This window comes from Solimonas sp. SE-A11, assembly GCF_030345715.1.
GTDB lineage: Bacteria > Pseudomonadota > Gammaproteobacteria > Nevskiales > Nevskiaceae > Solimonas_A.
Genome location: NZ_JAUASX010000001.1, coordinates 223,248 through 279,111 on the forward strand (window position 1 = coordinate 223,248; position 55,864 = coordinate 279,111).

Genomic DNA, 55,864 nt, shown 5'->3' on the forward strand with positions numbered 1-55,864 from the left:
TGTCCTCGGCGGCGCTCGACAAGGGCACCAGCGGCAGGCGCAGGCCTGGCGGGATGCGCCCCATCTGGACCAGCGCCCACTTGACCGGGATCGGGTTGGGTTCGACAAACAGATCGCGGTGAAGTGCCGCCAGCGGTGCGTCGATGCGTGCGGCGGTTTCGGCGTCGCCGGCCAGGGCAGCTGCACACATGCGGTGCATGGCGCCCGGGGCGACGTTGGCGGTCACGGAGATGTCGCCGGCGCAGCCCAGCAGAATCGACTCGCGGGCGGTGGCGTCATCGCCGGAATAGATGGCGAAGTCCTTGGGCACCAGGGCCAGCAGTTCGCGGATGCGCGACAGCTCGCCCTTGGCCTCCTTGAGGCCGATGATGTTGGGGATCTGCGTCAGGCGCGCCACGGTGGCAGGCAGCAGGTCCACGCCGGTGCGGCCGGGGACGTTGTACAGGATGATCGGCAGGTCCACCGCCTCGGCGATCGCCTTGTAATGGCGATACATGCCCTCCTGCGGGGGCTTGTTGTAGTACGGGGTGACCAGCAGGGCGGCGTCGGCACCGGCGGCCTTGGCGGCGGCGGTCAGCTCGATGGCTTCCTTGGTGGAGTTGGCGCCGGTGCCGGCGATCACCGGGACGCGCTTGGCCGACAGCTTCACCACACGCCGGATCACTTCCACGTGCTCGTCCACCTCCAGGGTGGCCGACTCGCCGGTGGTGCCCACGGCGACGATGGCGTCGGTGCCTTCCGCGATATGCCATTCGACCAGCGCGTCCAGGCCGGTCCAGTCCACGGCCCCGTCGGGCAGCATGGGCGTGATGATGGCAACAATGCTGCCCTTGATCATGCGGGGGATTTCGTTCGGAAGTAGAGCTGCGATTATATCGCCGGAGGGCCGGTTTCCGACAGGGCGGGGCGCCGCCTGCCGGGGGCCGGGTTTGCTGCGGAGGGCGGGGGCATTAAACTCTGCGCCCTGAATGCGGTGCCCCCTACATGATGCCTCCCAACGACAACCTCCTCACCATTTCCGCCATCGGCAAGCCCAAGGGCAACGTGCCGCTGGAGCTGTTCAAGGCCATCCGCGAGCGCGGGGGCGAGGTGGAGGACTGCCGGATTGCCCAGATCGGCGACCGGCTCAGCGCCAACCTGCTGGTGTCGGGCAACTGGAGCACCCTGGGCCGCCTGGAGACCGCCCTGCCGGGCATCGCCGAGAAGCTGGAACTGCAGGTGCGCTACGAGCGCTGCGACGCCCGGCCGTTCAATCCGGATTTCCGCCCCTACGCGGCGGAGGTCATCGCCCCGCAGGAGCCCAACCTGCTGGTCAACATCCTGGAGTTCTTCCAGCACCAGGACGTGGTGGTGATGGAGATTTCCACGCAGAAGTACGCGTCCACCTATACCGGCGCCGAAATGGTGAGCGTGCAGATGGTGCTGCACGTGCCGGTCAGCCAGCATCCGCAGGCCTTGCGAGAGTCCTTCATGGACCTCTGCGACGACCTCAACGCCGACGGCATGCTGGACCCTATCAAGACCTGAGGGAGCCGTAGCCATGGCGTTCACCGTGGGAGACAAGATTCCGGACCTGAAGCTGGCCGCCACCGGTGGCCGCGAGGTCGCATTCCGCGCGCTGCGCGGCAAGCCGCTGGTGGTGTACTTCTACCCCAAGGACAACACGCCGGGCTGCACCCAGGAAGGCCAGGACTTCCGCGACCTCTACGAGCAGTTCACCGCGCAGGGCGCCGAGGTGCTGGGCATCTCCAAGGACAGCGTCCGCTCGCACGAGAACTTCGCCGCCAAGTACGAGTTCCCCTTCCCCCTGCTGTCGGACCCGGACGAGGCGGCCTGCAAAGCTTTCGACGTGATCCGCGAGAAGAGCATGTACGGCCGCAAGTACATGGGCGTGGACCGCAGCAGCTTCCTGTTCGACGCCAAGGGCGTGCTGGTGCGGGAGTGGCGCGGCGTGAAGATCAAGGGACACGTTGCCGAGGTGCTCGCCGCGCTCAAGACCGCCGTCGCCTGAGCCCTGCGCAAAGCACCTGAATCCGGCTTCGCCGGCTGGCTTCCTAAGGCGGTTTTTTTGGGCTAGTCTCCAGCTCAGGTGCATCGGCTCGGTCAGGAGCCGATGAAGTGTCAAACCGTCAAACGGTAGTCACAAATTACGATAAATAATCACATCTTCGAATGTGAACGGCCCTACGGGCCGGGGATGCTGACCGTCGCCCTTGTTTACCAGCCTGGCTTTCCCAGCGCTGCTTCCTTGCCCAGCTTTGCCGTGGTCCCCGCCGGCGCGCCTCGCGCGTCGATCTCCCCTGCTGCCCACTTACAGGCCTAATGACCAAGCGCAAGATCTTCGTTCTCGACACCAACGTGCTGATGCACGACCCGACCAGCCTGTTCCGCTTCGAGGAGCATGACCTGTTCATACCCATGGTGGTCCTGGAGGAGCTGGACGGACTCAAGAAAGGTACAACGGAAACCGCGCGCAGCGCCCGCCAGGTCAGCCGCATGCTCGACGACCTGGTGGCCGGCAAGAACCACGCGCAGATCGAAAAGGGCATACCGGTTCCCAGCGCGCTGTCGAGGAAGAACGGCAGTGGCGGCCGCCACAACCAGCCGGCCACCGGCAAACTGTTCTTCCAGACCCAGCCCACCGATGCCGCGTTGCCGGGCATCCTGCCGGGCAATAAGCCCGACAACAGCATCCTGCTGAGCGCGCTGGCGGTGCAGAACCAGAACACCGCCCGCCAGGTCACCCTGGTATCCAAGGACATCAACCTGCGCATCAAGGCGGCGATCGTCGGCGTGCACACCGAGGATTACCACAACGACCAGGTTCTGGACGACACCGACCTGCTCTACAGCGGCTATGTCGAGCTGCCGGCCGACTTCTGGGCTTCGCACGGCGACAAGATGGAAAGCTGGCAGGACGCGGTCGGCCGCGCCTGCTACCGCATCAAGGGCCCGCTGGTGACCAAGTGGCACGTCAACCAGTTCCTGTTCCTTCCGGACGGCGCGGAAAAGGGCCTGGAGCTGATGGTGCAGAAGATCGAAGGCAACGTCGCCGAGCTGCGCGTGGTGCGCGACTACCGCAGCGGCAAGTCCAGCGTCTGGGGGATCCACGCCAAGAACCGCGAGCAGAACTTCGCGCTCAACCTGCTGCTGGACCCGGACATCGACTTCGTCACCGTGCTCGGCACCGCCGGCACCGGCAAGACCCTGCTGACCCTGGCCGCGGGCCTGGCGCAGGTGCTGGACGAGCCGCGCTACCGCGAGATCATCATGACCCGCGTCACCGTGCCCCTGGGCGAGGACATCGGCTTCCTGCCGGGCACCGAAGAAGAAAAGATGACGCCCTGGATGGGGGCCATCATGGACAACCTCGAGGTGCTGACCCAGAACAGCAATGCCGGGGACTGGGAGCGCGCCGCCACCAACGATCTGCTGAGCAAGCGCATCAAGATCCGCTCGCTCAACTTCATGCGTGGCCGCACCTTCCTCAACCGCCTGGTGATCATCGACGAGGCGCAGAATCTCACCGCCAAGCAGATGAAGACGCTGATCACGCGCTGTGGCCCGGGCTCCAAGATGATCTGCCTGGGCAACCTCGCGCAGATCGACACGCCGTACCTCAGCGAGACCACCTCGGGCCTCACCTACGTCGTCGATCGCTTCCAGGGCTGGCCTCATGGCGGGCACGTGACGCTGGCGCGCGGCGAGCGCTCGCGACTCGCGGCCCACGCCTCGGATATCCTGTAGCCCAGGAACTTGGCGTCAGCCAAGCGCGTCATACGGAGAACGCTGGTCCCCAGCCATGAGCATTCAGGGCCGGGGACCGGTGTCGGACGCAATGACGCACATAAGAAAACCAGCACAACAGGAGATGCCATGCTGGGCAAAATGAAAGCCGGCGCCGTGAGCCTGGCGCTCAAGGCCTTCATCGGCGACCGCTTCGGCGAATACGGCGAGATCGAAGAGCTCAAGGTGGATCTCGATGCGGCACGGCTAACGCTGCGTGCCCTGCTGCGCGGCGAGCGACAGTCGGTAACGGTGTCGGTGGAGCACTACGAGCTGCAGCAGGAGGGCGCGGACGTCTATATCGTGCTGCGCGGATTCTCCAGCTCGCGTGAGTGGCTCACGCTGCTGCTGACCAAGCTGTTCCGCGACAAGCGCTACAAGATCCCGGCGGCGGCGGCCAAGCTGTTGAAGTAGCCCAACGCGGTTCGTCGGGCACCCTGCGTCCGGATCCCGAGAGCGGATGAACGGCCCGAAACGCGCCGCGCCACTGGAGTGATCCAGGGAAACCACCAATTGTTGGCGAGTCTCCCATTCGCCACACTGGGGCATGTCCCTGCTGGAATATCTGCCCGACCTCACGCCGCAACTGCTGGCCCTCTGCGCCTTCGCCCTGCTCGCCGGCTTCATCGACTCGGTGGTGGGCGGTGGCGGCCTGATCCAGGTGCCGGCGCTGTTCGTGCTGATGCCCGGGTTGCCGCCCGCCACGCTGCTCGGCACCAACAAGCTCTGCAGCATCTGGGGCACCTCCGCCGCCGCCTGGCAGTACCTGCGCCGCGTGCCGGTGCAATGGCGCGCCACGCTGCCGGCCTGCGCTCTGGCCTTCGCCTGCTCGCTGCTCGGTGCCCGCGCCGTCACCATGACCCCGCCGGAGCAGTTGCGCCCGGTGGTGTTGGCCCTGCTGCTGGCGGTGCTGGCCTACACCCTGTGGAAGAAGGACCTGGGTGCCCTGCATGCGCCGCGGCTGGCGGGCCGGCGCGAGCTGGCCGCCGCATGCGCCCTGGGCGGCATCATCGGCTTCTACGACGGATTCTTCGGCCCTGGCACCGGCAGCTTCCTGATCTTCGCCTTCGTCGGGCTGTTCGGCTTCAGTTTCCTGGCCGCCTCGGCCTCGGCCAAGCTGGTCAACGTGGTGACCAATGGTGCCGCCGTGCTGTGGTTCGGCAGCACCGGACACATCCTCTATGACGTGGCCCTCACCATGGCTGTGTTCAACGTGGCCGGTTCCGTGATCGGCGCCCGCATGGCGATCCGCCACGGCACCGGATTCGTTAGGACGCTATATATCGGCGTGGTCGGCGCGCTGATCCTCAAGTTCTGCTGGGACCTGCTGCGCGGTTAGGGGGGGCGGGTAGGACAATCTGTCCAAGGGGCATCGCGCGCGCGCGCCGCTATGCTGTCGGCCATGGTGTCATCCGCTCATCATGAGCCTGCGTTAAACCTGCCGCCAGCCCGTTCCGTTGCCAGTGAACGTCGCTTGCAAGGTTGCCCGGGGGTTCCCGCAGCCGTTATACTCTCTGCGATTGATGCGGTGCATCATTTAATCTTAAGTCGGCCGACCATGAAAGTCGCCACAAGAATTGCACTGTTCCAATTACTGATCGCGGTCGCCGGGGCTGTCCTGTGGGGTTATTTCCAGGGCTGGATGGCGGCGGCGGCAGGCTTCTGCGGCGGGTTGATCTGCGCCGTACTGACGTACTACACGGCAGTCAAGGCTTTGGGGGTGGAGACATCCGACCCCAGGGCCATGGTCACCAATTTATACCGCGCCGAGTCGCGCAAGTGGGTGCTGGCGATCGTCCTGTTCGGATTCGCCATCATCGTGTTCAAGGGCAGCCTGGCGCCCCTGGCCTCCACTTTCGCGGTCGGGCACATCGTCTACTGGTTTGCGTTGCTCTGGAAATAGCGAATGGCAGCTTCTCCTGCGGAATACGTCACGCACCATCTGAAGCATCTGTCTTCGGGTCACGACGACGCGTTCATCACGATGTCCAACTGGCACATCGATACGCTCATCGTCTCCACGCTGCTGGGCCTCGCCTTCCTGACGCTGTTTCGCATCGTGGCCGTGCGTGCCACCCAGGGCGTGCCGGGCAAGCTGCAGAACTTCGTCGAGATCCTCGTCGAGTTCGTCGATAACTCCGTCAAGGACAGTTTCCACGGCAACCGCTCGTTCATCGCCCCGCTGGCGCTGACGATCTTCTGCTGGGTGTTCCTCTGGAACTGCATGGACCTCATCCCGGTCGACCTGTTCCCGCTGCTCTGGGCCCAGGTCTACGGCGCCATGGGCCATGACCCGGCCCACGCCTATATCCGTGTCGTGCCCTCGGCCGACATGAGCGCCACCTTCGCACTGTCGATCTCGGTCTTCATCCTGATCTTCGTGTACAGCTTCAAGGGCAAGGGGGTGAAGGGTTTCACACTCGAGTTCCTGACCCATCCGTTCGGCGCCAAGCTGCTGCCCGCCAACGTCATCCTGAATACCGTCGAATACCTCGCCAAGCCGATGTCGCTGGCGCTGCGACTGTTCGGCAACCTCTATGCCGGCGAGCTGATCTTCATCCTGATCGCACTGCTGCCCTGGTGGGCGCAGGTGATCCCGGGCCTCGGCTGGGCCATCTTCCACATCCTCGTCGTCACGCTGCAGGCGTTCATCTTCATGACGCTGACCATCGTGTACCTGAGCATGGCTTACGAGAGTCACTGATTCGGTTTTAGCGGCACGGCAGTAGCTGTAAAAAGTTCTGTAGTCAAAAGTTTTTCAACCAACACATCGCACGGAGTTACATCATGGAGCTCATCGCTCAGATTCAGGCCAGCACCGCCCTGACCATCGGCCTCATCTTCGGCCTCGCTGCCCTCGGCACCGCCATCGGCTTCGGTCTGCTCGGCGGCAAGTTCCTGGAAGGCGCTGCCCGTCAGCCGGAAATGGCCAACATGCTGCAGACCAAGATGTTCATCATCGCCGGCCTGCTGGACGCCGTGTCGATCATCGGCGTCGCCATGGGTCTGCTGATGATGTTCGCGAACCCGCTGCTGGCGGCGCTGAAGTAAGCATCGTTCTTCCCACCTTGATCCGGAGCTAGCCATGCAGGCGAGCATTCCCTCCATCGTCGGCCAGATGATCGTGTTCATCGCGTTCGTCCTGTTCACGATGAAGTACGTGTGGCCGCCGATCACGGCGGCGATGGAAGCCCGTCGCCAGCGCATCGCCGACGGCCTCGCGGCCGCCGAGCGCGGCGCCAAGGCGCTGCAGGACGCTTCTTCCAAGAGCGACCAGGCGCTGGCCGAGGCCCGCACCCAGGCCCAGGACATCCTGAGCGCCGCCAACAAGCAGGCTACGCAGATCGTGGAGCAGGCCAAGGGCACCGCGCAGACCGAGGCCGACCGCATCGTGGCCAAGGCCCAGGACGACGTCAGCCGTGAAGTGGCCCGTGCCCGCGAAGAGCTGCGCAAGCAGGTCGGCGAGCTGGCCGTCATCGGTGCCTCGAAGATCCTGAAGCGCGAGATCGACGCCAAGGCTCATGCCGACGTGCTGAGCGACCTGGCGGCTCGCGTCTAAGGAACTCCCATGGCGGACATCACTACCCTGGCCCGTCCCTACGCCAAAGCGGTCTTCGAGCTGGCCCGCGACAGCGGCAAGTTCGCCGACTGGAGCGGCGTGCTCAAGACGATCGCCGACGCCGTTACCGCGCCGCAGGTGGCGCCGCTGCTGAGCCACCCGGCGCTGACCCGCGCCGACCTCGCCGCCGCGCTCACCCAGACCCTGGCCTCCAAGCTGGGCGCCGAGGGTACCGCACTGCTCAAGCTGCTCGTCGAGAACGGCCGCCTGGTGGCTGCCGCCTCGATCGCGCAGCAGTACGAGCAGCTGCGCGCCGAGGCCGAAGCCCGCGCTGACGTTGAGATCACCACCGCCGTGCCGGTGGTCGATTCGCAGCAGCAGCAGCTGGCCGGTGCGGTCAAGAAGCGTCTGGGTCGTGAGGTCGTGATTGCCTGGGGCGTTGACGAGAGCCTGATTGCCGGTGCCGTGATCCGTGCCGGCGACCTGGTGATCGATGGCTCCGTCAAGAGCGAACTGGAACGGCTGGAAACCGCGCTCGCGCGGTGAGTTGAAAGGTCCGCGAAGTGCGCGCAAGCGAGCTTCGCGTGTTTTGCGGACAACCTAATTGTTAACGAGACGAAGCAATGCAGCTTAATCCTTCGGAAATCAGCGACCTGATCAAGGCGCGCATCAAGAACTTCGACGGTGCCGCCGAAGCGCGCAACACCGGCACGATCGTGTCGCTGCAGGACGGTATCGTCCGCGTGCACGGCCTGTCCGATGCGCTGCAGGGTGAAATGCTCGAGTTCCCGGGCAACACCTTCGGCCTGGCGCTGAACCTCGAGCGCGACTCCGTCGGCGCCGTGGTCCTGGGCGACTACAAGCACCTGGCGGAAGGCGACACGGTGAAGACCACCGGCCGCATCCTCGAAGTGCCGGTCGGCGAGGCCCTGCTGGGTCGCGTCGTCAACGCGCTCGGCCAGCCGATCGACGGCAAGGGCCCGATCAACGCGACCGAGAAGTCGCCGATCGAGAAGGTTGCCCCGGGCGTCATCGCTCGCCAGTCGGTGAGCCAGCCGGTGCAGACCGGCTACAAGGCCGTCGACTCGATGGTTCCCATCGGCCGCGGCCAGCGTGAGCTGATCATCGGCGACCGCCAGACCGGCAAGACCGCGATGGCCATCGACGCCATCATCAACCAGAAGGGCACCGGCATTAAGTGCGTGTACGTCGCGATCGGCCAGAAGGCCTCCTCGATCGCCAACGTCGTGCGCAAGCTGGAAGAGAACGGCGCCATGGGTCACACCATCGTCGTCGCCGCTTCGGCCTCCGAGTCCCCCGCGCTGCAGTTCATCGCGCCGTACTCCGGCTGCTCGATGGGCGAGTACTTCCGCGACAAGGGCGAAGATGCGCTGATCATCTATGACGACCTGTCCAAGCAGGCCGTGGCCTATCGCCAGGTGTCGCTGCTGCTGAAGCGTCCCCCGGGCCGTGAAGCCTACCCCGGCGACGTGTTCTATCTACACAGCCGTCTCCTCGAGCGCGCCGCCCGCGTCAATGCCGACTACGTCGAGAAGATGACCAACGGCGCCGTCAAGGGCAAGACCGGCTCGCTCACCGCGCTGCCGATCATCGAAACCCAGGCGGGTGACGTCTCGGCGTTCGTTCCGACCAACGTGATCTCGATCACCGACGGCCAGATCTTCCTCGAAACCGACCTGTTCAACGCCGGCATCCGCCCGGCCATGAATGCCGGTATCTCCGTGTCCCGCGTCGGCGGCGCCGCGCAGACCAAGGTCGTCAAGAAGCTGTCCGGTGGTATCCGTATCGCCCTGGCGCAGTACCGCGAACTCGCGGCCTTCGCCCAGTTCGCCTCGGACCTCGACGAAGCCACCCGCAAGCAGCTGGAGCGCGGCCAGCGCGTCACCGAACTGATGAAGCAGAAGCAGTACCTGCCTCTGTCGGTCGGCAACATGGCCGCCACCCTGTACGCGGTGGAAAAGGGCTACATCGACGCCGTCCCGGTCAGCAAGATCCTGGCCTGGGAAGCCGGCCTGCACCAGTTCCTCGGCAACAGCCAGCAGGAACTGCTGGGCAAGCTGAACACGGGTGACTGGAACGATGCGCTCGAAGCCGGCCTGAAGTCGGCGATGGACGCCTACGTCAAGCAGTCCGCCATCTAAGTACCGACCAGGACAGCGCCGTGCCCGGCTCCAAAGAAATCCGCACCAAGATCAAGAGCGTAAAGAATACGCAGAAGATCACGCGCGCGATGGAAAAGGTCGCCATGTCGAAAATGCGCAAGGCGCAGGATCGCATGGCCCAGGCCCGTCCGTACGCGGAGAAGATCCGCCGTACGCTGGGCCACATCGCGCAGGCCAATGCCGAGTACGTCCACCCGTTCATGGTGGAGCGTCCGGCCAAGCGCGTCGGTCTGATCATCATCACCTCCGACCGCGGCCTGGCCGGCGGCCTCAACGTCAACACCTTCCGCGTCGCGCTCAAGGCGCTGCGTGAATACAAGGACAAGAACGTTGATGTCGAGCTGGCCCTGATCGGCAACAAGGCGGTCGCGTACTTCAAGCGCCTGGGCGGCAACGTCACGGCCACGCAGACCCACCTCGGCGACCGTCCTCACCTGGACCAGCTGCTGGGCGTGATCAAGGTGATGACTGACGCCTACCGCGAAGGCCGCATCGACCGCCTGCAGCTGGTGTCCAGCACCTTCGTCAACACCATGACCCAGCGTCCGCAGCTGCGCCAGCTGCTGCCGGTGGAGCCGGTGCAGGACGACAAGCTGCTGGCTCACTGGGACTACATCTACGAGCCCACCCCGGCGGGCCTGCTCGACTTCGTGCTGCAGCGCTACATCGAGTCGCAGGTCTACCAGGCCGTGATCGAGAATGCAGCCTGCGAGCAGTCGGCACGTATGGTGGCGATGAAGTCGGCGACGGACAACGCCGGCAAGATCATCACCAACCTGCAGACGGTCTACAACAAGGCTCGTCAGGCTTCGATCACCAAAGAAATTTCAGAAATCGTCGGCGGCGCCGCCGCGGTTTAACGCAACAGTATTCGGTTAAAGGAAACTCAAATGAGCTCCGGCAAGATTGTTCAGGTCATCGGCGCGGTCGTCGACGTGGAATTCCCGCGTGATTCCATCCCCAAGGTCTACGACGCCCTCAAGATCACGGGCACCGACCTGACCCTCGAAGTGCAGCAGCAGCTGGGCGACGGCACCGTCCGCACCATCGCGCTGGGCGCATCCGAAGGCCTGAAGCGCGGCCTCGCCGTGACCAACACCGGCGCGCCGATCTCCGTGCCGGTCGGCCCGGGCACCCTCGGCCGCATCATGAACGTGCTGGGCGAGCCGATCGACGAAGTCGGTGCGGTCGAGACCAAGGAACTCTGGGCGATCCACCGCGCTGCCCCGACGTACGAAGACCAGGCGGGCTCCACCGAGCTGCTGGAAACCGGCATCAAGGTCATCGACCTGCTCTGCCCGTTCGCCAAGGGCGGCAAGGTCGGCCTGTTCGGCGGCGCCGGCGTGGGCAAGACCGTCAACATGATGGAGCTCATCAACAACATCGCCAAGGCGCACTCGGGTCTGTCCGTGTTCGCCGGCGTGGGTGAGCGTACCCGTGAGGGCAACGACTTCTATCACGAAATGATGGAGTCGGGCGTCGTCGACGCCAAGAACCTCGGCAACTCCAAGGTTGCGATGGTGTACGGCCAGATGAACGAGCCGCCGGGCAACCGCCTGCGCGTCGCCCTGACCGGCCTGACCATGGCCGAGTACTTCCGTGACGAAGGCCGTGACGTGCTGTTCTTCGTCGACAACATCTACCGTTACACCCTGGCCGGCACCGAAGTGTCCGCGCTGCTCGGCCGTATGCCGTCGGCGGTGGGCTACCAGCCGACCCTGGCCGAGGAAATGGGCGTCCTACAGGAGCGCATCACCTCCACGAAGAAGGGCTCGATCACCTCGATCCAGGCCGTCTACGTTCCGGCCGACGACCTCACCGACCCGTCCCCGGCGACCACCTTCGCGCATCTCGACTCCACCGTCGTGCTGTCGCGTGACATCGCCTCGCTCGGCATCTACCCCGCCGTGGATCCGCTGGACTCCACCAGCCGCCAGCTCGACCCGAACGTCATTGGCGCCGACCATTACAACACCGCCCGCGATGTGCAGGGCGTGCTGCAGCGCTACAAGGAACTGAAGGACATCATCGCGATCCTGGGCATGGACGAACTGTCGGAAGACGACAAGCGCGCCGTGGCCCGTGCCCGCAAGATCCAGCGCTTCCTGTCGCAGCCGTTCCACGTGGCTGAAATCTTCACCGGTTCGCCGGGCAAGTACGTCTCGCTGAAGGAAACCATCCGCGGCTTCCGCGGCCTGGTCGACGGTGAGTTCGATCACCTGCCGGAGCAGGCCTTCTACATGGTCGGCACCATCGACGAAGCCGTCGAGAAGGCCAAGAAGCTCTAAGGCTTACCTAACGGAATCGTCATGGCATCCATTCACGTAGACATCGTTTCCGCCGAAGGGCAGATCCATTCGGGCGAAGCCCAGATGGTGTTCGCCCCGGCCGAGATGGGCGAGGTCGGCATCGCGCCGCGCCACACGCCGCTCCTGACCAAGCTGGTGCCGGGTGCGGTCCGCGTGAAGGCGATCGACGGCTCGGAGCAGTCCTTCTTCGTCGGCGGTGGCATTCTCGAGGTGCAGCCGCATCTCGTGACGGTGCTGGCCGACAGCGCCCTGCGCGCCAAGGACGCCGACGAGGCGGCCGCCCTGGCGGCCAAGCAGTCCGCTGAAGAGAAGCTCGCCGGCGCCAAGGGCGACATCGACCTGGCCAAGGCTCAAGCCGAACTGATCGAGGCCGCCGCCCGCCTGCAGTTCGTGCAGAAGCTGAAAAACCCTTCGCACCGCTAAGACGGTGCCCGAAGTGCGAAAGAGCCCGCCGTTCGGCGGGCTTTTTCGTTTCGGAGCGCATTTCCGGCGAGGTAGGGGTCTCAACGGCGAGCCCCCGGGCTCATGTAAAATCACGGTTCGTTTCTTGCGGATATCAACGGCATGCAAGATCTGTCGGTCATCGTGCTCGCAGCGGGCAAGGGCACGCGCATGAAGTCGCGCCTGCCCAAGGTATTGCAGCCCCTGGCGGGCCGTCCCTTGTTGGCACACGTCCTGGACGCCGCCTCGGCGCTCGGTGGCAAGGGCATCACGGTGGTCTACGGCCATGGCGGCGAGCAGGTCCGGGCCCACTTCCCGGCCGAGGGCCTAGGCTGGGTCGAGCAGGCGGAGCAGAAGGGCACCGGGCACGCCGTGCAGGTGGCGCTGCCGCAACTGCCGCCCGATGGGCGCACCCTGATCCTCTACGGCGACGTTCCCCTGATCCGTCCGCAGACACTGCAAGGCCTGATCGGGAAGGTCGTCGATGGCCGCAGTCTGTCCCTGCTGACACTGGAGATGGCCGACCCCACCGGCTATGGTCGCATCCTGCGCGATGCCAAGGGCGCTGTGCAGCGCATCGTCGAGCAGAAGGACGGTACGCCCGCGGAGCTCGCTGTGCGCGAGGTCAACACCGGCATCTTCTGCGTGCCCAATGCCTTGCTGCATGCCTGGCTGCCGAAGCTGCGCAACGACAACAAGCAGGGCGAGTATTACCTCACCGACATCATCGGCCTGGCCGCCGCGGAAGGCGTGGCGATCCACACCGTGCCGGCGCCGCAGGCCTGGGAGGTCGAGGGAGTCAACGACAAGCTGCAGCTCGCCGCCCTGGAGCGGCAGCACCAGCGCAACCAGGCCGAGGCGCTGATGCGCGCTGGCGTGACCCTGCTGGACCCAGCGCGCTTCGACCTGCGCGGTACGCTGGAGCATGGGCAGGACGTGGAGATCGACGTCAACGTCGTGATCGAGGGGCGCGTGCGCTTCGGCGATGGTGTCCGTATCGGGCCCAACGTACTGCTGCGCAATGCCGTGCTCGGCGACGGCGTCGTGGTGAAGGCCAACACCGTGATCGAGGACAGCGAAGTCGGTGCTGGCTCCGACCTGGGTCCGTTTGCGCGCTTGCGGCCCGATTCGGTGCTGGGCGAAAACGTCCACGTCGGCAACTTCGTGGAGCTGAAGAAGGCGCGCCTGGCCAAGGGCGCCAAGGTCGGGCACCTAGCCTACCTCGGCGATGCCGTGATCGGCGAGCGCGTGAATGTTTCGGCCGGCGTCATCACCTGCAACTACGACGGTGCCAACAAGCATGTCACCACCATCCAGGACGACGCCTTCATCGGTAGCGATACGCAGCTGGTGGCACCGGTGACGATCGAGCGTGGCGCCTATGTCGCGGCCGGCTCCACCATCACCAAGACCGCACCGGCGGGCGCGCTGACCATCTGCCGCGCGCGCGACCAGAAGAGCATCCCGGGCTGGAAGCGCCCGGTGAAGAAGAAGTAGGCGCGAGCCGCGGGCCGGACGCCCGGGCAAGCTCAACCACGGCATTCGACAGAGTTTTCAAGGATTCTCCATGTGCGGCATCGTCGGCGCGGTAGCGCAGCGTAACGTCACCCCCATCCTGATCGAGGGCCTGCGCCGCCTCGAGTATCGCGGCTATGACTCCGCCGGCGTCGCCGTACTGGGTGGCCAGGGTCAGCTGCAGCTGACCCGAGCGGTCGGCAAGGTGTCGCAGCTCGATGCCACGCTGGCTGACAAGCCCAACACCGGGGCCACCGGCATTGCCCACACCCGCTGGGCCACGCACGGCGTGCCGGCCGAGCGCAACTCGCACCCGCATGTTTCCGCTGATGTCGCGGTGGTGCACAACGGCATCATCGAGAATCACGAGGAGTTGCGTGTCGAGTTGAAAGGCAAGGGTTATGCCTTCAATTCCGAGACCGACACCGAGGTGGTTGCCCACCTGGTGCATGAGCAGATGAAGGCCGGCGGCAACCTGCGTGCGGCGATGGCTTCCGTGCTGCCGCGACTGCATGGTGCCTATGCGCTGGCCGTGATTTGCGGCCGTGATCCGGGCCGCATGGTGCTGGCGCGCAAGGGCAGCCCGCTGGTGATCGGCATCGGCATCGGCGAGCACTTCGCCGCGTCCGATGCACTGGCGCTGCTGCCGGTGACCAACCGTTTCGTCTATCTGGAAGAAGGTGACCTCGCCGAGATCCGCACCGACGGCTACGAGATCGTCGATGCCGGCGGCCAGGTTGCCAGCCGCCGCACGCATGTGTCGAGCCTAAGCTCCGACGCCGTGGACAAGGGCAGCTACCGGCACTTCATGCAGAAGGAAATCTTCGAGCAGCCGACGGCGCTGGCCAACACCCTGGAGGGCCGCCTGTCCGGCGAGCGCGTGCTGGAAGCCTGTCTCGGCCCCAAGGCCGGCGAGCTGCTGGCGCGCGTCAAGCGCGTGCGCCTGGTGGCCTGCGGCACGTCCTCCCACGCCGGCATGGTGGCGCGCTACTGGTTCGAGCAGATCGCCAAGATTCCCTGCCAGGTCGAGTTGGCCAGCGAGTTCCGCTACCGCGACCCGGTGATCGAGCCGGATACCCTGTTCATCACCATCTCGCAGTCCGGCGAGACCGCCGACACCCTCGAGGCGCTGCGCCACGCCAAGGCCAAGGATATCGCCGCCAGCCTGGTGATCTGCAACGCTCCCGAGTCCTCGCTGGTGCGTGAATCCGACATCGCGCTGATGACGCATGCCGGCCCCGAGCGCAGCGTCGCCAGTACCAAGGCGTTCACGACGCAGCTGATGGCGCTGGCGCTGGTGATGCTGCTGATTGCGCGCCGCAACGGCCTGTCCGCCGATGACGAGCGCCGCTACGTCAAGGCACTGGAATCGGCGGCCGGCGTGGTCGAGGCGGTGTTGAAGCAGGACGCCAAGCTTCAGAAGCTGGCCGAGCGCCTGATCCAGAAACACCACGCGCTGTTCCTGGGCCGCGGCCCGATGTCGCCGGTGGCGATGGAGGGTGCGCTCAAGCTCAAGGAAATTTCCTATATCCACGCCGAGGCGTACGCCGCCGGCGAACTCAAGCATGGCCCGCTGGCGTTGGTGGACGAGCACATGCCGGTGATCGCCGTGGCGCCCAACGACGAACTGCTGGAGAAGGTGAAGTCCAATCTCCAGGAGGTTGCCGCGCGCGGCGGCGAGCTGATCGTCTTCGCCGACCGCGAGTCCGGTTTCCGGGATGCGCCGGGTGTTACCGTGATCGGCATGCCGCATGCCGACGAGCTGATCGACCCGATCGTCTACACCATCCCGCTGCAGCTGCTGGCCTATCACGTCGCCGTGCTCAAGGGCACCGACGTGGACCAGCCGCGCAACCTGGCCAAGTCGGTCACCGTCGAGTAGCGCGAGCCGATCGTGACGCCGATCCTGCTGCTGCTGGTCTGCCTGACGCTGGGGGTGCTGGTGGCGCGCTTCGCGCACCCCCCCATGGGTCTGGCGCAAGGTCTCAACTGGTGGGTCATCAACATCGCGCTGCCGGCGCTGGTGCTGGAGCTGATCCCGCGCCTGCACTTCGATCCGCAGCTGTGGTTCCTGGTCGTCACGCAGTGGCTGGTGTTCGTCGGCGCCGCGCTGTTCTTCCACCTGCTGGGCGGGCGCCTGGGCTGGAGCCGCGCCCGTATCGGCTGCATGATCCTGATGACCGGCCTGGGCAACACGTCCTTCGTCGGGTTTCCCTTGCTGGAGGCCCTGCGCGGGCGCGAGGGCCTGGCCCTGGGTGTGGTGGCCGACCAGCTGGGTTGCTTCGTGGCGCTGGCCGTCGGCGGCGTGCTGGTCTCCGCGATCTACTCGGGCAAGCAGCCCAAGGCGCGCGAGATCGTCCGTCGCGTGGCCTTGTTCCCGCCCTTCCTGGCGCTGGCGGCCGGCGTGGTCTTGGGCCTGCTGGGTGGCTGGCCGGTTCCGGCCGAAGAAGTGCTGCACCGTATCGGCCAGACCCTGGTGCCGCTGGCGCTGTTCTCGGTGGGCCTGCGTCTGAAGCTGCAGTTCGGCGGCGGCCAGGCCGCACCGCTGGCGATGGCCCTGGGCTGGAAGCTGGCGGTGATCCCAATGCTCATGCTGGGGCTGGGCCTGGCCACCGGCGTGAGCGGCCTGGTGCTGACCATCGGTGTGCTGCAGGCGGCGATGGCGCCAATGATCTCGGCGGCGATCCTCTGCGACCAGCACCACTTGGAGCCGCCGCTGGCGAACACGATCCTGGGCAGCGGCATTTTGCTGTCGCTGGTGACGGTGCCACTGTGGAGTTACATGCTGGGATAAACCGCAGCCTGGTTCAGGTAGCGGAGTAGGAGCGGCCGGTGGCCGCGAACACAGGGCATCATGATCATCGGTGCTCGCGGCTAACAGCCGCTCCTACGAAAGCGGCTACACCACCTCGGCGTTCAGGTCGTACTCACTGGCCTGGATTACGCGCGCCGTGACGATCTGCCCCGCGCGCAGCGGCTGGTCGGTGGAGAGGTAGACCTTGCCGTCGATCTCCGGTGCGTCGGCCTTGCTGCGGCCCACCATGACGCCGCTTTCCTCGTCGAGGCCATCCACCAGTACCTCGATCTCCTCGCCGATCTTCTCGCGCAGCTTGCGCTTGCTGATCTTCTGCTGCAGCTCCATGAAGCGCGCGTGGCGCTCATGCTTGACCTCGTCCGGCACGGCGCCTGGCAGCGCGTTGGCGGTGGCACCTTCCACCGGCGAGTACTCGAAGCAACCCACGCGATCCAGCTCCGCTTCCTTGAGCCAGGACAGCAGTTCCTCGAAATCCTTGTCCGTCTCGCCGGGGAAGCCGACGATGAAGGTGCTGCGCACGGTCAGGTCGGGGCAGATCTTGCGCCAGGCGGCCAGGCGCTCCAGCGTGTCCTCGGCGGCGGCCGGGCGCTTCATCGCCTTGAGCACGCTGCGCGAGGCATGCTGGAAGGGGATGTCGAGGTAGGGGAGGATCTTGCCCTTCGCCATCAGCGGGATGATCTCGTCGACGTGCGGGTAGGGATAGACGTAGTGCAGGCGCGTCCACAGGCCGAGTTCGCCCAGGCCGTTGCAGAGGTCCAGCAGCGAGGTCTTGTAGTCCTTGCCGCGCCAGCTGCCGCCGGCGTACTTGCGGTCCACGCCATAGGCGCTGGTGTCCTGCGAGATCACCAGCAGTTCCTTGACGCCGGCCTTGGCCAGCTTCTCGGCCTCCACCAGCACTTCGTTGACCGGCCGGGAGTCCAGGCGGCCGCGCATGGAGGGGATGATGCAGAAGCTGCACTTGTGGTTGCAGCCTTCGGAAATCTTGAGATAAGCGTAGTGCCGCGGCGTCAGCTTGATGCCCTGCGGCGGCAGCAGGTCGAAGAAGGGATCGTGCGCCGGCGGCACCGCGGCGTGCACGGCCTTCATGACGCTGCCGTAATCCTGCGGGCCGCTGATCGACAGCAGGTCCGGGAAGCGCTCCTTCACCATCTGGCCCTTGGGCCCGGTGCCCATGCAGCCGGTGACGATCACCTTGCCGTTTTCCGACATGGCCTCGCCGATGGCTTCCAGGGATTCTTCCACGGCCGAGTCGATGAAGCCGCAGGTGTTGACCACCACCACGTCGGCGGCGTCGTAGCTGGGGACGGTTTCGTAGCCTTCGGCCCGCAGCTGGGTCAGGATGCGCTCGGAATCGACCAGGGCCTTGGGGCAGCCCAGCGAAACGAAACCGACCTTGGGACTCTTTGCCTTCGCGCTGGAAAGCTTACGCGGGGTGGACATGCGGGCTGAAACTCCAATAAGCCCAATAGTTTAAGGTATCCCAAGCGGTGCTGGGGCACCGCGTGTCGGCGCGCCGGTCCAATAGGCTGCTAGGGACGGGCTGGCCATAGATTCAAACAATCGACATGATGCCGATAAACAATTTCCTTTATCGAGCCCAGGCCCCTAGGATGCTCGTCACCCAATAGCAGCTACGCCTCACCCACTCCCAACAGAGGAAACACGAGATGTCCCTGATCAACACGAAAGTGCAGCCCTTCAAGACCCAGGCTTTCCACAACGGCAAGTTCGTGGAAGTTTCCGATGCCAGCCTGCAGGGCAAGTGGTCGGTCCTGATCTTCATGCCGGCTGCGTTCACCTTCAACTGCCCGACCGAGGTCGAGGACGCGGCCAAGAACTACGCCGAGTTCCAGAAGGCCAACGCCGAGGTCTACATCGTCACCACCGACACGCATTTCTCGCACAAGGTGTGGCACGAAACCTCCCCGGCCGTGGGCCAGGCCAAGTTCCCGCTGGTTGGCGACCCCACCCACACCCTGACCCGCGCCTTCGGCGTGCACATCGACGAGGAAGGCCTGGCCCTGCGCGGCACCTTCATCATCAACCCGGAAGGCGTCATCAAGACCCTCGAGATCCACGACAACGCCATCGCGCGTGACGTGACCGAGACGCTGCGCAAGCTCAAGGCGGCCCAGTACGTCGCCAGCAACCCGGGCCAGGTCTGCCCGGCCAAGTGGAAGGAAGGCGAGAAGACCCTGAAGCCGTCGCTGGATCTGGTCGGCAAGATCTGACCTGCCGTCGCGGGCCGGCCGCAAGGCTGGCCCGCGACACCCCCAGAATTCGAATCATCCCGGCGCATGGGCGCCGGGCGGGGACACTGCGTCCCAGAACAGGAGCAAGTCATGCTGGATACCGATCTGAAGGAACAGTTGCAGACCTATCTCGAACGGGTCACGCGTCCCATCGAGATCAAGGCCAGCCTCGACGACAGCGAGGCGGCGCAGGAAATGCGTGGCCTGCTGCAGGACCTCGCCACGCTGTCGTCGCAAATCCGCGTCGATGAGAACGGCGATGACGCCCGCAGGCCGTCGTTCACGCTGGGCACGCCGGGGCAGGACATCTCGATCCGCTTCGCCGGCATTCCGCTGGGCCATGAGTTCACCTCGCTGGTGCTCGCCCTGCTGCAGGTGGGCGGCCATCCGTCCAAGCTGGCGCAGGACGTGATCGAGCAGGTCCGTGGCCTGGATGGCGACTACCTGTTCGAAACCTATTTCTCGCTTTCCTGCCAGAACTGCCCGGACGTGGTGCAGGCGCTGAACCTGATGGCGGTGCTCAATCCGCGCATCAAGCACATCGCCATCGACGGCGCCCTGTTCCAGAACGAGGTCGAGTCGCGCCAGGTCATGTCGGTGCCCAAGATCTTTCTCAATGGCGAGGTCTTCAGCTCCGGCCGCATGGGCGTGGAAGAGATCCTGGCCAAGATCGACACCGGTGCCGCCGCGCGCGATGCGGAGAAGATCAAGGCCAAGGCGCCCTATGACGTGCTGGTGGTCGGCGGCGGTCCCGCCGGCGCCGCCGCGGCGATCTACGCCGCGCGCAAAGGCATCCGCACCGGCGTCGCCGCCGAGCGCTTCGGTGGCCAGGTGCTGGATACCATGGGCATCGAGAACTTCATCTCGGTGAAGGAAACGGAAGGTCCGCGACTCGCCGCCGCGCTGGAAGAGCATGTGAAGGCCTACGAGGTCGATATCATGAACCTGCAGCGCGCCGAGAAGCTGGTGCCCGCCGGTGCCGATGGCCTGGTCGAAGTGCAACTGGCCAATGGTGCCGCGCTCAAGGCGAAGACCGTGATCCTCTCCACCGGCGCGCGCTGGAGGCAGATGAACGTGCCCGGCGAGAACGAGTACCGCAACAAGGGCGTGGCCTACTGCCCGCACTGCGATGGCCCCCTGTTCAAGGGCAAGCGCGTCGCCGTGATCGGCGGCGGCAACTCCGGCGTGGAAGCGGCCATCGACCTCGCCGGCATCGTCAGCCACGTCACGCTGATCGAGTTCGACAGCAAGCTGCGCGCCGACGAAGTGCTGCAGCGCAAGCTGCGCAGCCTGCCCAACGTCAAGGTGATCGTCTCGGCACAGACCACCGAAGTCACCGGTGACGGCGCCAAGGTCAACGGCCTGGTCTACAAGGACCGCGCCAGCGGCGAGACGCAGACCGTGGAGCTCGAAGGCATCTTCGTGCAGATCGGCCTGCTGCCGAACAGCGAATGGCTCAAGGGCACGCTGGCCCTGTCGCCGCGTGGCGAGATCGAAGTGGACGCGCATGGCCGCACCTCGCTGCCCGGCGTCTTCGCGGCAGGCGACGTCACCACCGTGCCGTACAAGCAGATCGTGATCGCGATGGGCGAGGGCTCCAAGGCCGCGCTCAGCGCCTTCGACCACCTGATCCGCACGTCCGCCCCGGCGGAGCAGCAGCAGGCAGCCTGAGTGCGCGCAAGCGGCAAGTAGAAGCCGGGATGCGAGAGCATCCCGGCTTTTTTAGTTCTCGCCGTCCTGCAGTTCGGCCGGCGGCAGGATCTGCTCGGTCTCGCTGCCCGGCAACGCCTGCACTTCGCGCAAGCGACGCGTGATGGCACGGCTGCGCACACCAGTCTGCTCGATCTGCGTGCTGGCCTCGTCGAGCTTCTTCTTCACCTTGTCCAGCACATCGCCGAACTTCCCGAACTCGGTCTTCACCGCACCCAGCACCTGCCAGACCTCGCTGGAGCGCTTCTCGATGGCCAGCGTGCGGAAGCCCATCTGCAGGCTGTTGAGCAGGGCCAGCAACGTCGTCGGGCCGGCCAGCGTCACACGATGCTCGCGCTGCATCGTCTCGAACAGGCCCGGCCGGCGCAGTGCCTCGGCGTAGAGTCCCTCGGTGGGCAGGAACAGGATGGCGAAGTCGGTGGTATGGGGCGGCTCCACGTACTTGGCGCTGATGGTCTTGGCTTCGTCGCGCAGGCGGCGTTCCAGCGCCAGCGCCGCGAGCTCGGCGGCGGCGGGGTCGGCGCGCTCCTGGGCTTCCAGCAGGCGTTCGTAGTCCTCGCGCGGGAACTTGGCATCCACCGGCAGCCACACCGGCTGATCATGTGCGCCGCGCCCCGGCAGGCGGATGGCGAACTCCACGCGCTCGCTGCTGCCCGGACGGGTGGCGATGTTGGCGGCGTACTGCTCCACCGTCAGCACCTCGTCCAGCAGCGCCGCCAGTTGGGTCTCGCCGAAGATGCCGCGCGTCTTGACGTTGCTCAGCACGCGCTTGAGGTCGCCCACGCCCGTGGCCAGCGTCTGCATCTCGCCCAGGCCCTTGTGCACCTGCTCCAGCCGGTCGCTGACCAGTTTGAAGGATTCGCCCAGGCGCTTCTCCAGGGTCTCGTGCAGCTTCTCGTCCACCGTGCGCCGCATCTGCTCCAGTTTCTCGGCGTTCTCGGTGCGCAACGTCTGCAGCGCCGTTTCCAGCACGCCGCGCAGCGTCTCCGCTTGGCGCGTCTGGGTCTCCACCAGCTGGGCCAGCGCCGCGCGCTGGGTTTCGCCAAAGCGCTGCAGGCCCTGGGCCTGCTCTTCGCGCGTGCTGCGGGCCTGGGCGACGAAATGCTGCTGCGCCTCGGCCAGGCGCTGGTTCTGCAGGCGCAACTCGGCAGCGAAGCCTTCCAGGCGCTCCGCCACCACCGTGCGCAGGCTGTCCTGCTGGCTGTGCAACTGCTGGCCGAAGCCCCCCAACAGGCCGGCCATCTCGCCACGCTGCGCGCGTGCCAGCTCCGCCGCCTCGCGACGGATGCCGGCGGCTTCCTCGCGGGCAGACCGTTCGCCGCGTTCGAACAGTGGCTCCAGCACGCCACGGTCCTGGTCCGGACGTCGGCGGGTCAGCAGGACGGCGAGGAAGGCGCCTACCAGGGCGCCGACCAGACTCAACAGGGGGATCAGCCAGGAATTCATCCGGGAATTCTAGCGATTGCCGAGAGAGGGCGGGCCGGCACATGGCATCATATGCAGGCTTCAGAGATGCGCCTGTAGCTCAGTTGGATAGAGCAACGGCCTTCTAAGCCGTGGGTCGGGGGTTCGATTCCCTCCAGGCGCGCCATTTCTGCTAGCTCCTCGCAGCGCGAGGATGCCTCACTGAGGCCTCGGCTCTCCCCTCGAATATTCTGAATCAATGGCTTAGGGCGCCGACTGGGCATCTCCGGACGCGGGGGTAGATTTCCGCCGAGCCGTGCTCCCGGGCCTACACCGCATCCCGCCCGATCGGGTGGGGTGGCCGCGCCGTGAGTTGCCGACACTCGGGACACAAGAACCTTGAGGTGACCCCCATGACCGTCACGCGCCGCTGGTACTTCAATCGCAAGCCGTCCCGCGACCTCGAAGCCGACACCTTGTAGCTGCGCGAGGATCGCCTGCCGGAGCCGAAGGAAGGCGAGATGCTGCTGCGCTCGATCTACCTGTCGATGGACGCGACCAACCGCCTGCGGCTGGGTGACTGGGACCTGTACATGGACCCGATCCGCGAGGGCAAGGCGATGAAGGGCTTTACCCTGGCGGAGGTGGTGTCGCGCCATCCCGGCTTCCCCCAGGGCAGTTTGGTGGCGGGTCTGGTGCCCTGGTCGGAGTTCGCCATCAGTGATGGCAGTGGCCTGTCGATCGTGCCGCGCATTCCGGGGCTGAAGCTCGCGGACGCCTTCGGCGTTCTGGTGATCGCCGGCCCCACGGCGCTGGTCGGCCTGATGGAGGTCGGCCGGCCCAAGCCGGGTGATACGGTGGTGGTGACGGCGGCGGCCGGTGCGGTCGGCATGCTGGTGGGCCAGAGCGCGCGGATTCACGGCTGCAAGACCATCGGCATCGCGGGCGGCGCCGAAAAGTGCGGCTGGCTGACCAGCGAGTTTGGCTACGACCACGCCATCGACTACAAGCGCGAGAACGTGGTGGAGCGCCTGCGCGAGTTGGCCCCGCCGGGCGTGGACGTGCATTTCGAGAACGTCGGCGGCGAGATGCTCGACGCGGGCCTTACCGTGATGAAGGATTTCGGCTCGGTGATGATCTGCGGACTGATCTCTACCTATAACAGCGCCGCAGGCGACCGGATTCCGGGCCCCTACATGTTCCGCAACCTGATCATGCGCCGCCTGCGCGTGCAGGGCTTCGTGATCCTGGATTACGCCGACCGCTACCCGGAATACCAGCAGCAGTTCGCCCAGTGGATGCTGCAGGGGCGGCTCAAATTCCGCCTGGACGTGACTTCGGGTATCGACAAGGCGCTGGACACGCTGAAAATGCTCTACACCGGCGCCAACAAGGGCAAGGTGCTGGTGCAGAGCGGCGCGGACCCCAGCTGATCCCGTGGCTGACGGCGCCCGGATGAGTCTCGGGCACCGTCGCCAGCCGGTCGATCAGTCGAACTGGTACATCGTGACCACGCAGGCGCCGCCGAGCCCGAGGTTGTGCTGCAGGCCGATGCGGGCGCCGTCCACCTGGCGCAGTCCGGCCTGGCCGCGCAACTGGGTCACCAGCTCGGTGCACTGGGCCAGCCCGGTGGCGCCGAGCGGATGCCCTTTGGAGAGCAGGCCGCCCGACGGATTCGTCACGTGGCTGCCGCCATAGGTGTTGTTGCCTTCCATGACGAACTTCTCTGCACCGCCATCCGCGCACAGGCGCAGCGCTTCGTAACTCAGCACTTCGTTCTGGGCGAAGCAGTCATGCAGTTCCACCACGTCCACGTCCTGGGGGCCGATGCCGGATTCGGCGTAGACCTTGTCGGCAGCGGCGCGGGCCATGCCGGAGCCGACCAGCTTCATCATGCTGCGATCGTCGAAGCTGTCCGGGGTATCCGTGGTCATGGCCTGCGCGATGATCGAGACGCGGCGGTCCAGGCCGCGCTTCCGGGCGAAGTCCTCGGACACCAGCACCGCGGCGGCGGCGCCGCAGGTCGGCGGGCAGGCCATCAGGCGGGTCAGCTTCGCGGCCGGGAAGACGATGGGCGACTGCAGCACCTCTTCTTCGCTCACCAGCTTGCGGAACAGCGCCATCGGGTTGTGCTCGGCATGGCGGCTGGCCTTGGCGCGGACCTTGGCGAAGATATCCGGACCCACGCCGTAGGTGTCCATGTACTCCTTGCCTGCTCCGCCGAAGTAGCGCAGCGCCAGTGGCACCTCGGGGTAGGGGTTGATCTCGTCGCAGAGCGAATCGAAGCGATGGAAGGGTGACACCCGGTCGTCCCAGTGGGACTTCAGCGCACCGGGCTGCATCTGCTCGAAGCCCAGGGCCAGCACGCAGTCCGCCATGCCGGACGCGACCATCTGGCGGGCCAGGAACAGCGCGGACGAGCCGGTCGAGCAGTTGTTGTTGACGTTGAAGATCGGGATGCCGCTCATGCCCGCCCGGTACAGGGCGGTCTGGCCGCTGGTGGAGTCGCCATAGACGTAGCCGGCCACCGCCTGCTGGACGTCGCGGTAGGCCAGCCCGGCATCCTGCAGTGCCAGCAGGGTCGCCTCGGCACCCATTTCGTCATAGGGCTTGCTATTGCCCGGCTTGGCGAAGGGGATCATGCCGACGCCGGCAACGATGACTTTCAGGCTCACGGGTGATGCTCCTGCGGGAATGTTGTGCCGGCAATGTAGTCCTGCGCCCGGTGGAGGTCCCCACCCCTACGGGGAGGTGACGGGTGGCCCGCAAGGTGGTCGGCATGGCGCAGCACCCGTCGACCTGCAACCAATCCGCACCTTCAGCGGCGGCATGACGAGTGCTGAGACACGCTTCGGCGGCATAACGGGGCCGACGTCTCAGTTTTCCTCCCGGCCGGTGGCATAAAATGCAGGCCGTCCCGAGCCTGGCATCCAGGCCCGGGTGCTCGCCTTTCCACCGGCCCTGAGGAATCACATGAAGAAGCTGCATGCGGGTATCGCGCTGATCGTCGCCCTGACCCTGTCGGCTTGCGCCACCGAGAGCCACCGCGTGCTGGAAGTGCCCAAGGTCAATTCCGCCGGCACGCCCTACCAGGGCGCCCGCAGCCCGATCGCGGTCGGCAAGTTCGACAACCGCTCCAGCTACATGCGCGGCATCTTCTCAGACGGCGTTGATCGCCTCGGCGGCCAGGCCAAGACCATCCTGATCACCCACCTGCAGCAGACCGGCCGCTTCAGCGTGCTGGACCGCGACAACATGCCGGAGATCGGGCAGGAGGCGAAGATCAAGGGCAGCGCGCAAAAGCTCAAGGGCGCCGACTACGTCGTGACCGGCGACGTCACTGAATTCGGTCGCAAGGAAGTGGGCGACCAGCAGCTGTTCGGCATCCTCGGCAGCGGCAAGCAGCAGATCGCCTACGCCAAGGTGAACCTCAACATCGTCGACGTCGAGACCTCCGAGGTGGTGTTTTCCTCGCAGGGCAGCGGCGAATACAGCCTGTCCAACCGCGAGGTCATCGGCTTCGGCGGTACCGCCAGCTACGACTCCACGCTCAACGGCAAGGTCCTGGACTTGGCGATACGCGAGGCGGTGAACAACCTGGTGGCAGGCGTCGAGTCCGGTGCCTGGAAGACGGTCAAACAGTAATCCGGCGGCAAGAGCACTTCGGGGGGAGGGGATAAAGATGGGTGGATGGCTTGCGGCGCCGGGCGCCGCGGTCCTGGCGGCTGTGCTGCTGTCGGGCTGCGTGACGCCGGAAAAACCGCTGTATTACTGGGGCGACTACCAGCCGGTGGTCTATTCGCACTTCAAGGGCGAACCGCCGGAGGCGCAGCGCGCCCGGCTGGAGCAGACCGCGCATCGCGCACAGTCCAATGGCGAGTCAGTGCCGCCGGGCTTCAACGCCCATCTCGGCCTGCTGTACCTGAACACTGGGCAACTGGACAAGGCGCAGGGCGCCTTCCAGACCGAGGCCGTGCTGTTCCCCGAGTCCAAGCCCTACATGGACTTCCTGCTGCGCAAGTTCGCCACGCAGAGCGTGGGAGATGTCCGATGAGCGTCCTTCGCACCGTCGCCTGCGGCCTGCTGGCCCTGCTGCTCTCGGGCTGCGTCACCACGCCCCCGGCCTATGACTACACCGCCTTCCGCCAGAGCCGGCCGAAGTCGATCCTGGTCCTGCCGCCGGTCAATACCACCACGTCGATGCAGGCCACCCACGGCATGCTGTCGCAGCTGACCCGGCCGCTGGCCGAGTCCGGCTACTACGTGCTGCCGGTGACCCTGATGGAGGAGACCTTCCGCCAGAACGGCCTCAACAACCCTGCCGAGATCACCGAAGTTTCCACGACCAAGCTGCGCGAGATCTTCGGGGCCGATGCCGCGCTGTATGTGCGCATCAGCCAGTACGGCACCGTGTACCGCGTGATCCAGAGCGAGACCGTGGTGACCGCGGAGGCGCGGCTGGTGGATCTGCGCACCGGTGCCCTGCTGTGGAACGGCAGCGCCAGCGCCTCGAGCGCGGAGAACCGCGGTGGCTCGCAAGGCGGCCTGGTGGGGTTGCTGGTGGAGGCCGTGGTGTACCAGGTCATGGAGAACGTCAGTGACGCCAGCTATGACGTCGCGGGCATGACCAGCGCCCGCCTGGCCTCCGCCGGCCGCCCGGCCGGCGTGCTCTACGGCCCGCGTTCGCCCAAGTACCAGCAGGACGGCAGCCCGGCCCCCTGACGGGGCTGACTGAACCCCGCCGGGCCGGTCTTGCGGCCGTGCCCGGAACAACCGGATACTGCGGAGCCGGCAGGAGACCGGTGAGCAGCCGCCACGCAGCGGCTGCCAATGCAGTGAGGGCGGGGTTCCAGAATGCGGACAGAACATTGCCGGACCGGGCGGGCAAGGGAGCGGGCCAAGAGCCTGCCGTCCCCGCCGTTGCCGGTTCATCGCCCTGGAGCTGCAATCACTCGATGAGCAAGAGCAGTCTCCCCGGCGACCCCAAGCCTGCCGTTGCCCCCTCCCTGCAACAGGCCGATCACCTCAAGCGCCTGGGCCTGGCCGCGGCCGAGGAACTGCGCAAGACCGTCCGCAGCCACCTGACCGACCTGTTCGCCGCCTTCGTGCAGAAGCTGCCGGCCGACTTCACCGAGATGGCGTTCGGCGCCGGCGACCTCCAGGCGCAGCATGCCTTCGGCGAACTGGCGATGCTGGTGGCCGAGAAGGGAGCGGGCTGGCTGGACGCATACGTGCAGCGCGTTGACGCCGGCCTGGTGGGCGGCGACCTGGCCCGCCGCGAAGTGCCGGGCCAGGCGCAGAATTCGGAGGCCTCGGTGGTCTCGGCCAACGCCGAACTCCGCGCCGAAAGCCTCCATCGCCGCACGGTGGGCGAGCTCGACGCGCGCGTCGACCGGCTGCGGCTGATGCTGTACATCCCCATCTACACCCGTGCGCTGGCCCCGGCCAGCCTGGTGCGGACCCTGCAGGAAACCGCGAACGAGATCGACTGGCCCGCGACCCAGCGCCAGGTCCTGTTCCAGCGCTTCGACGACGCCGTCGTGCCGCAACTCGGGCAGATGTATGAATCGCTGATCGCCTCGATCAAGGTGATCAGCACGGCCGCCGTGCGCGCCACCCAGGAAGGTCCGGCCCCGGTCACCGCAGCCGCGGCACCGCAGCCGGCACCTGCGCCCGTGAATGCCCCTTCGGTAACGCCGCCGGTCATGCGCCGCGAGCCGGCCCCGGCACCGCAGGTCGATTCGAGCACGGTCTCGATGCTGCAGAACTTTGCCGGCAAGGCGGGGGACGGCGTCTACAACGACGGCTCCCTGGCCGCCGACCTGTTGAGCATGACCGGCCCGCATGTGGTGTCCGGCGCGGCCGATGACCCGCGCTGGGTGCCGCTGCAGCGCATGTCGCTGGCCGGCCGCTTCATCAACGAGGCCATCTCCGACGCCCTGGTGCCGGAGGAACTGCGCGCCCAGCACGAGTCGGTGCGCTTCCCGGTGGTGAAGTCGGCGCTGGCCGATTCCACCCTGTTCACCGCCGCCACGCACCCGATCAACAGCTTGGTCAACGACCTGATGCTCAAGTCCGCCAGCGCCCGACTGACCGGCAACGCCGAGGCGCGCCGTGCAGTGGAGCGGCTGCAGCAGGTGCTGGTGCAGTTCGACCTGTCGCCGGAATTCGTACGCGAGGCCATGCTGACCCAGGCCCCGATCGACGAGGCCCAGATCCAGCGCTTCTTCGAGTGGAAGAAGGAAGAGGCCGAACAGCGCCGCCAGGCCATCATCAATGAAGTGCGCCGCCTGGTGATGCGCCAGGTGGAGATGGCCACCTTCGGCCGCAACGTGCCCGAGCCGGCCATGAAGTTCCTGACCTCGGCCTGGGGCCCGCTGCTGATGAAGCGTCTGGCCAACCACGGCGCCGACCACGAGCAGTGGAAGCAGGGCCTGAAGCTGATGGAAGAACTGATCGACGAGGTCGACCAGCCCTTCCCGGACCAGGACCGCGAACCCTGGGACCGCCTGATGAAGACCCTGGCCGAGGGTCTGACCGCCGTCGGCATGGCCGCCGACCGGGTGGCCGTGTCGATCAGCATCCTGCAGGCCGCGCGGCCAGCGCACTAGCTGACTTTCATTTAAATGCGCCCGTAGCTCAGTTGGATAGAGCATCTGGCTTCGAACCAGAGGGCCGGGAGTTCGAGTCTCTCCGGGCGCACCAGTCACGGGGCCGGTCCAAGGCCCTATAGTCATGGACCCCGGCGGGGAATCCGCCGAGGCCGGACTCTCTGCAGGGCCGCCTTTGCCATGAATATGGGGCCCATGGGGCGTCATGGAAGGGGCTTGGCGGGTCAGCTGCAAAAAAGCTTTTGGACTTTTGAAGAGTTCTGCTATTATTCGCGGCCCTTGAGTTTCCCGGGGTTGGGAAGCTCACCAATGGTGGCCGTAGCTCAGTTGGTAGAGTCCCAGATTGTGATTCTGGTTGTCGCGGGTTCGAGCCCCGTCGGTCACCCCAAAATCGGTCGTATGGGTTGCTAGCTCAATGGTAGAGCAGCTGACTCTTAATCAGTAGGTTCGGGGTTCGAGTCCCTGGCAACCCACCATACGTAAACGACGAAGCCCGGCCCTGACCGGGCTTTGGCGTTTTTAGGCTACGCAGCCGTTAGAGAGTTGAGGAAACCATGCTTCAACAGATCCGTGACCGCACCAGCGGTATCGTCGCAGGCTTCATCGTTGCCCTGCTGGTGGTTCCGTTCGCCTTCTTCGGCATCGAGACCTTCGCTGGCGGCGGGGGTGACCCCGTGGTCGCCAAGGTCGGCAAGCAGAAAATCCACCAGTCGCAGTTCCAGAACAACTACGACCAGCGCTACCGCCAGTACGTCTCGCTGATGGGCGAGAACTTCAAGCCGGAAGAGTTCAAGGCCGACAGCTTCCGCAAGCTGGTGCTGGACGACATGACGCAGGAAGCCATGCTGCGCCAGTTCGCCGACCAGGCCGGCTACCGCGCCAACGACGCCGTGGTCTTCGACTACCTCAGCCGCATCCCGGCCTTCCAGAAGGAAGGCAAGTTCGACACCGAGACCTATCGCGCCGTGCTGGCGCGCCAAGGGCTGGATCCGGTGCGCTTCGAGGAGCAGGTCCGCAACTCCATCGCCATCGAGCAGATGCGCAGCGGCGTGCTGGAGACCGCCTTCATCACCGACGCCGACATCCAGCAGGCCTGGCGCCTGGCGATGCAGGATCGCGTGGTGGAGTACGCCCTGTTCGACAATACCAAGTATCTGGCCCAGGCCAGCGTCACCGAAGAGCAGGTCAAGGCGCGCTACGACCAGAAGAAGGCACAGTTGATGGCGCCGGAGCGCATCCGACTGGCCTACGTCGAGCTGTCGCAGGCCAAGCTGGCCCAGGCCTCGCTGCCCGGCCAGGACGTACTCAAGACCATCTACGATGCCGAGAAGGCCTCCCGTTTCACCACGCAGGAGCAGCGCAAGGCCAGCCACATCCTGGTCAACTTCGGCGCCGACAAGAGCGCGGCCAAGAAGAAGGCCGAAGGCCTGGCGGCGCAGCTCAAGGGCGGCGCGGACTTCGCCGCGCTGGCTCGTGCCAACTCCGACGACACCGGCTCCAAGGCGCAGGGTGGCGACCTGGGCTGGATCAAGCGCGGCCAGATGCCGGAGAGCTTCGAGAAGGAACTGTTCGACCTGAAGGCCGGCGAAGTCGCGGGCCCCATCGAGACCGAGTTCGGCTGGCAGCTGATCCGCCTCGACGATCTGAAGCCCTCCGTGACCCGCGCCCTGGCCGACGCCGACGTGCAGCAGGAGCTGATCTCCCTGTACCAGAACCGCGAGCTGGCCAAGCGTTTCCAGGAGCAGACCGAGAAGCTCGAGCAGCTGGCCTTCGAGAGCAATGCCTCGCTCGATCCGGTGGCCAAGGAACTGGGCGTGCAGGTGCAGACCACCGACTGGTTCACGCGCGACGCCGGCACCGGCATCGCCGCCAACCCGGCCGTGATGCAGGCCGCCTTCTCGCCGGAAGTGCGCGAGGACAACGAGAACAGCAAGCCGATCACGGTCGGCGAGTCGCTGGTGGTGGTTCGCAAGGCCGAATACGAAGCTCCGCGCCAGCGTCCGCTGGCCGAAGTGGCTGAATCCCTGCGCGAGGAATTGCGCGCCGAGATCGCCAAGGCCCAGGCCCAGGCCGACGCCAAGAAGCTGCTGGCCGAACTGCGCGCCGGCAAGCCGCTGGTCGAAGCCGTCATCGCCGCGGGTGCCGAGCTGCGCCAGCCCGGCGCGGTGAAGCGCGTGCAGCAGGGCGAGGATCCGCTGCTGCTGCAGGCCGTGTTCAAGCTACCGCGCCCCGCCGCCGGCAAGCCGCAGTACTCCGAGCTGAGCCTGGTCAACGGCAACGTCGTCGTCGCCGTGCTGACCGACGTGCGTGACCCGACTCCGGCCACGGTCCAGGAAGTCGCCCAGCTGCGTCCGCGCTTGCGCGAGATGCAGGCCGGCGCCGAGTTCACCGCCTACCAGAAGGTCATCGGCGAAAAGGTCGAGATCAAGTTGGTGAATCCGCCCACCGCGGCGGCGTCGCCCGAAGAGGAATAAAAGCCCGCAGGTTTGCGTGCCGAACCGTCCGTAGGTCACCCTACGGACGGTTTTTCTTTTTGGGGCGGGCTGATGAAGCTGCACTGGCAGATCGCAATCGCACTGGCGCTGGCCCTGGTTGCCGGCATGACGCTGGGCGAGGCGCCGTGGTTCCTGGAGGCCTGCGCCTTCGTCGGCACCATCTTCCTCAACGGGCTGAAGATGCTGATCGTGCCGCTGATCGTGTCCGCGATCATCTGCGGCCTGGCCGGCATCTCCGACACCGGCACGCTGGGGCGCCTGGGCTGGCGCACGCTGGTGTTCTACATGGGCACCGGCCTGCTGGCGATCCTCACCGGCCTGCTGATGGTCAACCTGCTGGCGCCCGGCATCGTCGATGGCCAGCCGGCCGCGCAGCGCCTGGGCCTGGCGACGGATACCGAAGAGGTTGTCTCCGGCGTGCGCGAGCGCGGCACCGGCGACCTGGTGGCGGTGCTGCAGCGCCTGGTGCCGGCCAACCCCATCGGCGCCGCGGCCGAGGCCGACATGCTCGGCGTGGTGACCTTCGCCCTGCTGTTCGCCTGGGCGCTGGCGCAATTGCCGGAGGCCACGCGGCGCACGCAGCAGGAGTTCTGGCAGGGCGTCTACCAGGCGATGTTGCGCATCGCCGACCTGGTCATGCGCTTCGCGCCGGTCGGCGTGTTCGCCCTGGTGGGTGGCGTGGTGGCCAAGACCGGCCTGGAGGCGCTACGCCCCCTGGCGGTGTTCTTCGTGGCGGTGGTGGCGGGCCTGCTGGTGCATGCCGTGGTGACGCTGCCGCTGTTGCTGCGGCTGGTGGCGCGGGTCTCTCCGATGGCGCACTACCGCGCCGTGGGCCCGGCCCTGCTCACCGCCTTCTCCACCAGTTCCTCGGCTGCGACGCTGCCGCTGACGCTGTCCTGCCTGCGCGAGCGCGCCGGCGTCTCCGAACGGGTCACCGGCTTCGTGCTGCCGATCGGCGCCAACGTCAACACCGACGGCACCGCGCTCTACGAGTGCGCCGCGGCACTGTTCATCGCCCAGGCCTATGGCCTGGAACTGAGCTTCGCCACCCAGTTTACGGTCGTACTGATGGCACTGCTGACCTCGGTGGGCGTGGCCGGCATTCCCTCGGCCAGCCTGGTGGCCATCGCGCTGATCCTGGGCACCATCGGCCTGCCCCTGGAGGGCGTTGGCCTGATCCTGGCCGTGGATCGCGTGCTCGACATGTGCCGCACCTCGCTCAACGTGCTGGGCGACACCGTGGCCACCGTGACGGTGGCGCGGATGGAAGGAGAGGACATACTCCAGCGCTAGGGCAGGCAGAGGATCGATGACCTACTCGTAGGAGCGGCCGTTGGCCGCGAGCGCTGCTGATGACGGCGAAGACGTTCGCGGCCAACGGCCGCTCCTACGGGATTCCCAAGTAGGCCGCCGGGCCTGCCGGCCTAGTGCGGCGTGCCCACGCGCTGCCGCAGCAGCTCCACGAACGCCTCGAAGTCCTGCGGCCGCGCGAAGAACGATGCCGGTACCAGGTAGAAGCCGCTCTTCACCGGGTAGAGCAGTACCAGGTTGCGGGTGCCGCGCCAGCGGCCGATCTGTTCCCAGCGCAGCAGTTGCCCGCGGCCGCCCCGGTCGAAGTGCAGGCCCTGTTCGTCCACCGACAGCGCCATGGGCATTGCGATGCCCGGGCTGGCGCGATAGCGCCGGCGTGCCCGCCAGGGCATCACCAGCAGCAGGTAGGTGGCCAGCACCGCCAGCGTGCTGAGCAGCACCGGCGAGCGCGTCAGCGCCAGGCCGATCAGCGCCGCCACGAGCACCAGCCCCAGCAGGCTCAGCACCATCGGCGGCGGGCGCAGGTGCAGGAACTGCGCGGCGACGTAGTCCGCCTCGCCCAGACTGCCCCGCGCCGCCAGCGGCAGTACCGTGACCGGAGTGCTCACTCGCCGATGCTCATGCCCATGACGTTGTAGCCGGCGTCCACGTACAGGATCTCGCCGGTGATGCCGGAGGCCAGGTCCGAGCTGAGGAAGGCGGCGGCGTTGCCCACTTCCTCGATGCTGACGTTGCGCTTCAGGGCGGAGGCCTTCTCGGCCGCCGACAGCATGCCGCGGAAGCCGGTGATGCCGGCCGCGGCCAGCGTCTTGATCGGGCCGGCGGAGATGCCGTTGACGCGGATGCCCTGCTCGCCGAGGTCCGCCGCCATGAATCGCACGTTGGCTTCCAGCGAGGCCTTGGCCGGACCCATGACGTTGTACATCGGCACCGCGCGCACGGCGCCCAGGTAGGTCAGCGTCAGCAGCGAGGCCTTGCGGCCCTGCATCAGCGGCCGCGCCGCCTTGCCCAGCGCCGCGAAGGAGTAGGCCGAGATGTCGTGCGAGATGCGGAAGCCCTCGCGCGTCACCGCGTCCAGGTAGCGGCCCTGCAGCTGCTCGCGCGGGGCGAAGCCGATCGAGTGGATCAGCACGTCCAGGCCGCCCCACTGCTTCTGCAGCTCCTGCATCACTTCGTCGATCTGCGCGTCTTCCACCACGTCCAGCGGCAGCACGATCTTGCTGCCCAGGCTGGCGGCAAATTCCTCGACGCGGCCCTTCAGGCGCTCGCCCTGGTAGGTGAAGGCCAGCTCCGCGCCCTCGCGGTGGAAGGCCTCGGCGATGCCGGTGGCGATGGAACGGTCGCTGGCGACGCCGGTGATCAGCGCCTTCTTGCCGGAAAGAAAACCCATGGCTAATCCTGCTCTTGGTGTCCTGAGGGGAGCCCCATGATAAACGGGGGGGGCCCTTGTATGGCCACTCCCGTCGGGACTACAGGAGGACAGTCGTTCGCCGGGTCACGTCGGCGGGTGCAGAACGATCGGATAGTTGGGATAGACGAAAGCGGGAATGTCTTTCGCTTCTAAGCGCATGGATTGGACCTGGGCGAGGATTCGGGACTCGAACTCGGGATGTCTGAAGGTGCTCGACACCAGGCTGGAGCCCGTCATCCGGCCATCCGGTGCCACCTCGAGTCGGACGATGATCTTTCCTCCCTCCGACAGTACAGGCCATTGGGCCCTGGCATCCTCGTAGAGCTTGAGGAACGCAGCCTTCTGGCTCTCGAAGCCCAGCTGTACTTCATCAAGGGAACGGCTGGGCACTGCGGGCTTGGTGGGGTTGGGGGCCGGATGCAGGGGAATCTGGAAGCTGGCGACGGGCTTCGGAGCGAAATTGCCGGGGTCGAAGCGGATCAGGCGCAACTGCCGCAGAATCTGGCTTTCCAGTTCAGGGCGGTTGAAGTCGCTGGCCACAAGCTTCGGGTCCGTCACCCGTCCGTCCGCCTCGATGGTGAAGGCAACGGTGATCGAGCCGCCCTTGCGCAGCTCCGGCGTTTCCTTCATCGCCTCCACGAAGGTCGGCCAGAGGATGGGGAACTGCCGGAAGAACCCCGCCGTCACGCTCTCTGATGAACGCTCTGCCGGAGGTGGGCCTGGCGGAGCCGTGCCTGGGTCCCAGGCCTGTGTCATCGAGCCGGCGGGTGCCGTGCGAGGATCAGCCCATTGGGCCGGGGCCGCCGTAGCGCCCAGTAACGCCGCGAGCAGCAGAAGAAGACGGCAGGGACGGGACATGATCGGCAGGATTCCGTGAAGGCCTTCCATGATACGTGCGCTGTGATGGCAAGCCCTAGTTCCGGGGACCCGCAGAGTTCCGGCTGGCGTTTCGCTCGCACAAAGAAAAACAGGGATGGCCTCGCGGCCACCCCCGTCGGAACTACAGGAGCACACAGTCGTTGGCCGGATCAGGTCGGCGGGTACAGGACGATCGGATAGTTAGGATACGTGAACGGCGGGACATCCTTGGCGCCGAAGCTCATCGACATCACGCGCTGGATGATCTTGCGCTCGAAGTCCGGGTCGTTGAACGTGCTGGACACCAGCTTGCAGTCGGTGACCTGGCCGCTCGGGGCGATCGTGATGCTGACGATGATCTTGCCGCCCTGCTCCAGGGCCGGCGACTCCATCATCGCGCGCTTGTAGATCGACGTGAACGAGCCCTTGTTGCGGTCGAACACCAACTGGATCTCGTCCAGCGAACGGCCGGCAAAGATCTTGTCGCCGCCCTGGCCGGGCTTGGTCTTGTCCGGACCGGTGCCGATCGGGCTTTCCACCACCGTGGTGCGGCGGGTGCCGATGCCGGCGCCGCTCTGGCGACGCTGCTCTCCGCTGCCGCTGGCGCCGATACCGGAGCTGCCGCTGGCGGCGGCGCGCTCGAAGGCTGCCGACGAACCGGCACCGGTGGCCCCGGTGCCTGCCTGCGCTTCGATGCGGCTCAGCGGGCGCGGCGTGTCGAAGCCCTGCAGCGACTGGTTGTTGAGCTCGGACAGCTGCTGCTGCATCGCCAGGATGCCGCTGCGGGACGCGGTCTCGCGTGCCTTCTCCACGATCTGCTGCTGCGTGGGCTGCGGCGGGACCACCTTCTCCTCACGCTTGGGCTCGGGCGGCTTGTCCTGCTTCTTGGTCTCGGCCTTGGGCTGTTCCGGCTTGGGCTTGTCTTCCGGCGCCGGCGCCGGCTCCTCGACCTGCTTGGCGATCTCCGCCTCCGGGATCAGGCTGACGTAGCGCTGCTCGGTGGTGTCACCGCCGCCGGACTTCAGGCCCTGCAGCTTCAGCAGCGGCACGATGATGCCCACGATCACGAACAGGATCAGCGACACCACGATGATGCGGTTGAAGCGGCGGTCGGTCTCGTCGGGCAGGCGCCAGCTGTCGGGGGTGGCGTACCAGATGGAGCTCATTGGCCACCTCCCGCGCCGTGCTTCTCGATCACGGCCAGCGAGATCTTGGCGAAGCGCGTTTCGGTGCAGGTGGCCATCACCTTCTTCAGGATCTGATAGGGGATGGCCTTGTCGGCCATGATGTTGACCTCGCCGCGCGTGACCATGCCGGCGCCAGCGCCGGGGGTCTGCATCAGCGGGGCCGCCATCAGCTCGGACTTCAGCGCCGGCAGGATGTTGCCTTCGGCGGCCAGCGCTTCGGACAGGCTCATGACGCGGCGGTTGTTGACCAGCACGTCATTGAGGGTCACCTGCACGAGCGTGTTCTCGCGGGGCTCTTCTTGGATCACCGACTCCGGCAGCTTCAGCGCCTGCGGATTCGGCAGGATCTCCACCACCAGTGCGTTCACCAGCAGGTAGAACACCAGGATCGCGAAGATGTCGATCAGCGAGACGATGTTCAGCTCGGAGTCGCGGCTGGCCTGGCGTGCGAGACGCTGCAGCCGTTTGACGACGCGGTCCTTCTTCATGGGCTCACCGCCGGTGCCGGCACGGCGCCATTCACCGGCGCATCGCCGATGGAGATCTGCGGGAAGAGCTCATGCGGCAGTCCGGAGGCGCGGGCCTCGGCCGGCGTGATGCGGGACGCGTCCATGACCTTCACCAGGTCGTCGTAGGGCGTGTCCGGCTCCAGCAGCACGTTGATGCTCTGCTCCGAGGGATCGGACTTCTTCACTTCCACCAGCAGGTCGGACAGCGCCTGGATGTTGTAGCCCTGCGGCGTGTTGGCCAGGGTGCGGGTGCCGCCGCTGGAGCTGACCACCAGCTCGGTCTTGCGCAGGGTCACGGTCAGCGGCTGCTTTTCCTGCTGCTGGGGCGTGACCGTGCGGTCCGGAGACGGCAGGTTGAGGCTGATGACGTTCAGGCGGGCGGCGGCCAGCGAGGAGCTGACCAGCAGGAAGAACACCAGCACCGCGAACACGTCGATCAGCGAGACGATGTTGAGGTGCACGGCGCGCGCACGCTGCTTGTGGTGCCGCTGCAGACGCCGGATTCTCTGGGACATCGGAATCTCGCGTGTAGGCTGCGAAAGGGACTTAGCGGCGGCGGCTGCTGAGTGCGTTGACGAACTTGCCGGCCACGGCCTCGAGGCCGTCCACCAGTTCGGTCGTGCGGCTCTGCAGGTAGGAGTGCAGCAGCAGCGACGGGATGGCCACCATCAGGCCGAAGGCGGTGCAGTTCATGGCCTCCGAGATGCCCTTGGAGAGCAGGTCGGCCTTTTCGGCCGGGTCGGCGGCGCCCAGTGCGGCGAAGGAGCCGATCAGGCCGATGACCGTGCCCAGCAGGCCCAGCAGCGTGGACATGTTGGAGAAGGTGCCGAGGTAGTGCGTGCGCTTCTCGATCGCCGGCAGTACCTCCATCAGGCCTTCCTCGGCCGCCACTTCGATCTCGCTGCGCTTGTTCTCGACGCGGGCCTGTGCGATGCCGTTGCTGATGATGCGGGCAATGGCGGTGTCGGAGCCTTCCGTCACGCGAGCGGCGGTCTCCAGGTCACCCTGGGCGATCAGCGGCGAAACCTCGGCCCACAGCACGGCGTTTTCCTTCTGCACGCGGCGCAGGAAGAACCAGCGCTCCACCGCGATCGCGATGGCGCAGACCGCGACCAGGGCGATGGGATACATGAAGAGGCCGCCCTCTTGGAAGAAGTGCAGCACTTTGGCGAAGAAATCCATGATTCGAATCCTTTAGTGTCGCTTGCGTCTTTGATGAAAATCGGTGGATGGAGCGCCGTTTACGGGCGTTCCAGCGGTGTGACCAGGCCCTTGCTCTTCAACGCGCCCGAGAGCGCGTCGTAGTATTCCAGCTGCCGCTCGAACACCACGCGGTCCACAGGCAGCACCTGCTCCTGCAGCAGCCGCGCCGGGCGGTCGATATCACGTTCGGCCGGGGATTCACGCCAGGGCATGATGTAGAGGCCGATCGGCGATTCCTTCTCGCCGGCGAAGATGTTCGTGCCCACCGCCTGCTCCTTGACGGCCGTGGTTCGCGGCGCGGCCTGGGCGGGCGTCTCGGTGGGTGCGGCGGGCTGGCCACCACCCACTGCGGGCATCTCGTCCTGGGCCTGGGCGGCGCAGGACATTGCCAGAATCAGGGCGGGAAATAAAGCTTTCACGGTCCTCATTTTGCTTGCTCCGCGGCGCGCGGTCTCGTCTGCGCGGCACCGCTCTTCGGCTGTGGCTGCCCGGCCGGCGCCGCCGGGGTCGCCGAAGGGGACACGGCCGGGGCGGCAGCCGGCGGCGGCGCGGCCTTGGCGATATTGGATTCGATCTCGGCGACCCAGGCGATCACCTTGAGGTCCTGCTTTCCGGACAGGCGCTGGTAATCCTTGTAGTGGGGCAGGGCATCGGCCGGGCGCTTCAGGTACTCATCCAGCAGGATCGCCAGGTTGTAGTGCACCAGGGCATTGTCCGGCTCCAGCTTCAGGGCCTTCTCGTAGGCCATCTGGGCACGGGGGTAGTCCTTGGTCTCGCGCGCCAGCATGCCGAGGTAGTTGAAGGCTACCGCGTTGTCCTGGTTCAGCACCGCCGCCTTGTTGAAGGCCGCGGCCGCCGGGCCCTTGCGGTTGGAGTTGAAGTAGATGATGCCCAGGTTGGTCCAGGGGCCGGAGTACTCCGGGAAGTCCTTGGTCAGCGACGTCAACGCCTCCTCGGCCTCCTGGAACTGCTTGCCCTTGAGCTGTTCCAGTGCCGCGGCAAAGCGGGCCTTCGGGTCACCCTTGTCGGGCGGCTTGGGAGCCGTGGCCTCGGCGCCTGGGCGATCCGGCGGCGCCGGACGCTCCGGCGAGGTCTTGCACGCGGATACCGTCGCGCCCAGTGCCAGCACCAGCGCCAGCTGCAGCTTACTTGAGGCTTTCATAGCGATCCTCGCCCTTCTCACGCTTGCCGTACTTGGCCGGCGCGATCGCGGCCAGCGCCTTGGCACTCTTGGCGACCCATTCGTCGTAGACACCCTGCGGGATGCGCTTGAGGTTGGCTTCCCAGGCGGCGATAGCCTTTTCCTCGAACGGCAGGGCCTGTTCTTCCAGCAGCAGGTTGTACTGCTCCAGCTCCAGGTCCTTGAGGTTGCGCGGCCGCTCGGAGTCCATCAGCGCCTTGCCGAAGTCCTGCTGCAGCGTGCCCAACTCGTAGGTGGCGGCGGTGGTGATCTCGGCAAAGCCGTAGCTTACCGCCTTGTTCAGGGCCTGCACGGCAGCTTCCATGGCCTGCTTCTTGGCCGGCAGGGTCTTTTCCACCGGGGCGGTCAGGCGCAGCGTCTTGGCCTGCGCCGCGCTCATGCGGCCCAGCGCCAGGCTGGCCTGCGCGGCCAGCGTGCGGGTGCGCTCGGTGCGCTCGGCGCCGGCGGTGTCGTCGGCCTGCACCAGCTCACGCAGCCACAGCGTCTCGGCGGTCGTGTCGCCGCGCACGCGGGCCAGTTCCACCAGGCGCTGGCGGGCATCCACCGCGCGGGCCAGCGGTCGCGGGAACTGGCGCACGTAGGTCTCGTAGCCCTGCGCCGTTTCGGCCGGCATCTTGGCCTCGTCGTACAGCGTGGCCGACAGCCAGGCCGCTTCCATGCGCGTGTCCACCGCCTCGGTGGCACGCATCGAGATGCGGCGGTAGGCGGCAGCGGCCTGGGCCGGCTTGTTGTCCTTGTGGTAGGCCACGGCCAGCTTCTTGTCCACGTCCGCGATCAGGGCGTGGGCCGGGAACATGCTGCGGAAGCTTTCCAGCACCTGGGCGGCCTTCGGCCAGTCCTCCAACTGCATCAGGGCCGCGGCGGCGTCGTAGTCAGCGGTGGCGCGGATCTTGGCCTGCGGCGTGACCTGGCCGACGCGCAGGAACTGGTTGGCGGCGGTGCGCAGGTCCTTGGCGTCACGCGCGGCCTCGCCCTGCTTGTAGATCGACGCGGCCAACTGCTCGGTGACCTCGGCGTAGGCCGGGCTGTTGGGCGTGGTGAGCTTGAGCTCCTCGGCAAAGGCCTTCTCGGCGTCCGGGTAGCGCTTCTGGGCGAAGTGCGAGTCGCCGGTCACGCTCCAGGCGGTGCGGCGCAGGTCCTGCGCCACGTTGCCCGGCGCCTTGATCACGCGGTCCGCCACCTTGATCGCCTCGTCGTAGCCCTTGAGCTCGTAGAGGTCCAGCGCCGACTGCGTCAGCACCGGCAGAGTCTTCGGGTGGCCGGGGAAGGTGTCGGCCATCTTCAGGCTGGCATCGATCGCCTGGCGCAGCGCGCTGGCGGCGCGATCGGCCGGCGGCACTTCCTTGGCGTACTTCTGGTACGCCAGCACGCCCGCGTAGGCCGCCTCGCCGGACTTGGTGTGCGGCGGGTAGTCGTAGGCGGTCTTGCTGTATTCCTTGGCCGCTTCCAGCGTCTGGCCGCCGTCGAGCAGCGCGTCGCCGAGCAGGAAGTTGATGTCGGTGATGCGCGGGTCCTTGGGGTAGACCTCGATGATGCGCTTGTACCACTTGGCCGCCACCAGGAAGGACGGCTTCTGCGTCGCCGGGTCCTTCTGCGCCAGGGCGTGGTAGTGCTTGGCCAGGTCCTCCATGTGCGAGCGCAGCTCGGTCAGGACCTCCTGCGTCGCCGGCTGGCCGCCCCAATAGGGTGCCGCCGGGTCGTAGTTCACCGCGTAGCGTTCCTTCTCGCGGACCACGATGTCGCGGAAGCCGCCCTCGGAATACGCCTTGATCACGCGGGTCTGGAAGGCCGGCGCGCGCGGCGAGCGCGGGTAGCGCTCGGTGAAAGCGGCATAGGTCTCGGCGGCGTCGGTGTAGCGCTCCTTTTCCAGCAGCGTCTCGCCCAGCGCGGCGTAGACCAGCGGGTAGTAGCGCGGATCGCCGTGCTTGCCCAGGTATTCGTTCAGGGCCTTGCCGCCGCCCAGCTGCACGAAGGACAGCGTCACAACGCGCAGCGAGTCCTTGGCCATGTCGTACTTGCCCTTGTCGACGCCCGAAAGCGCCTTGTCGGTCTCGTACTGTTCGCCGGCAGGCAGCTCGCGATCCAGGATCGCGAAGAAGGTGCCCACGGCCTCCTCGAACTTGGACTGCTTGTACTGGCTCCAGCCGTACTTGTACTGCGAGAGCTGGAAGAACTGGGTCTGGTCGCCCAGGTCCATCACCGTCTTGTACTCGACCTCCGCCTCGTCATAGCGCTTGGTCAGGAACAGCAGCTCGGCGCGGCGGAAATGCGCGTCGCCGGACAGGTCGGAGTCCGGGTGGCGCTCGTTCAGGCGGCGCAGCGTGTCGATCGCGGCGTTGACGTCGCCCACGTTCTGGTAGGCACGGGCCAGCTGATAGAACACGCGGTCGTTGTTCTTGTCCTCGGGGCGGTCGTTCAGCAGTTCGTTGTAGAACTTGATCGACTCCTTGAGGGCCTGGTTGCTCTCGCCGACATTGCCCTTGCTGTCCTCGATCTGCACCGTGAGGTCGGCCAAGCGGCGCTTGGCCTCGGCCTTGGTGTCCAGGTCGGGCTGCAGGTCCAGCAGCGCGCGATAGTTGTCGGCGGCCTTCTGAGGATCGGTGGCGATCGGCTCGGAGGTGATGATCGGCAGCTTTTCCTGGCTTGGCGCATCCATCTTGCCGATGGCCTTGCTGATGCGCGGCGACGATCCCTTGATCGGCTGCTGCGAGCAGGCCGCCAGCGCCAGCGCGATCGCGGTGAGCGCGAAGGGCAACATCCTGTTATTCATTTGTCGAGCTCACCTTTCTGTGCGCGGTCGTACAGGCGCGCCAATGCGAAACGGGCTTCGATCAGGTACTTCTCGATCTGGCGCTGCTGGCCAGCCAGTTCGCGCACCGCGATCGCCTTGAGCAGGGCATCCTGCTCGGCGCCGATCTGCTCGGCCAGGCCACGCAGCGTTTCCATGCGCTTCTTCAGGTTCTGCGCGCGTTCATAGGGGCCGTTGAAGCCACCGGCCGGCGCAACAGCCACCGCCAGCGGTGCCGGCGCAGGCGCCGGTGCGGCCAGCTTGTCGGTGTAGGTGCCCGGGGCCGAGAGCTTGGTCTCGCTGCGCAGCTGGATGCGCAGGCCGGCAAATGGCACCTCGCTGTCCTGCTTGGCGCGCGACAGCAGCTCCGGGATGATCGCCGGCTCGCGCTCGACACTGCTCCAGCTCTTGTCGGCGGCGTCGATGCGACCACGCCAGGCGTCGATGTTGCGCGAGAGCATGCGCATGTCGCGGTAGTTCTTCAGTGCTTCCTGGAAGCGGTGCTCGGCCAGCAGTGACTGCAGGAAGTAGGTTTCCGGCGCGTCCGGCAGGTCCTTGAGCTTCCACTCCCAGCCCGCCTCGGAGTCGATGTCGCGGCGCACGATGGTTTCCACCATGCGACCCTTGCGGATCGAATCCATGGCGATATCCATTCGCTTGCGGCCCTTCTCGAGCTCGCCGATGGCCTGCTCGTAGAACTTCAGCGCCTGCGTGTGCGCGCCCAGGCGGTCCAGCGTGAAGGGGATGGCCAGCCAGGCTTCCTGCACGGCGGGGTCCATGGGATCACGCGAGATCAGCTCCACCCAGGGAACCAGGGCCTTGCGCAGCGCCTCTTCCTCGTCCTTCTGCGCCTTGGACAGGCGGAAGTTGCGCAGGTTGGCGCGCTTGAAGATGTCGTCTTCCAGGAAGCCGGGGCGCAGCAGCACGCCCAGCGTCGAGAAGTTGGAGAACGGGCTCTCTTCCTTGGTCTGGTCGCCCACTTCCACGCGGCGCGTCTTCTCGCCGGTGGGAGCGAGCTCCGCCCAGCCCAGGCCCAGCAGGGCACGGTTGGAGAAGGGCCCATCCAGGCGGATGCGCGAGAACACCGGCTTGGCGGTGCCGCCCTGCTTGTTCTGCAGGAACCAGTAACCCAGCGTCAGGTTGGCGCGATCACGCAGTGCCAGGTCCTCGGAGGTCACCGGGCGCAGGCGCCCGACCTTGTCGAGGATGGTGACGCCCTGCGCGGCGCGGCCGTCGTTGATCAACGCCACGCCCAGGTTGTAGCGGGTGTACTCGGACAGTTTGCTGGCGTTGTCCTCGGCGGTGAGGGCCTCGGCGGCCTCGCTGTAGCGGCCCTCGGCCATCAGCACGCGGGTGTAGAGATCCTGCCAGTCCTCGACCAGGGTCTTGGGCAGCTTCTCCTTCATGCGGAGCAGTGTGGCGCGCGACTCCGCGTTGTAGCCGCGCTGGTAGTCGAACTCGGCCAGCTTCAGGCGGGCCTTGGCCAGCACCAGCGGATCGGGAGTGCCCGTGGCCAGGTTGCGATAGATCGCCTCGGCCTCGTCGCGCATGCCGAAGGACAGGTAGCTCTCGGCCAGGCGCCACTGGAAGTCGGCCGGCATGCGGGCCGGGTCCTTGCCACGGCTGCCGGACAGCAACTCGACCAGGGCCGAGAAATAGCGGCCGTCGGCGTCCAGGAACATCGCGCTGCGGACCAGCGGATCGGTCTTGGTGCCGGAGACATAGGATTCGGCAGCCGCGGCGGTGCCGGCGGCCATCATCGCCGCGGCAGCCAGGCTGCCGCAGAGCAGTTTGCGCGGGGATATCACTTCTTGGGCCTCCACTGCGTCATGGAGATGCCGGCCTTGGACAGGCGCGTGCGGCGCGAGATGCTGAATTCGAGGTTGGTTTCACGCTGGTCCTTGTCGAACACGGCCTCGTAGCTGTCGCCCACCGGCGGCGCATCGGCCTTGGCGTCGGCCATCTGGCCGCTGTAGCTGATGCGGATGCGGTGCGCCCCCGCGCCGACGGCCGTGCGCAGCACGCGCTGCATGTGGCCCTCGGAGAGCATCGCCTTGGCGTCGCGGTCGGTGTAGGCGAAGGTCTGGGGCGCATTGCCGTCCACCGCCACGCTCACTTCCTTCAGCAGCAGGCCCGGCACCTTCACCGACAGGTATACGGAAAGGCGCGCATGTGGCGGGAAGAGCACATCGTCTTCCACCTGCTGGGCTTCGGTGTTGAAGCCGAGCGCTTCTTTCTTGAATGCCTGCACGGCTTGGTCGAGCTTGAGCGTCTGCTCTTCGAGTTCGGCGGCGCTGGGGCTGGCGGCCTTAGCCGGCAGGGCCAGCGCGAGCAGCGCAACGGGCAATGCAACGAGCATCAGGCCTGCGGACTTGCGGCAGTCGGAGAGGGGCATCGGGGATTGGCTTCGCGTCTGAATCTGGCCGGAGTGTAGCAAAAGGAATGAGCGGTCAACCCTGCCCGCTGTCACGCTGTGACCACGGACGGGGCTTCATGTTCCACCGATGGGCTCATTGGCGTGCGCACGTTTGTCGGCCCTGCACGCTCCCCGGTCGGCCAGGGTAGATTTTCCTACATGTCGCAGGCCCCGAAAGCCGCATGGCGCAAGGCTTTGCGGGCGATCAGCGGCTTTGTTGACGCTCTACAGGTCGCTTGTTATAAAGCGCCGGACCTGGGCTCCAGCCGTCCCCAACGGGCTTCGCCGCCGTCACGGCCAAGTCACTCCGAGCCAGGAAAATCCGCATCCAGCATCCAGTCGGCCATCAGGCCGTATCAAATAATCCGTCTGTGAGGGAATGAGTCAATGAACAAGACCGATCTGATCAACGCGGTTGCCAACAAGGCCGAACTGTCGAAGGCCGACGCCGGCCGCGCGATCGATTCTCTGTTTGAAGTGGTGGCCAAGGCTCTGAAGAAGCGCGACAAGGTTTCGCTGGTGGGCTTCGGCACCTTCCAGGTGCGCGAGCGCAAGGCCCGTACCGGCCGCAATCCCAAGACCGGCGCCCCCCTGAAGATCAAGGCCAGCAAGACGCCGTCATTTAAAGCTGGCAAAGCGCTGAAAGACGCTGTAAAGTAGCGGGCTCTTCTGGGGCGTTCGGTACGAACGGCCAAGGTTCGAGGGGTGCTTAGCTCAGTTGGTAGAGCGTCGCCCTTACAAGGCGTAGGTCGGGGGTTCGAGCCCCTCAGCACCCACCAGAGGATACAGTGGAGCGGTAGTTCAGTTGGTTAGAATACCGGCCTGTCACGCCGGGGGTCGCGGGTTCGAGCCCCGTCCGCTCCGCCACTCTATAGAAGTAAAAACCGGCCACCGAAAGGTGGCCGGTTTTTTTGTGCCTGCTGTCCGGTCCCGCGCGCCCAGGCATTGGCTGATCTGCGCCGGTTCAGCCGCTCCATCGGCTCGTCTGCGCTCTGGAAGAGGCAGCACAAAAAAGGCGGCCTCGCGGCCGCCTCTCTCCTCCAGGCTCTCGCCCTTATTGTCCCGTCCCTATCAGGCTGCGCTCTCGGCCGCCTTCCTGGCTTCGAACTTCTTCTTCCCCGGCAGGATGTTCATCATCTTGCAGATGATGCCCAGCATCACCTCGTCAGCACCGCCGCCGATCGACACCAGGCGGGTGTCACGGTAGGCGCGGGAGACGTTGTTCTCCCACATGAAGCCCTGGCCGCCCCAGTACTGCAGGCAGGCGTCGGTGACCTCGCGGCCCACGCGACCGATCTTGAGCTTGCACATGGAGGCCAGCATGGCCACCTCCTGCGGCGACTTCTTGCCCAGCACGTACTCCTCGGTGGTCTGGTAGATCAGCGCCTTGAGCGACTCCACTTCGGTGCGCAGTTCCGCCAGGCGGAAGTGCACCGACTGGTTGTCCAGCAGCGACTGGCCGAAGGCCTGGCGCTGTCCGGTGTACTCGATGGTCTCCTTGATGATGTTGAACAGGCCGTCGATCCCGGAGGCGGCGCCGAACAGACGCTCCTCCTGGAACTGCATCATCTGGATGGTGAAGCCCATACCCTCGCTGCCGATCAGGTTGCGGCGCGGCACGCGCACGTTGTCCATGAAGATCATGGCCGTGTCGGAGGAGCGCATGCCCAGCTTGTCCAGCTTGGTCTTGCGGTCGATGCCCTTGGCGTCCATCGGCACCACGATCAGCGACTTGTTCATGTGCGGCTTGCCCTCGCCGGTGTTCACCAGCATGCAGGCCCAGTCCGACTGGGTGCCGTTGGTGATCCACATCTTGGAGCCGTTGATCACGTAGTCGTCGCCCTCGCGGCGCGCCGTGGTCTTGATGGCGGCCACGTCGGAGCCGGCCGAGGCCTCGGACACCGCGATGGACACCACCATCTCGCCCTTGATCGCCGGATCCAGGTATTCCTTGCGCAGCGCCGGCGAGCCGAAGCGGGCCAGGGCCGGGGTGGCCATGTCGGTCTGCACGCCGATACCCATTGGCACGCCGCCGCAGAGGCAGTTGCCCAGCGCCTGGGCAAAGAGCATCTGGTAGGAGTAATCCAGCCCGAGGCCGCCGTTCTCCACCGGCTTGTTGATGCCCAGCAGGCCCAGGTCGCCCATGCGCTTGAGCACCTCGTGGGCCGGCCAGATGCCGGCCTTCTCCCACTCCGCCACGTGCGGATTCAGCTCTTCCTCGACGAAGCGCTTGGTGGTGCGGTACAGCTCCTCGTGCTCGTGGGTAAATTGCATTACCAAAACTCCGATGAATAGCGATGAGGCCACTATACATCTGCGGTTATATCAAAGGCTACGCCTTCATAATCCGCATTGGTAATTATTATTACTTATTGACTGAGGAAGTCGCCGCCGGGTGCAAGGCGGGCCAATCCACGCGCAGCGCGAAGAGCCGCGGCCACCACTTGCCGGTGACATATATAAGGTCATGCTCCGAGTCGTAGGCCAGGCCGTTGAGCACGGCACCGTCGGGCAGGTTCGTGGGGTCGGGCAGCCGGCGCCGCAGCGGCGCCAGATCCAGCCATCCGCCGACGCGGCCGTCCGCCGGGTTGATCAACGCGACACGATCGCTGTACCAGACATTGGCCAGGAGCCAGCCGCGTGCGAATTCCAGCTCGTTGAGTTGCGCGACGGGTCCGCTGCCATCACGCACCTCCACCTGTCGCAGATCGCGATGCGTCTGCGGGTCCATGAAGGTCAACCGATGGCTGCCATCGCTGCGCACCAGCTCCTTGCCGATGCTGGCCAGGCCCCAGCCTTCGCCGGGAAACCGGAACTCGCGCAGCAGGCGCAGCTTCAGGTCGAACACGAAGCCGCGTTGTTCACGCCAGCTCAGCACATGCACCTCGTCGCCGTGCAGCGCAAGCCCCTCGGCGAAAACCGAGCGCGGCAAAGCCACCCGTTTCAGGGTCCGCTGGTCGCTCAAACGGGTCTCAAACAGCGCAGATTGCGCGTAAAGGCCGCTGCTCTCGAACAGACTGTCGTCGCGAAAAGCAAGGCCCTGAGTGAAGCGTTTCGAGTCGTGCGGCAACTCGCGCAGCAGTTCGTACGAAATCGCTGAAACGCTGTATCCATCAGCGTTTGCGGGCATTCCGCACGCAAAAAATTGAACGATCAAAACGCAAAGCGCAGCAATTTTTTTCATGCGGTTCGTCGAGTGTGAAAAAGTCACTCCAGATAAAGACGTTGCTTTTTTATTTATTTTTAAGTAAATATTCACAACAGGGAAATGCGAGTTGCATCTCCTGCTCATGCGGAAAGCGTTCCGCAAACCGTCTAGATCGGAGGATTGTGACATGGCAACCACTGCAAAGAAGGCTGTAAAGAAGGCTGCGAAGAAGCCGGCTGCGAAGAAGGCTGTGAAGAAGGTTGCGGCCAAGAAGCCGGCCGCCAAGAAGGCTGCCGCCAAGAAGCCGGCCGCCAAGAAGGCCGTGAAGAAGGCTGCCGCCAAGAAGCCGGCCGCCAAGAAGGCCGTGAAGAAGGCTGCGAAGAAGGCCAAGGCTGCTGCCAAGGTCTAAGCTGTAAGCCTCAAAGGTTCGGGCGGACATGCGCCGCCCGCGCAGCTTCACCATTCACGCATGATCGATATCGCCACGCCGGGTCTTCCTGCGTGGCGATTCTTTTTTCCGGGCGCCGTTACAATGTCCGCCTCATTTACTGACGACGGACACCTCACATGATCCGCAGCATGACGGGCTACGCCCGAGCGGAAGTGCAGAAGCCCTGGGGCCGGCTCAGCTGGGAGCTGCGCTCGGTCAACCACCGCTACCTCGACCTGCAGCTCAAGATGCCGGAGGAATTCCGCGCCATCGAGAACGAACTGCGCGTGCTGGCCGGTGCCCGCCTGGGCCGCGGCAAGGTCGAATGCGGCCTGCGCTTCAACCGCGAGGCCCAGGCCGACGAAAAGCTGCAGCTGGACGTGGGCCGCCTGCGCCAGCTGCGCGAGGCCATGGACGCCGTGTCACATGAATGCGGTCCCCTGACCGCCACCGACCCCATCCGCCTGCTGTCCTTCCCGGGCGTGCTGCGCCAGGAGCAGGCCGACTTCGCGCCAATGCTGGCCGAGGCCAAGGCCTTGTTCGAGCGCGCCCTGGAAGACTTCAGCGCCACCCGTGGCCGCGAGGGCGAACGCCTGGGTCACTTCCTGACCGAGCGCACCGTGGCCCTGGCCGAGCTGGTGGCCAAGGTCCGCGAGCGTCACCCGCAGGTGCGCGACCAGTGGCTGCAGAAGCTGCGCAGCCGCTGCGCCGAACTGGGCGTGGAGATCGAGCCGCAGCGCCTGGCCCAGGAAACCGCCCTGGCCGCCACCCGCCTGGACGTGGAAGAGGAAATGTCGCGCCTGCTCAGCCACCTGGAGGAGGTGAAGCAGGCCTGCGCCCGTGGCGAGTCGGTCGGCCGCCGTCTGGACTTCCTGATGCAGGAACTCAACCGCGAAGCCAACACGCTGTCGTCCAAGTCCCAGGACGCCGAGATCACCCGCTGCGCCGTCGAGATGAAGGTCATCATCGAACAGATGCGCGAGCAGGTTCAGAACATCGAGTGATCCGCGCATGACGGTATCCGGCACGGCGGCGGGCACGCTGTTCATCGTTTCCGCGCCTTCGGGCGGCGGCAAGACCAGCCTGACCCGGGCCCTGGTCCCGCACCTGGCGGCTCAGGGCATCCCTGCGGACATCTCGGTGTCCTACACCACTCGTGCCCCGCGGCCCGGCGAGATGGATGGCACGCATTACCACTTCGTGACCCGTGAGACCTTCGCCGGCATGGCGGAGCGGGGCGAGTTCTTCGAGCATGCCGAGGTCTTCGGCAACCTCTACGGCACCGGCCGGGCCAGGACCGAGGCCCTGCTGGCGGCGGGGCATGACGTGATCCTGGATATCGACTGGCAGGGTGCCCGCCAGGTCCGGGGTCAGACCGACGAGGCGGTGGGCATCTTCATCCTGCCCCCGTCCCTGGAGGAACTGGAGCGCCGCCTGCGCGGCCGCAGCCAGGACAGCGACGAGGTCATCGCTCGCCGCATGGCCCAGGCCCATGACGAGATGTCCCACCATGACGAGTACGACTATCTGATCGTCAATGAGGACTTCGACCGGGCCCTGCGGGAGATTTCGGCCGTTTTCGTGGCTCACCGGCTCCTTATAGAGGGGCAGACGCGCCGCCACCGGGACCGGATTCGTGGCTTGCTGGCTTAAAAGCGCCCGATCCGGTACCATGCCGCCCTTGTTTTTGCCAGAGTTCTGCTGCCATGGCCCGTGTAACCGTTGAAGACTGCCTCGCCCGCATCCCCAACCAGTTCGACCTGACCCTGGTCGCCGCCAAGCGCGCGCGCCAGCTGGCCCGCGGCGCCGACGCCCGCCTGCCCTGGGGCAACCACAAGTCCACGGTCCTGTCCCTGCGCGAGATCGCCGAGGGCTACATCGACCGCAGCGTGCTCGAAGAGATCGACCTGCCGGCCGTGCAGCAACCGAAGGTGGAGCTGGAAGCGCTGGACCCGAGTTTCGATGCCTAAGTAGGACACGCGGCGCTCACGCCGCGGATTTCGAAAGAAGCCTCAGGCCCGCGCAAGCGGGCCTTTTTCGTGGTGGAGGCTTTTATTGCTCAAGTAGGGCAAAGCAGGAGCAGTTGCCCAGAGGGCATCTGAAATTCAGGCGGGTTGCGCCTGCGGGCATCTGCAGCGACCCTCCCCAGGACCTCCGGGTCACCCTCTCCCGCAAGCGGGCGAGGGGACAGCCCATCCGGGCTTGTTAGATGGCTACCGAAGCCCGACATATACTCAAGCCATGGAACTGCCCGTCATCCAGCGTATCAGCACCGTCATCCGCACCCAGCGCGCCGAGCGCGAGTACGGTATCGACGCGCTGGCCAAGGTGCTGGAGGGCTATCTCACCGACGAGCAGATCGGCGAGGTGCGCCGCGCGGCGGAATTCGCCGGCAATGCCCACAAGGACCAGCGCCGCACCTCCGGCGAGCCCTACGTCTACCACCCCCTGGCGGTGGCGCGCATCCTGGCCGAGATGCGGCTGGACCACACCACGCTGATCGCGGCGATCCTGCACGACGTCATCGAGGACACCGGCATCTCCAAGGACTCGCTGGCCCTGGAGTACGGCAAGGACGTGGCGGAGCTGGTCGACGGTGTCAGCAAGATCGGCAAGATCGAGGGCATGAGTCGCCAGGAGCGCCAGGCGGAGAGCTTCCGCAAGCTGCTGTTGGCCATGACCCAGGACCTGCGCGTGATCCTGGTGAAGCTGGCCGACCGCCTGCACAACATGCGCACCATGACCCACGTGGCGCCCGACAAGCGCCGCCGCGTGGCCCAGGAAACCCTGGACATCTACGCCCCCATTGCCCAGCGCCTGGGCATCCACACGATCCGCACCGAGCTGGAGGACCTTGCCTTCGAGGCGATCTACCCGCGGCGCTACTTCGTGCTGACCGCGGCCATCCGCGAGCAGATGGGCGACACGCGCAGCGTCATCAAGGAAGTGGAGCAGAAGCTTTCGGCGGCGCTGAAGCAGGAGGGCATCGGCGCCACCGTGGTGGGACGCGAGAAGAACATCTATAGCGTCTACCAGAAGATGCAGCGCAAGAAGCTCAAGTTCCTGAAGGTCATGGACCTGCTGGGCTTCCGCGTGATACTGCCCAAGGTCGACGACTGCTACCGCACCCTGGGCGTGGTTCACCATGTGTTCAAGCCGGTGCCGGGCGAGTTCGACGACTACATCGCCAATGCCAAGTCCAACGGCTACCAGTCGCTGCACACCGCCTGCATCGGCCCCGGCGGCCACAAGATCGAGGTGCAGATCCGCACCCGCGACATGCACCACGTGGCGGAGAGCGGCATCGCCGCCCACTGGCAATACAAGCTCGGCGCCCGCGACGGCACCGCCGCGCCGCAGGCCCGTGCCCGCGAGTGGCTGCGCGGCCTGTTCGACACGCTCAACAATTCTTCCTCGACCGATTTCCTGGAAAGCGTCAAGGTCGACCTGTTCCCGGACGAGGTCTACGTCTTCACGCCGCGAGGCGATATCCGCCGGCTGCCGCGCGGTGCCACGGCGGTGGACTTCGCCTTTGCCGTGCACTCCGAGCTGGGCGAACACTGCGTGGCCGCCCGCGTGGACGGCCAGCTGGAGCCGCTGAACTCGCCGCTGAAGAACGGCCAGACCGTGCAGATCATCACCGCGCGCCACGCGCGGCCGAACGCCGCCTGGCTCAACTTCGTCAAGACCGCCAAGGCCCGCACCTCGATCCGCAGCTATCTCAAGAACCAGCGCGAGGACGAAGCCATCCGCCTGGGCCGCCGCCTGCTGGAGATCGCCATGCGCGAGCTGCAGGTGCCCATGGCGGCGCTCAAGGACGAGAGGCGTTATGCCCCCGTGCTGAGGGCCTATGGCCTGAACGACATCGAAGACCTGTTCGTCTCCATCGGCACCGGCAACCGCCTGGCGCCATTGGTGGCGCGCCAGCTGCTGCCCGAGCACGAGATCGACAAGCCCGCTCCCGGTGCCGCGCAGTCGCTGGCCATCGAGGGCACCGAGGGCCTGGTGCTGGACTACGCGCGCTGCTGTCATCCGGTGCCGGGCGACGAGATTCGCGGCAATGTCAGTGTCGGTCGAGGCATCGTCGTGCACCGCACCGATTGCAAGCACGTCAAGGCACGCCCCGAGGATTGGGTGTCGCTGACCTGGGCCGACCAGGTGCAGGGCGACTATCTGGCCGAGATTCGCGTGAAGGCCGAGAACCAGCGCGGCCTGCTGGCGCGCGTCACCACCGAGATATCGGAAGCCGGCTCGTCCATCGAGAACGTGCACTTCCCCGACCGCGGCGGCGGCGAAGGCCTGGAGATGCGCTTCCTGATCACCGTGCGCGACCGCGTACACCTGGCGCGCGTGATCCGCCGCGTCCGCCGCCTCGATTCGGTCGAGAGGGTCATGAGGGCCTGACGCCGGTCTTTCGCCAGCGTTTGGATTATCCTTCGCCCACCCAAGGACCCATCCAGACATGACTCGCGAAATCATCCATACGGACGCCGCCCCTGCCGCCATCGGCACCTACTCGCAGGCGGTGAAGTGCGGCAACACGGTCTACCTCTCGGGCCAGATTCCCCTGGATCCCGTGAGCATGACCCTGCTCAACGCCACCATCGAGGACGAGATCCACCAGGTCTTCAAGAACCTGTCGGCAGTGGCGCAGGCCAGCGGCGGCTCGCTGGCGGACATCGCCAAGCTCAACGTCTTCCTGACCGACCTGGCGCACTTCGCCAAGGTCAACGAGATCATGGGCCAGTACTTCAAGCCGCCGTACCCGGCGCGCGCCGCCATCGGCGTGGCCAGCCTGCCCAAGGGCGCGCGCGTCGAGGCCGACGGCATCCTGGTGCTTGGCTAAGCCAGAGCAAAAGAAGCCTGCTCCCGCGTCCACCCTCGCCACCGAGGTCAAATACCTCAAGGGCGCGGGGCCGGCGGTGGCGCAGCGCCTGCGCGTGCTGGGCATCGAGCGCGTGCGCGAGCTGCTGTTCCACCTGCCGCTGCGCTACGAGGACCGTCGCCACATCACGCCGGTGACCCGGCTGCGCGACGGCGAAGAGGCCCAGGTCCGTGCCCGCGTGCTGCATGCCGAGGTGCGTTACGCCGGGCGCCGCAGCCTGCGCGTGCTGGTGGACGACGGTGGCGCCAGCCTGCGGCTGCGTTTCTTCCATTTCAACGACACGCAGAAGCAGGCCTTCCAGCCGGACCGCTGGATCCAGGCCTACGGTCTGGTGCGCCACGGTGCGCAGGGCTGGGAGATGGTGCACCCCGAGTACCGCCTGGCCGACCGGCCGGAAGACCTGCGCACCGAAGACCGGCTGACGCCGATCTACCCATTGACCACCGGCATCACCCAGGCCCGCCTGCGCACGCTGGCGCAGCAGGCGCTGAAGATCGCCGAGGGCGATGTGGGCCTGGCCACGCCGCTGCCGGAACTGGGCGAGGTCACCACGCTGGCCGCGCTGCGCGTGCTGCACCAGCCGCCCGGTGATGCCGACACCGACGCCCTGCTGCGTTGCGCGCACCCGGCGCAGCAGCGCCTAGTGCGCGAGGAGTTGCTGGCGCACCAGTTGTCGATGCGCCTGCTGCGCAACCGCGTGAAGGCCGGCGCCGCGCCGAAGATCGGCGGGCTGGTGGCCGCGCAGAAGGAGCTGCAGGCCGGGCTGCCATTCTCGCTCACCGGCGCGCAGCGGCGTGTCATCGGCGAGATCGCCCGGGACCTGGACAGCGTGCGGCCGATGCTGCGGCTGGTGCAGGGCGACGTCGGCTCCGGCAAGACCCTGGTCGCAGCGGCTGCCATGCTCACCGCCGTGCGTGCTGGCTGGCAGGCGGCGCTGATGGCGCCCACCGAGCTCCTGGCCGAGCAGCACGCGCGCAATTTCCGCCAGTGGCTGGAGCCGCTGGGCGTGGAGGTGCAGCTGCTGGCCTCCAAGCTGAAGAAGTCCGCCAAGGACGCCGTGCTGGCGCGTATCGCCGATGGCGGCGCCGGCATCGTCATCGGCACCCACGCCGTGTTCCAGTCCGCCGTGAGCTTCCACCGCCTGGGCCTGGTGGTGGTGGACGAGCAGCACCGCTTCGGCGTGCAGCAGCGCCTGGCGCTGCGCGACAAGGGGCCCGGCAAGCTGTCGCCGCACCAGCTCATCATGTCGGCCACGCCGATCCCGCGAACGCTGGCCCAGACCGCCTACGCCGACCTGGACGTCAGCATCATCGACGAGCTGCCGCCGGGCCGCTCGCCGGTGATCACCGGCGCCATGTCCAACGAGAAACGTGGCGAGGTGCTGGCGCGCATCGGCGAGGTCTGCGCCCAGGGTCGCCAGGCCTACTGGGTTTGCACCCTGGTGGAGGAGTCCGAGCAGGTTGAGGCGCAAGCCGCCGAGGACACGGCGCTGCAGCTGCGCGCCGAGCTGCCGGGCCTGCGCGTGGGCCTGGTGCACGGTCGCCTCAAGTCCGACGAGAAGGACCTGCAGATGCGCGCCTTCAAGGAAGGCCACACGCAGTTGCTGGTGGCCACCACCGTGATCGAGGTCGGCGTGGACGTGCCCAACGCCAGCATCATGATCATCGAGAACGCCGAGCGCCTGGGCCTGTCGCAGCTGCACCAGCTGCGCGGCCGCGTCGGCCGCGGCGCGGTGGAAAGCCAGTGCCTGCTGCTCTACAAGCCGCCGCTGTCGGAGATGGCGCGCCAGCGCCTGGCGGTGATGCGCGAGACCAACGACGGCTTCCGCGTGGCGCAGAAGGACCTGGAGCTGCGCGGGCCGGGCGAGCTGTTCGGCCGCCGCCAGACCGGCGTCATCGGCATGAAGCTGGCCGACCCGATGCGCGATGCCGACCTGGTGGCGCCGCTGCAGGTGCTGGCGGATAAATGGCTGCAGACGCAGCCGGGCCGGGCGGAGCTGCTGATCGGGAGATGGATCGGGGATGTGGGGCGCTACGCCCAGGTGTGAGGACGCGAATAAACCTACTGCGCGGCCCGATCTTGCGCGCGCGGTGCTCGCTGTACTTTCGTACGGCTCCGCGCCTAACGCGCAACCTCGGGTCGCTCGCTACGGTTTCTTCACATCCTCGGGGAACTGAGCAGGATCAGTTCGAAGATTTCTGCTGCGGCAACTGCTCCAGCACATGCGCCAGCACGTCGCCCAGGTTCTGCTTGATCGCCTTCTCCATCGCTCGCGCCACCTCGGCGTCCACTGCGACGTCGGCCACGGGGCGCAGCTTCCAGATGGTTTCGGCCAGGCGCGGCACTTCGCTGGCCGGCGGCAGCTTGCCGTGCATGTAGGGGGCGAAGACGTGCTCCACGATCAGCTGCACGATGCCGTTGGCGGCGCGCTCGACGTTGCCGCGCAGCATGCGCACGATGTCCAGCAGCTCCGACAGCGGGATGCCCATGGACGCCAGTTCAGCCGCCGCGTGGATCAGCTGCGGTCGCGGCGCGCGGAAGCGCAGGCCCTCGGACTGCAGCACGTCCAGCTCCACTGCCTTGCGCAGCACCGCAGCGATCTCGGAGGCCTTCACGCCCTTGCCGAGCATCTTCACCAGCTCCGGCATCGTGAAGTAGGCCGGCAGTTCCTCGGACCAGGGCGTGGTCAGCGCGGACTCCAGGCCCAGCAGCTGGCGCAGGTCCTGGCCCTGTTCCCAGGCGCCGATCAGCTCGGCGATGTTGGCCAGGGTGTAGCCGCGGTCCAGCAGTTGGCCGATCAGGCGCAGGCGTGCCAGGTGCGCGGCGGTGTAGATGCCAGTGCGCCCGCGCTTCTCCGGCGCCGGCAGCAGGCCGCGATCCTGGTAGGCGCGGACATTGCGCACTGTGGTGTCCGCGGCGCGTGCGAGCTCGTCCACCGTGTATTCGGAGGCGTCCCGCAGGCTGCTTTTGGGCGCTCCGCGCCGCGTGCGCGGGGCGGGCGGCGACTCCGCACCTGATTTCCTTTTCATGCCAAGATGATAGCGCAGCCGCGCGACTTTTTTACCCATCCCCCTGGCATGTCCCCGAAACTGACCGATTACGCCCGCCTGATGCGCCTGGACCGGCCCATCGGCATCTACCTGCTGCTCTGGCCCACGCTCTGGGCCCTGTGGTTCGCCGCCGGCGGGCCGCCGTCCCTGCGGGTGTTCGTGGTCTTCGTGCTGGGCACCGTGCTGATGCGTTCCGCTGGCTGCGCCATCAACGACTACGCCGACAAGGATTTCGACCCCCACGTGGCCCGCACCCGTGAGCGGCCCCTGGCCGCCGGCCGGGTCCGCCCGCGCGAGGCCCTGGCCCTGTTCGCCTGGGTCTGCCTGGTGGCCCTGGCCCTGCTGCTGTCGCTGCGCAACCTGCAGGTGGTGCTGTGGTCGGTGCCG

General features: G+C 66.4%; 54 protein-coding genes and 6 tRNA genes (2 of these 60 only partly in view). 41 read left to right on the forward strand and 19 right to left on the reverse strand.

All coding sequences use genetic code 11. The features are described from left to right. A protein-coding gene (dapA, locus tag QT386_RS01135) for a 4-hydroxy-tetrahydrodipicolinate synthase (protein ID WP_289271891.1) crosses the window boundary here: on the reverse strand, positions 1–838 show its 5' portion. 41 nt of this gene lie to the left of the window's left edge; only the first 838 of its 879 coding nucleotides appear in the window; the start codon lies at positions 836–838; its stop codon lies off the left edge, out of view. Between the two features lie 146 nt (positions 839–984). Here dapA and QT386_RS01140 point away from each other — a divergent pair, with 146 nt between their 5' ends. The 17 genes from QT386_RS01140 to QT386_RS23285 all read left to right on the forward strand — a co-directional run bounded on the left by QT386_RS01140 (position 985) and on the right by QT386_RS23285 (position 16,587). Next, positions 985–1,527: a glycine cleavage system protein R gene (locus QT386_RS01140; protein ID WP_289271892.1), complete on the forward strand. Its 543-nt coding sequence runs from the start codon at positions 985–987 to the stop codon at positions 1,525–1,527. Between the two features lie 13 nt (positions 1,528–1,540). Further along, positions 1,541–2,011 (forward strand): peroxiredoxin, encoded by a 471-nt coding sequence (locus tag QT386_RS01145; protein WP_289271893.1) that lies wholly within the window; start codon positions 1,541–1,543, stop codon positions 2,009–2,011. 311 nt (positions 2,012–2,322) lie between these two features. Then, the gene (locus QT386_RS01150; RefSeq protein WP_289271894.1) at positions 2,323–3,747 is read left to right on the forward strand and encodes a PhoH family protein; all 1,425 of its coding nucleotides are present in this window, start codon (positions 2,323–2,325) and stop codon (positions 3,745–3,747) included. 129 nt (positions 3,748–3,876) lie between these two features. Then, complete coding sequence (locus QT386_RS01155) at positions 3,877–4,200, forward strand: hypothetical protein (protein ID WP_289271895.1); 324 nt, start codon at positions 3,877–3,879, stop codon at positions 4,198–4,200. Between the two features lie 133 nt (positions 4,201–4,333). Next, entirely contained in the window at positions 4,334–5,125 is a 792-nt protein-coding gene (locus tag QT386_RS01160; protein ID WP_289271896.1) for a TSUP family transporter, read from the forward strand. A gap of 219 nt (positions 5,126–5,344) precedes the next feature. After that, positions 5,345–5,689 (forward strand): ATP synthase subunit I, encoded by a 345-nt coding sequence (locus QT386_RS01165; RefSeq protein ID WP_289271897.1) that lies wholly within the window; start codon positions 5,345–5,347, stop codon positions 5,687–5,689. A gap of 3 nt (positions 5,690–5,692) precedes the next feature. After that, entirely contained in the window at positions 5,693–6,490 is a 798-nt protein-coding gene (gene atpB / locus QT386_RS01170) for a F0F1 ATP synthase subunit A (RefSeq protein ID WP_289271898.1), read from the forward strand. Positions 6,491–6,573: 83 nt separating this feature from the next. Further along, positions 6,574–6,837 carry a F0F1 ATP synthase subunit C gene (atpE, locus tag QT386_RS01175; RefSeq protein ID WP_104230843.1) on the forward strand — a complete coding sequence of 88 codons (264 nt, stop codon included), beginning with the start codon at positions 6,574–6,576 and terminating at the stop codon, positions 6,835–6,837. Between the two features lie 34 nt (positions 6,838–6,871). After that, the gene (locus QT386_RS01180) at positions 6,872–7,345 is read left to right on the forward strand and encodes a F0F1 ATP synthase subunit B (RefSeq protein ID WP_289271899.1); all 474 of its coding nucleotides are present in this window, start codon (positions 6,872–6,874) and stop codon (positions 7,343–7,345) included. Between the two features lie 9 nt (positions 7,346–7,354). Continuing rightward, the gene (locus QT386_RS01185; protein ID WP_289271900.1) at positions 7,355–7,891 is read left to right on the forward strand and encodes a F0F1 ATP synthase subunit delta; all 537 of its coding nucleotides are present in this window, start codon (positions 7,355–7,357) and stop codon (positions 7,889–7,891) included. Between the two features lie 77 nt (positions 7,892–7,968). Continuing rightward, positions 7,969–9,507 carry a F0F1 ATP synthase subunit alpha gene (atpA, locus tag QT386_RS01190; protein WP_289271901.1) on the forward strand — a complete coding sequence of 513 codons (1,539 nt, stop codon included), beginning with the start codon at positions 7,969–7,971 and terminating at the stop codon, positions 9,505–9,507. Between the two features lie 20 nt (positions 9,508–9,527). Next, entirely contained in the window at positions 9,528–10,388 is an 861-nt protein-coding gene (atpG, locus tag QT386_RS01195) for a F0F1 ATP synthase subunit gamma (protein WP_289271902.1), read from the forward strand. Positions 10,389–10,418: 30 nt separating this feature from the next. Beyond that, complete coding sequence (gene atpD, locus QT386_RS01200; protein ID WP_289271903.1) at positions 10,419–11,816, forward strand: F0F1 ATP synthase subunit beta; 1,398 nt, start codon at positions 10,419–10,421, stop codon at positions 11,814–11,816. 21 nt (positions 11,817–11,837) lie between these two features. Then, positions 11,838–12,260, forward strand: a complete 423-nt coding sequence (locus tag QT386_RS01205; RefSeq protein WP_289271904.1) for a F0F1 ATP synthase subunit epsilon — start codon at positions 11,838–11,840, stop codon at positions 12,258–12,260. Positions 12,261–12,401: 141 nt separating this feature from the next. Further along, positions 12,402–13,775, forward strand: coding sequence for a bifunctional UDP-N-acetylglucosamine diphosphorylase/glucosamine-1-phosphate N-acetyltransferase GlmU (gene glmU / locus QT386_RS01210; protein ID WP_289271905.1), 1,374 nt, complete (start codon positions 12,402–12,404; stop codon positions 13,773–13,775). 70 nt (positions 13,776–13,845) lie between these two features. Further along, entirely contained in the window at positions 13,846–15,675 is a 1,830-nt protein-coding gene (gene glmS / locus QT386_RS01215) for a glutamine--fructose-6-phosphate transaminase (isomerizing) (protein WP_289271906.1), read from the forward strand. A gap of 12 nt (positions 15,676–15,687) precedes the next feature. Continuing rightward, a complete protein-coding gene (locus tag QT386_RS23285) occupies positions 15,688–16,587 on the forward strand; it encodes an AEC family transporter (protein ID WP_289271907.1) in 900 nt (299 codons plus the stop codon). 105 nt (positions 16,588–16,692) lie between these two features. Here QT386_RS23285 and rimO read toward each other — a convergent pair whose 3' ends face one another. Beyond that, a complete protein-coding gene (rimO, locus tag QT386_RS01225; protein ID WP_289271908.1) occupies positions 16,693–18,048 on the reverse strand; it encodes a 30S ribosomal protein S12 methylthiotransferase RimO in 1,356 nt (451 codons plus the stop codon). Between the two features lie 227 nt (positions 18,049–18,275). On the opposite strand from rimO, the gene ahpC reads away from it, so the two are divergent. Then, positions 18,276–18,839 (forward strand): alkyl hydroperoxide reductase subunit C, encoded by a 564-nt coding sequence (gene ahpC / locus QT386_RS01230; RefSeq protein ID WP_289271909.1) that lies wholly within the window; start codon positions 18,276–18,278, stop codon positions 18,837–18,839. A gap of 111 nt (positions 18,840–18,950) precedes the next feature. Further along, positions 18,951–20,531, forward strand: coding sequence for an alkyl hydroperoxide reductase subunit F (ahpF, locus tag QT386_RS01235; RefSeq protein WP_289271910.1), 1,581 nt, complete (start codon positions 18,951–18,953; stop codon positions 20,529–20,531). A gap of 51 nt (positions 20,532–20,582) precedes the next feature. On the opposite strand, the gene rmuC is transcribed toward ahpF, so the two are convergent. Next, entirely contained in the window at positions 20,583–22,016 is a 1,434-nt protein-coding gene (rmuC, locus tag QT386_RS01240; RefSeq protein WP_289271911.1) for a DNA recombination protein RmuC, read from the reverse strand. 68 nt (positions 22,017–22,084) lie between these two features. On the opposite strand from rmuC, the gene QT386_RS01245 reads away from it, so the two are divergent. Beyond that, positions 22,085–22,161 (forward strand) — tRNA-Arg (locus QT386_RS01245). A gap of 295 nt (positions 22,162–22,456) precedes the next feature. Beyond that, positions 22,457–23,407 carry an NADP-dependent oxidoreductase gene (locus QT386_RS01250; protein ID WP_289272355.1) on the forward strand — a complete coding sequence of 317 codons (951 nt, stop codon included), beginning with the start codon at positions 22,457–22,459 and terminating at the stop codon, positions 23,405–23,407. Positions 23,408–23,461: 54 nt separating this feature from the next. On the opposite strand, the gene QT386_RS01255 is transcribed toward QT386_RS01250, so the two are convergent. Beyond that, a complete protein-coding gene (locus QT386_RS01255) occupies positions 23,462–24,649 on the reverse strand; it encodes a lipid-transfer protein (protein WP_289271912.1) in 1,188 nt (395 codons plus the stop codon). Between the two features lie 298 nt (positions 24,650–24,947). On the opposite strand from QT386_RS01255, the gene QT386_RS01260 reads away from it, so the two are divergent. The 9 genes from QT386_RS01260 (at position 24,948) to QT386_RS01300 (ending at position 32,373) form a co-directional block, all read left to right on the forward strand. Further along, positions 24,948–25,619, forward strand: coding sequence for a CsgG/HfaB family protein (locus tag QT386_RS01260; RefSeq protein ID WP_289271913.1), 672 nt, complete (start codon positions 24,948–24,950; stop codon positions 25,617–25,619). A 37-nt stretch (positions 25,620–25,656) separates the two neighbouring features. Beyond that, positions 25,657–26,028: a DUF4810 domain-containing protein gene (locus QT386_RS01265; protein WP_289271914.1), complete on the forward strand. Its 372-nt coding sequence runs from the start codon at positions 25,657–25,659 to the stop codon at positions 26,026–26,028. Continuing rightward, positions 26,025–26,696: a DUF799 domain-containing protein gene (locus tag QT386_RS01270; RefSeq protein ID WP_289271915.1), complete on the forward strand. Its 672-nt coding sequence runs from the start codon at positions 26,025–26,027 to the stop codon at positions 26,694–26,696. The genes QT386_RS01265 and QT386_RS01270 overlap by 4 nt, the downstream gene beginning before the upstream one ends. Before the next feature lie 233 nt (positions 26,697–26,929). After that, positions 26,930–28,585: a DUF1631 family protein gene (locus tag QT386_RS01275; protein ID WP_289271916.1), complete on the forward strand. Its 1,656-nt coding sequence runs from the start codon at positions 26,930–26,932 to the stop codon at positions 28,583–28,585. A gap of 17 nt (positions 28,586–28,602) precedes the next feature. Further along, positions 28,603–28,679: transfer RNA gene (locus QT386_RS01280), tRNA-Arg, on the forward strand. A gap of 218 nt (positions 28,680–28,897) precedes the next feature. Then, positions 28,898–28,973, forward strand: a tRNA-His gene (locus QT386_RS01285). 13 nt (positions 28,974–28,986) lie between these two features. Then, positions 28,987–29,061 (forward strand) — tRNA-Lys (locus tag QT386_RS01290). Between the two features lie 78 nt (positions 29,062–29,139). Beyond that, a complete protein-coding gene (locus tag QT386_RS01295; RefSeq protein WP_289271917.1) occupies positions 29,140–31,059 on the forward strand; it encodes a SurA N-terminal domain-containing protein in 1,920 nt (639 codons plus the stop codon). A gap of 72 nt (positions 31,060–31,131) precedes the next feature. Beyond that, positions 31,132–32,373 (forward strand): dicarboxylate/amino acid:cation symporter, encoded by a 1,242-nt coding sequence (locus tag QT386_RS01300; RefSeq protein ID WP_289271918.1) that lies wholly within the window; start codon positions 31,132–31,134, stop codon positions 32,371–32,373. A gap of 131 nt (positions 32,374–32,504) precedes the next feature. Here the strand turns inward: QT386_RS01300 and QT386_RS23290 are convergent, their stop codons facing one another. From QT386_RS23290 to QT386_RS01360, 12 genes are all read right to left on the reverse strand, one after another. Further along, entirely contained in the window at positions 32,505–32,999 is a 495-nt protein-coding gene (locus tag QT386_RS23290) for a YcxB family protein (protein WP_289271919.1), read from the reverse strand. Then, the gene (locus QT386_RS01310) at positions 32,996–33,781 is read right to left on the reverse strand and encodes an enoyl-ACP reductase (RefSeq protein ID WP_289271920.1); all 786 of its coding nucleotides are present in this window, start codon (positions 33,779–33,781) and stop codon (positions 32,996–32,998) included. The genes QT386_RS23290 and QT386_RS01310 overlap by 4 nt, the downstream gene beginning before the upstream one ends. A gap of 105 nt (positions 33,782–33,886) precedes the next feature. Beyond that, on the reverse strand, positions 33,887–34,690 hold the full coding sequence (locus QT386_RS01315) for a hypothetical protein (protein WP_289271921.1): 804 nt from the start codon (positions 34,688–34,690) through the stop codon (positions 33,887–33,889). 140 nt (positions 34,691–34,830) lie between these two features. After that, entirely contained in the window at positions 34,831–35,826 is a 996-nt protein-coding gene (locus QT386_RS01320) for a TonB family protein (protein ID WP_289271922.1), read from the reverse strand. Continuing rightward, on the reverse strand, positions 35,823–36,335 hold the full coding sequence (locus QT386_RS01325; protein WP_289271923.1) for a biopolymer transporter ExbD: 513 nt from the start codon (positions 36,333–36,335) through the stop codon (positions 35,823–35,825). The genes QT386_RS01320 and QT386_RS01325 overlap by 4 nt, the downstream gene beginning before the upstream one ends. Next, the gene (locus QT386_RS01330) at positions 36,332–36,871 is read right to left on the reverse strand and encodes a biopolymer transporter ExbD (RefSeq protein WP_289271924.1); all 540 of its coding nucleotides are present in this window, start codon (positions 36,869–36,871) and stop codon (positions 36,332–36,334) included. The genes QT386_RS01325 and QT386_RS01330 overlap by 4 nt, the downstream gene beginning before the upstream one ends. 31 nt (positions 36,872–36,902) lie before the next feature. Continuing rightward, positions 36,903–37,538, reverse strand: coding sequence for a MotA/TolQ/ExbB proton channel family protein (locus QT386_RS01335; RefSeq protein WP_289271925.1), 636 nt, complete (start codon positions 37,536–37,538; stop codon positions 36,903–36,905). Between the two features lie 59 nt (positions 37,539–37,597). Next, entirely contained in the window at positions 37,598–37,945 is a 348-nt protein-coding gene (locus tag QT386_RS01340) for a hypothetical protein (RefSeq protein ID WP_289271926.1), read from the reverse strand. Between the two features lie 38 nt (positions 37,946–37,983). Next, positions 37,984–38,721 (reverse strand): tetratricopeptide repeat protein, encoded by a 738-nt coding sequence (locus tag QT386_RS01345; RefSeq protein ID WP_289271927.1) that lies wholly within the window; start codon positions 38,719–38,721, stop codon positions 37,984–37,986. Further along, the gene (locus QT386_RS01350; RefSeq protein ID WP_289271928.1) at positions 38,705–41,530 is read right to left on the reverse strand and encodes a tetratricopeptide repeat protein; all 2,826 of its coding nucleotides are present in this window, start codon (positions 41,528–41,530) and stop codon (positions 38,705–38,707) included. Before QT386_RS01350 ends, QT386_RS01345 begins: the two co-directional genes overlap by 17 nt. Then, entirely contained in the window at positions 41,527–43,356 is a 1,830-nt protein-coding gene (locus QT386_RS01355; protein WP_289271929.1) for a hypothetical protein, read from the reverse strand. The genes QT386_RS01350 and QT386_RS01355 overlap by 4 nt, the downstream gene beginning before the upstream one ends. Further along, a complete protein-coding gene (locus QT386_RS01360; protein ID WP_289271930.1) occupies positions 43,353–43,943 on the reverse strand; it encodes a hypothetical protein in 591 nt (196 codons plus the stop codon). Before QT386_RS01360 ends, QT386_RS01355 begins: the two co-directional genes overlap by 4 nt. 408 nt (positions 43,944–44,351) lie before the next feature. On the opposite strand from QT386_RS01360, the gene QT386_RS01365 reads away from it, so the two are divergent. The 3 genes from QT386_RS01365 to QT386_RS01375 all read left to right on the forward strand — a co-directional run bounded on the left by QT386_RS01365 (position 44,352) and on the right by QT386_RS01375 (position 44,831). After that, complete coding sequence (locus QT386_RS01365) at positions 44,352–44,624, forward strand: HU family DNA-binding protein (RefSeq protein WP_289271931.1); 273 nt, start codon at positions 44,352–44,354, stop codon at positions 44,622–44,624. A 43-nt stretch (positions 44,625–44,667) separates the two neighbouring features. After that, a tRNA-Val gene (locus tag QT386_RS01370) sits at positions 44,668–44,743 on the forward strand. 11 nt (positions 44,744–44,754) lie between these two features. Beyond that, positions 44,755–44,831, forward strand: a tRNA-Asp gene (locus QT386_RS01375). A 204-nt stretch (positions 44,832–45,035) separates the two neighbouring features. Here the strand turns inward: QT386_RS01375 and QT386_RS01380 are convergent. Continuing rightward, on the reverse strand, positions 45,036–46,238 hold the full coding sequence (locus QT386_RS01380) for an acyl-CoA dehydrogenase family protein (RefSeq protein ID WP_289271932.1): 1,203 nt from the start codon (positions 46,236–46,238) through the stop codon (positions 45,036–45,038). A gap of 91 nt (positions 46,239–46,329) precedes the next feature. Beyond that, a complete protein-coding gene (locus tag QT386_RS01385; protein ID WP_289271933.1) occupies positions 46,330–47,148 on the reverse strand; it encodes a glutaminyl-peptide cyclotransferase in 819 nt (272 codons plus the stop codon). Between the two features lie 151 nt (positions 47,149–47,299). Here QT386_RS01385 and QT386_RS01390 point away from each other — a divergent pair, with 151 nt between their 5' ends. The 7 genes from QT386_RS01390 to recG all read left to right on the forward strand — a co-directional run bounded on the left by QT386_RS01390 (position 47,300) and on the right by recG (position 54,474). Further along, complete coding sequence (locus QT386_RS01390; RefSeq protein ID WP_289271934.1) at positions 47,300–47,521, forward strand: hypothetical protein; 222 nt, start codon at positions 47,300–47,302, stop codon at positions 47,519–47,521. Between the two features lie 158 nt (positions 47,522–47,679). Next, entirely contained in the window at positions 47,680–48,546 is an 867-nt protein-coding gene (locus tag QT386_RS01395) for a YicC/YloC family endoribonuclease (protein ID WP_289271935.1), read from the forward strand. Between the two features lie 7 nt (positions 48,547–48,553). Then, a complete protein-coding gene (gmk, locus tag QT386_RS01400; protein WP_289271936.1) occupies positions 48,554–49,195 on the forward strand; it encodes a guanylate kinase in 642 nt (213 codons plus the stop codon). 53 nt (positions 49,196–49,248) lie between these two features. Continuing rightward, the gene (rpoZ, locus tag QT386_RS01405; RefSeq protein ID WP_104232136.1) at positions 49,249–49,512 is read left to right on the forward strand and encodes a DNA-directed RNA polymerase subunit omega; all 264 of its coding nucleotides are present in this window, start codon (positions 49,249–49,251) and stop codon (positions 49,510–49,512) included. Positions 49,513–49,783: 271 nt separating this feature from the next. Next, positions 49,784–51,946 (forward strand): bifunctional (p)ppGpp synthetase/guanosine-3',5'-bis(diphosphate) 3'-pyrophosphohydrolase, encoded by a 2,163-nt coding sequence (locus QT386_RS01410; RefSeq protein WP_289271937.1) that lies wholly within the window; start codon positions 49,784–49,786, stop codon positions 51,944–51,946. 58 nt (positions 51,947–52,004) lie between these two features. Continuing rightward, positions 52,005–52,388, forward strand: coding sequence for a RidA family protein (locus QT386_RS01415; RefSeq protein ID WP_289271938.1), 384 nt, complete (start codon positions 52,005–52,007; stop codon positions 52,386–52,388). After that, entirely contained in the window at positions 52,381–54,474 is a 2,094-nt protein-coding gene (gene recG, locus QT386_RS01420; RefSeq protein ID WP_289271939.1) for an ATP-dependent DNA helicase RecG, read from the forward strand. Before QT386_RS01415 ends, recG begins: the two co-directional genes overlap by 8 nt. Before the next feature lie 136 nt (positions 54,475–54,610). Here recG and QT386_RS01425 read toward each other — a convergent pair whose 3' ends face one another. Further along, the gene (locus QT386_RS01425; protein ID WP_289271940.1) at positions 54,611–55,456 is read right to left on the reverse strand and encodes a MerR family transcriptional regulator; all 846 of its coding nucleotides are present in this window, start codon (positions 55,454–55,456) and stop codon (positions 54,611–54,613) included. A 48-nt stretch (positions 55,457–55,504) separates the two neighbouring features. Between QT386_RS01425 and ubiA the strand changes: the two genes are divergently transcribed. Further along, on the forward strand, positions 55,505–55,864 hold the start of the coding sequence (gene ubiA, locus QT386_RS01430; protein WP_289271941.1) for a 4-hydroxybenzoate octaprenyltransferase. Its footprint extends 507 nt past the window's final position; the window shows 360 of its 867 coding nt (coding positions 1–360); it begins with the start codon at positions 55,505–55,507; its stop codon lies off the right edge, out of view.

Bases quoted from the DNA above. Each gene is read 5' to 3' on its own strand.
- atpA (WP_289271901.1), top strand. From the start codon at position 7,969: ATGCAGCTTAATCCTTCGGAAATCAGCGACCTGATCAAGGCGCGCATC.
- QT386_RS01315 (WP_289271921.1), bottom strand. From the start codon at position 34,690: ATGGAAGGCCTTCACGGAATCCTGCCGATCATGTCCCGTCCCTGCCGT.
- QT386_RS01360 (WP_289271930.1), bottom strand. From the start codon at position 43,943: ATGCCCCTCTCCGACTGCCGCAAGTCCGCAGGCCTGATGCTCGTTGCA.
- gmk (WP_289271936.1), top strand. From the start codon at position 48,554: ATGACGGTATCCGGCACGGCGGCGGGCACGCTGTTCATCGTTTCCGCG.
- QT386_RS01310 (WP_289271920.1), bottom strand. From the start codon at position 33,781: ATGGGTTTTCTTTCCGGCAAGAAGGCGCTGATCACCGGCGTCGCCAGC.
- QT386_RS01265 (WP_289271914.1), top strand. From the start codon at position 25,657: ATGGGTGGATGGCTTGCGGCGCCGGGCGCCGCGGTCCTGGCGGCTGTG.
- QT386_RS01425 (WP_289271940.1), bottom strand. From the start codon at position 55,456: ATGAAAAGGAAATCAGGTGCGGAGTCGCCGCCCGCCCCGCGCACGCGG.
- atpD (WP_289271903.1), top strand. From the start codon at position 10,419: ATGAGCTCCGGCAAGATTGTTCAGGTCATCGGCGCGGTCGTCGACGTG.
- QT386_RS01300 (WP_289271918.1), top strand. From the start codon at position 31,132: ATGAAGCTGCACTGGCAGATCGCAATCGCACTGGCGCTGGCCCTGGTT.
- QT386_RS01295 (WP_289271917.1), top strand. From the start codon at position 29,140: ATGCTTCAACAGATCCGTGACCGCACCAGCGGTATCGTCGCAGGCTTC.
- QT386_RS01410 (WP_289271937.1), top strand. From the start codon at position 49,784: ATGGAACTGCCCGTCATCCAGCGTATCAGCACCGTCATCCGCACCCAG.
- QT386_RS01270 (WP_289271915.1), top strand. From the start codon at position 26,025: ATGAGCGTCCTTCGCACCGTCGCCTGCGGCCTGCTGGCCCTGCTGCTC.
- QT386_RS01340 (WP_289271926.1), bottom strand. From the start codon at position 37,945: ATGTCCTGCGCCGCCCAGGCCCAGGACGAGATGCCCGCAGTGGGTGGT.
- QT386_RS01365 (WP_289271931.1), top strand. From the start codon at position 44,352: ATGAACAAGACCGATCTGATCAACGCGGTTGCCAACAAGGCCGAACTG.
- QT386_RS01155 (WP_289271895.1), top strand. From the start codon at position 3,877: ATGCTGGGCAAAATGAAAGCCGGCGCCGTGAGCCTGGCGCTCAAGGCC.
- glmU (WP_289271905.1), top strand. From the start codon at position 12,402: ATGCAAGATCTGTCGGTCATCGTGCTCGCAGCGGGCAAGGGCACGCGC.
- QT386_RS01185 (WP_289271900.1), top strand. From the start codon at position 7,355: ATGGCGGACATCACTACCCTGGCCCGTCCCTACGCCAAAGCGGTCTTC.
- QT386_RS01345 (WP_289271927.1), bottom strand. From the start codon at position 38,721: ATGAAAGCCTCAAGTAAGCTGCAGCTGGCGCTGGTGCTGGCACTGGGC.
- QT386_RS01325 (WP_289271923.1), bottom strand. From the start codon at position 36,335: ATGAAGAAGGACCGCGTCGTCAAACGGCTGCAGCGTCTCGCACGCCAG.
- rimO (WP_289271908.1), bottom strand. From the start codon at position 18,048: ATGTCCACCCCGCGTAAGCTTTCCAGCGCGAAGGCAAAGAGTCCCAAG.
- QT386_RS01330 (WP_289271924.1), bottom strand. From the start codon at position 36,871: ATGTCCCAGAGAATCCGGCGTCTGCAGCGGCACCACAAGCAGCGTGCG.
- QT386_RS01140 (WP_289271892.1), top strand. From the start codon at position 985: ATGATGCCTCCCAACGACAACCTCCTCACCATTTCCGCCATCGGCAAG.
- QT386_RS01385 (WP_289271933.1), bottom strand. From the start codon at position 47,148: ATGAAAAAAATTGCTGCGCTTTGCGTTTTGATCGTTCAATTTTTTGCG.
- QT386_RS01415 (WP_289271938.1), top strand. From the start codon at position 52,005: ATGACTCGCGAAATCATCCATACGGACGCCGCCCCTGCCGCCATCGGC.
- QT386_RS01275 (WP_289271916.1), top strand. From the start codon at position 26,930: ATGAGCAAGAGCAGTCTCCCCGGCGACCCCAAGCCTGCCGTTGCCCCC.
- rmuC (WP_289271911.1), bottom strand. From the start codon at position 22,016: ATGAATTCCTGGCTGATCCCCCTGTTGAGTCTGGTCGGCGCCCTGGTA.
- ahpC (WP_289271909.1), top strand. From the start codon at position 18,276: ATGTCCCTGATCAACACGAAAGTGCAGCCCTTCAAGACCCAGGCTTTC.
- atpB (WP_289271898.1), top strand. From the start codon at position 5,693: ATGGCAGCTTCTCCTGCGGAATACGTCACGCACCATCTGAAGCATCTG.
- QT386_RS01380 (WP_289271932.1), bottom strand. From the start codon at position 46,238: ATGCAATTTACCCACGAGCACGAGGAGCTGTACCGCACCACCAAGCGC.
- QT386_RS01320 (WP_289271922.1), bottom strand. From the start codon at position 35,826: ATGAGCTCCATCTGGTACGCCACCCCCGACAGCTGGCGCCTGCCCGAC.
- QT386_RS01350 (WP_289271928.1), bottom strand. From the start codon at position 41,530: ATGAATAACAGGATGTTGCCCTTCGCGCTCACCGCGATCGCGCTGGCG.
- QT386_RS01165 (WP_289271897.1), top strand. From the start codon at position 5,345: ATGAAAGTCGCCACAAGAATTGCACTGTTCCAATTACTGATCGCGGTC.
- atpE (WP_104230843.1), top strand. From the start codon at position 6,574: ATGGAGCTCATCGCTCAGATTCAGGCCAGCACCGCCCTGACCATCGGC.
- QT386_RS01160 (WP_289271896.1), top strand. From the start codon at position 4,334: ATGTCCCTGCTGGAATATCTGCCCGACCTCACGCCGCAACTGCTGGCC.
- QT386_RS01390 (WP_289271934.1), top strand. From the start codon at position 47,300: ATGGCAACCACTGCAAAGAAGGCTGTAAAGAAGGCTGCGAAGAAGCCG.
- rpoZ (WP_104232136.1), top strand. From the start codon at position 49,249: ATGGCCCGTGTAACCGTTGAAGACTGCCTCGCCCGCATCCCCAACCAG.
- QT386_RS01180 (WP_289271899.1), top strand. From the start codon at position 6,872: ATGCAGGCGAGCATTCCCTCCATCGTCGGCCAGATGATCGTGTTCATC.
- glmS (WP_289271906.1), top strand. From the start codon at position 13,846: ATGTGCGGCATCGTCGGCGCGGTAGCGCAGCGTAACGTCACCCCCATC.
- QT386_RS01150 (WP_289271894.1), top strand. From the start codon at position 2,323: ATGACCAAGCGCAAGATCTTCGTTCTCGACACCAACGTGCTGATGCAC.
- QT386_RS01395 (WP_289271935.1), top strand. From the start codon at position 47,680: ATGATCCGCAGCATGACGGGCTACGCCCGAGCGGAAGTGCAGAAGCCC.
- QT386_RS01260 (WP_289271913.1), top strand. From the start codon at position 24,948: ATGAAGAAGCTGCATGCGGGTATCGCGCTGATCGTCGCCCTGACCCTG.
- QT386_RS01335 (WP_289271925.1), bottom strand. From the start codon at position 37,538: ATGGATTTCTTCGCCAAAGTGCTGCACTTCTTCCAAGAGGGCGGCCTC.
- QT386_RS01145 (WP_289271893.1), top strand. From the start codon at position 1,541: ATGGCGTTCACCGTGGGAGACAAGATTCCGGACCTGAAGCTGGCCGCC.
- QT386_RS01205 (WP_289271904.1), top strand. From the start codon at position 11,838: ATGGCATCCATTCACGTAGACATCGTTTCCGCCGAAGGGCAGATCCAT.
- ahpF (WP_289271910.1), top strand. From the start codon at position 18,951: ATGCTGGATACCGATCTGAAGGAACAGTTGCAGACCTATCTCGAACGG.